The organism is Veillonella sp. VA139, assembly GCF_003992005.1.
GTDB lineage: Bacteria > Bacillota > Negativicutes > Veillonellales > Veillonellaceae > F0422.
In genome coordinates this window covers 1-56,260 of record NZ_RQVL01000014.1, presented here as the reverse complement: position 1 = coordinate 56,260, position 56,260 = coordinate 1, and the positions used below count along the sequence as shown (strand labels likewise).

Sequence of the window (56,260 nt, the reverse complement as noted above, 5' to 3'; positions counted from 1 at the left end):
CCTATCTATATAGATTGTACTATGCTTTGACAAATTCATTTATGTTTATACTATGACAATATCATATGTCGTTCATATTTTGTATTATAAAAGTGAAAAAAAGATTGAAAAGAAGTATAAGCTATGGTACTATAATAATAACAGTACCCATCACGCTTCAGAGTTTTATGACAACAGCGCACCAGGATGGGTCTTTTTATATTAATAAGAGGTGTTGCTATATGACTGTTAGTATTAGTATAAAACGTCCCACAACAATTGAAGAGCAGATAAAGCAATTAAAAGAACGGGGAATGTATATTTCTGATGAATATGATTTAAGACGTTGGTTAAATACTGTAGGATATTATAGATTAAGTGGATATTGGTGGATGTATGAAGAACACTATCCTAATTGTGCACCTAGAACTCATACATTTGTAGAAGGTACTACATGGACTCAGGTAAAGCAGACCTATATATTTGATCAAAAGTTTAGACGCTTGATATCGATTGGAATTGAAAAAATAGAGATAGCGGTAAAAGCATTGTGGGCACAGTATTTAGCTACTCATTATAATACATCACATCCTCATGAAGATACTAATATATTTAAATCTGAAATATGTAGTCCAAGTCAAGAGAGCTCTACAGAAACAGCTTTTGATAAGTTAGTTCGATCTTATCAAAAAAGTAATGAAACGTTTGCAAAGCATTATAGAGAAAAATATAAAGATTTTTCAACACCACCAATATGGGTTTCTGCATTATTTCTTACATTAGGTGAACTTTTGAATTGGATACATGGTATAAAATCCAAAAGTGATAAAAGAGCAATTTTTTCTATATTTTCTATTGATTATAGACCGATGTTATCTATACTTAATCATTTGAGATGGGTCAGAAATGTATGTGCACATAATGGGCGACTCTGGAATAAAAGAACACCATTGTTATTTATGCCAGTTCGAGGCTTACAAGATAGGCTTATTTTTTCTAGTTTAGATACATCAAAATTGGATAGTAAGATTTATAATACTATTATTGTTATGTCTGAAATTTTAAAATCAATAGATCCAGAATATCCATTTGTGTATTTTATAAAAGAATTAATTTTACATAGTAAGCATGTAAATCCTAAAATGATGGGGTTTCCGAATGATTGGCTAGAACGTAAGGAATGGATGGTACCTGTGCCTCTACCAAAGCAAGTTCAAAATAATAAGAGAAAGTTAGAAAAAGTATAAGATAACAATGAATCAAAAAAAGCACAGTACTAAAAATTTAATACATAACAAAAATCTCTAGTATAAGTGAGTGCGTAAGGCATAGCTTATACTAGAGATTTTTGCATATTTGTATATATGATGTAATGGATGTATCCCAAAAAAGTATATATAAGGGGATACATTGTGTCGTAATACTTCTAATGCATTAGGAGTGACGGTATAGATAGAGAAGTAATAGTTGCTTATATACAGTTTCGCATTCATTAGGTGTATTACCGAGGATAATACATAATAATCAAAACTCCGATGATAGACACAATGCCTCCGATGATATCGTACCGATCAGGAGTGATACCATCTACATAATAGCCCCATAAAATAGAAAGGGCGATAAAGATGCCACCATAGGCCGCATAAACTTTACCGAAAGGTGCTTCTTGTAAAGTAGGAATAATACCGTAAATGATGAGAGTAATAGCTCCAGCGAGCATATACCATGGGCTTTTGTCATCTTTCAGATAAAGCCATACTAAATAGCCACCGCCGATTTCGGCAATGCCAGCTAGAATGAAGTAAAATATTGATAAGAGAATTTGTGACATAGTGGTTACCTTTAAAATAACTGACCTTTAGAAGGTGGATTAAAATACATGTTGTAAGATTTGTAAAAACTATATAATGCTGACATGTACGAAGGTAAGAAGATATCATCGGCTTTTAAAGGGATGTACATTGAGTTAGATAAATTATATTGGTGATAAGTTTCTTGGATACTTCCATCATAATTGAAAACTGCAGCACCTTTAATTTGGGATTTTATACCTGTGTCTTTTTTTATACGAGCGGTTACTTCTTCAGGTGTAATAAATTTTTTTACTAAAGAATTTACAGATTGATTGTAATTATAAAAGAAAATGTTATCAAGTTGCATTATTACAGTTTTGTCATAAGCAACAATATAAGTGGTTGCGTTAATAGTATAGTAAGGCGGATTATATCTCATTACACTTATTGAATTAATATCGATATACTCTTCACCTAATGAATTAGCTTGGACTAGTTTATATCTTTCAGGTGAATTTCTCAACTCGTCTAATGAAACGGCAAATGCTGATGCTGTAACGAGCGAAAAAATCACTAGTAGAAGAAACAGTTTTTTCATAATCGCACCTCGCTTAACACATAATAAATGATAGATACTTTCATTATATAAACTACCTATAATAATTTCAACTATTTAGGCATAAAAAAAGCAACCAATCCGAAGATTGGTTGCTGTAGTATCCTATTATTTGGAGTACAATTCGACGATTAGTGTCTCGTTTACTTCGATAGGAAGTTCTTCACGTTCAGGAAGGCGAGTTAATGTGCCTTGGAAAGCGTCAAGATTTTTTTCGATGTAAGGAAGTTCGAAAGAACGAAGTTCTTGGAAGTTCACTTTGAACATTTCGTTGTCACGGCTAGCTTCACGAAGCTCGATTACATCGCCAACTTTACATTGGTAGGAAGGGATGTCAACGCGTTTGCCGTTAACAAGGATGTGGCCATGGTTTACCATTTGACGTGCTTGACGAATGGAGTTACCGAAGCCAATGCGATATACAAGGTTGTCCAAACGGCATTCCAACAATTTCAACATGTTTTGGCCTGTAACACCGTGCATTTTTTTCGCTTTATCGTAATAGCGTACGAACTGGCGTTCTAGCAAGTTGTAGTATGCTTTAACTTTTTGTTTTTCTAATAATTGAAGACCATACTCAGACATTTTCTTTTGACGTTGGTCTTTTTTTACACGTTTTAAAGCCTTCGCGTGACCGAAAACGTTCACACCGAAGCGACGGCATAACTTAAATCGTGCTTCTCTTCTCGTTGCCATGTGATTATCACCTCATAGATTAATAAAACTTTGCACAAATTGTGCTTAATTATTATACCCTATGAAAATGAAAAAGTCAAAGGTCGATAACCATTGTCAAGGACTGTGTATGTGCTATAATAAAAGATACAGTATTAGTATTTCCGTTAGGAAATGATGTAAGAGGAGATTCACCATGAATGTGTCCTATAATGTAAAAGAAGAATTATGTATTGAACATACACCGGGGGCAGGTGCCATTGTTATCTTTGGGGCCTCCGGAGACCTGACAAAACGTAAATTGTTGCCAGCTATTTATTCCTTGTTTCAACGCGGTTTACTTTCACCAAAGATAGCCGTAGTGGGCGTAGCGCGGACAGCGATGAGCCACGATGAATTTCGTGAACAAGTGAAAGCATCCATCTTAGGTGACCGTGAACCAAATGCAGAAGAACAAGCATTTATTGAACGCTTTTCTTATGTATCTGGTCAATATACAGAGCCGTCTACGTATGTAGCGTTGCGCGAAGAGTTAGAGCGTGTGGCAGATGCTCATTGTACAGGTGGTAATGCACTATTTTATCTAGCCATGCCACCAGAGTTATTTGAGCCAATCGTTCGAGAATTACATGGGGCAAAGCTACTAGAAGAAGTAGGTTCTTGGTCCCGTGTCATCATTGAAAAACCATTTGGACATGATTTAGAAAGTGCTATCGCATTAGATGAATCCTTGAAACAATATATTACGGAAGAGCAAACCTATCGTATCGATCATTATTTAGGGAAAGAAACGGTACAGAATATTTTAATGCTTCGTTTCGCCAATGCTATATTTGAACCGCTTTGGAATCGCAAATATATTGAGCGTGTAGAAATTACCGTAGCGGAAGAGCTAGGTGTAGAAAAACGTGCAGGCTATTATGATGGGGCAGGCGCCTTGCGTGATATGGTGCAAAACCATATGATTCAAGTATTATCTTTGATTGCCATGGAACCACCTGCTAGTTTTAATGCCGATGATTACCGTGATGAAATTGCTAAATTGATTTCCTCTATTCGCAGTTTACATCGTCAAAAATTAGGCCATATTGCAGTGCGTGGTCAATATGCAGATTCTGGTAATACAGAACGTCCAGCCCCAGAGTATCGGAAGGAAGAAAATGTGCCACCTACATCAACGACAGAAACCTATGTGGCATTAAAATTATTCATCGATAACTGGAGATGGCGTGATGTGCCGTTCTATCTTCGCACAGGAAAACGATTGCCGAAGAAATCTAGCGAAATTGCCATAACTTTCAAACCAATTCCGCACTCCATCTTTAAACCGTTCCATGCGAAAGACTTTAACCAAAACGTATTGGTTCTTCGTATGCAGCCGAATGAAGGCATGGGATTGTCTTTAGAGGTAAAATCTCCAGGATCTAAGCTGAGTGTCAACACCCTAGAAATGGATTTTTCCTATAGTAATTCTAAGGAATTAGCAGACATTCCAGATGCCTATGAAAGATTGATTTTAGATGGTTTATTAGGAGACCAAACACTATTCGTTCGCAACGATGCGGTAGAAAAATCTTGGCGCTTATTTAAGCCGTTGATTGAAGCATGGGAACGAAATGATGAAGAAACACCGTTATGTTTCTACCCAGCTTTTAGTGAGGGACCAAAAGAGGCAGAAGAGTTATTAGAAGGAGGATCTTGGTCGTGGCGAGAGATATAATTCATGCATTTCCTACAGGAGATGACGTGGCGAAAGCAGTGGCCGATCGATTTTTAAACTATACCAATGCATGTATTGCAGAAACAGGAGCTTGTGTGGTGGCTGTATCTGGAGGGACTACACCCAATGCATTGTTTTCTTTGCTTGATTCTGATGAGTATACAAATCGTATCGATTGGGAGCATATTTTCTTCCTTTGGGTAGATGAACGATTTGTACCACAGTCGAATCCAGATAATAATTTTGGCCGTGCAAAAGATCGCTTATTTGGAAATATTATGGGAGCTGCTCACTATTATCCAGTACCAACGAATAATGGTACTGTGGAGGAAGCAGCAGATAAATATGAACAAGAAGTAAAAATGGTCTTGAAGCGTACAGAAAAGGAATCCATAGATTTAGTCTTGCTAGGCTTAGGTGATGATGGACATACAGCGTCCCTATTCCCTAAATCTGAAGCTTTGTATGAACGTGATCGTATGGTAGTGGCAGTAAAAGACGGCAAAGTATGGGAACGTGTGACATTGACATTCCCAATGCTAGTGAATGCGAAATCTGTGTGGTTCACGGTAGTAGGTGCTTCTAAAGAGGCGGCCTTAGCTCGCGTGCTTCGCCAACGTAAGGAATATGAAGAATATTCTTGGGAAGATCGAGTGGACCATTGTTTACCAGGTGCCGTGCTTACCCACGATCCAGTGGAATGGTATGTAGATGAGGCAGCTTATAAGAACTAGTTGATGTGAAATGCGAGGTGATACGTATGTTTAATTTTGGCACACAAGAGTTATTTCTTATTTTAATTATTGCTCTTGTTATCTTTGGCCCTAAAAAATTACCTGAAATTGGTAAGGCCATCGGTAAAGGTATTAATGAATTTAAAGATGCTGTTAGTGGTGATAAAAAAGTAGCTAAAGAAGAGCCTGCTAAGGCAGAAACAATTGATGTAGAAGCTGGTGCTACTAATAGTCATAAGCAAAATAATTAGGAGGAACTATGTGTAAAGATTGCGGTTGTGGTAGCACAGGTAATGTGACTACAAAATTATTTCATGTGCCGAGTATGATGTGTGTGAATTGTGAAAATACGGTAAATGGTGCGGTTCGTGGTTTACCAGGTGTATTAGAATCCACTGTAGATTTGAAAACAAAAGAAGTGCGTATTCGTTTTGACCACACAAAAATTGAGGAACTGGCGATTCGTGCAGCTATTGACGAAACAGGTTTTGAAGTAGAATCTGTAAAAGACTATGTGCATGAACATGGCGGCATTTTGGGAGCTATTAAGAAAATATTCAAATAAGGCGTACTATCTGGTGATATGCCGGGTATATATTAGAATACAAGGAGGGGCTATCTGGATTGATTCCAAGATGGCCCTTTTATAGGAGTTAGTATGATACGCAAGTTTAATCAAAAAGAATATACTTGGGATGGTGTAGATACCTTGGTGTACAAGCAAGATAATAGCCCATTTAAAGATGTGACCCGTCAAGTTCTTTTCGATGGGGCTTGGGATATTCCATGTCAGTTCCGTTATTTTGAAGTGCAACCAGGTGGTTACAGTACTATGGAACGCCATGAGCATACGCATATGGTCATGATCTTCCGTGGAAAGGGCCAATGTTTGCTTGGCGACACCGTGGAAAACGTACAAGAAGGGGATATGATTGAAATTCCTAAATTGATGGCACACCAATTCCGTGCGAACCAAGGAGACTATTTAGGGTTTTTGTGCTTAGTCAATGTGGACCGAGATAAGGTGCAAGTCATTACGCCAGAAGAACAAGCTGAGATGATAAAAAATCCGGCGATTAGTGCATTTTTGAATAGCTAGTCAATCAGTTTAGATACAACTGTCTCACAAGTAAGAAACATAAGTGATGAGGAATCTAGGCATCTAATGTTGATGTTAGGAGTTTGCCCCACTTATGTTTCTTTTTTGTTTTGAAGTAAAATTTCGTTATATAATTAAGTAGCTAACATTTCTGGATATACAATAACGGAGTCTAGTTATGCTCGTGAGAGTGGGACGAAAACTATACGATGCACATCACAGCAAATAGTTGTAATACATAAAAGGACAAATATACTATAAATTTAAGATAAATCCCTTTCATTAGAGCAAAAGATTTGTTATAATTGAAAAGTTCTCATGTTTTATAGAAAGTAGGTTACATATGAATTTTATTCGTAGTATTAATCGCCTGTTCAATGATTACCTGGCATGGATTGTGTTGGCTGTAGCGGTCATCGCATTCTTAGTGCCAAAAGTATTCATGGGCGCAGCGAAACAAACAGTTCCTTTGTTACAATTAGTTATGTTCAGTATGGGCTTAACATTAACAGGGAAAGTATTCTTAGACGTATTTAAACAACCGTGGCAAGTGATCTTAGTGTCCTTGATTCAATTCTTGTGGATGCCACTAGCAGGTTGGTTAGTGGGTAACTTATTTGGATTCCCACCTGAAATTGCCCTAGGATTTATTTTATTAGGAGCTTCCCCAGGTGGCACCGCATCCAATGTAATGACATTCTTGGCAAATGGCAATGTGCCATTGTCCGTATCTGCGACGACAGTATCCACGTTATTGGCACCAGTGTTAACACCGCTCTTTATCGTGTTATATGCAGGACAAACCGTAGATATTGCATTCTGGCCGATGTTCATGTCCATCGTGAAAATCATTGCCGTGCCAATTGCATTGGGCATTATTGTGAACTATTTTATCGGCTCTCGCATTGAACCTGTGAAAGCAGTCTTGCCAACCGTGGGTGCCGTAGCTGTATTAATTATCCTAGCTGGGGTCACTGCTGTTAGCCGTGATAATATATTAGCGCATGGTGTGATGATTTTCTTAGCATGCTTAGTGCAAAACGTGAGCGGTTATGTAGTGACATATTTCATTTGTCGTCTATTTGGTTCCACCGTACCAGATCGTCGTGCTATGCAAATCGAAGTGGCGATGCAAAACTCTGCCTTAGCAGCTAGCTTGGCGTTGAAACACTTTACACCACAAGCAGCCGTAGCAGGCGCCGTGTTCTCCATTATCCATAACTTTACAGGATCCATCTTTGCAGGCATTTGCCGTCGCAATGATTCTAAAAGCACAGACTAATTTGAAAGTTAAGGTACTTTGGGTAGTAACGCATTAGATAATTAAATATTTAGTAGAAACGTCATATACTTTCATAGTTTGTTATAGGATGAAAGTATGTGACGTTTTTTTACTTTTCTAAGAAAGTGAATAAATAGATATGGCGGTACTGGGGGTCTTTTATATAACATACAAACTGTATGCTAAAATGTGTCGTAATATACGACACATTGATGTATACTATGTATAAAGGAAGGTGATGGATATGGCACTAGAAAATGACATTCCGTTCCTATTGGCAATACCTAAAGAGTTACCAATACATGAGAATATGGATGAAAGTACATTTAATGCTTTGATGGAAATAGGGTACTTACAGGCAGTACGAGGGGAAACGTATTCTGCTGCAGAAGTATTTGAAGAGCTAGAAAAAGCGACAGACTGATTTACATATTGTATTTCGGAGATCTGTCGCTTTTTATTGCAAATTATATAAATTTTAAAAGTTGATGTAGTGTATGGGGCTTGTTGTTATAGGAGTTTGTAACACGAGTATTAAATGGGTTGAAATGATTTTGTATATAGAAACCTAAAATAAACTTGTTGTCCTCATTTTCCCCTTTTTGACATTAAAGTTAAGATTTCTTTAGAATCAGTTAATTCTCGTCCGGGAAGTACTTGGTTTGGTATACGGTCCTGTTCAGCTTTATCTAACGCTGTAACAAAACGTTCAACACTATCTGGACTTGATATAACGAAGTTGTGAGTGATACTTGAAGTGGACATAGTAACACCTCCTAATATTTTTCTACGTATTGTATTTGAAATCAGTTGATAAGAAAAAAAATCTGAATTATTTATTGATATAATTATAATGATCGCTAGAAAGACTCGTCAATATATATAAACACAAATTATTATGGTGGTGAAAAATATGCGCTAAATCGTATCGCAATATACGACACATTGATGTATACTATGTATAAAGGAAGGTGATGGATATGGCACTAGCAAAGACAGGTAATGTAAATGTAAGAATCCAAGAGCATATCAAACAACAAGCGGAACAAATTTTAGAGACTATAGGCATTTCTCGAGCGGCAGCTATTGATATGTTTTATAGACAAATTATTTTAAATAATGGCATTCCGTTTCCATTAACAATACCTAAAGAGCTACCAATACACGAGAATATGGATGAAAGCACATTTAATACTTTGATGGAAACAGGGTACTCGCAGGCACTACGTGGGGAAACGTATTCTGTTGCAGAAGTATTTGAAGAGCTAGAACGAGGTCTATAATGGAAACGTATAAGGTAAGAATTACAAAACAAGCAAAAAAGCATCTTATACTTATACGAGATTATATAACCACAGGATTACAACAGCCTAGTATTGCAAAGGAATTAGTTGCACTAATTAGGTCAGAGATGTACGCATTAGAATATATGCCACATCGTATAAAGTGTATTGATGAACAACCATGGAGAGACTTAGGATTTAGAAAAATTAGAATAAAAAACTATTATGTTTATTTTTGGATTAATGAAAATGAAAAAGAAGTGGTTATTATCGCTGTAGTTTACGTAAAAATGGATCAGCTGAAACAGTTAGAAAAATTGTAGTTAAGTAGTTTGGAGTCATGAAATGAACGCTTAATTATATAATAAAATTGGAACCCAATACAATAAGATTCGACAAATAAAGTATAATAACTGTATATATTAGGGTGAAATTATGAGGAACAGTATGAAGTTTATACGCGATAGAAATAGCAACATTCTTTTCAATCTTCATGATAGTAGGGTGAAAGAAATCATATATTGCAACGAAACTTTGACGTTACAAGTTAATAAAATATATGAATTTGTGGAAGGTGAAGAAAGATCGTATCCAGGTGAAATATGTTTTGAAAAATGTGATATCGACCTATGCGATATATTGATATTTAACAAAACCTTAGGTGAAGGACGCTTCAATGGAAAGTCTATTGGTTTACAGCAATTTATAGATGAATATACAGACTCAGAATTTGAAATCATTATTGAAGGCTATTATGGCAACACAACCACATATACAGGATGGCTTCGGGAAGACGGAAAAAGACCAGTGTCGGCAATCATGTATGTTTGGAATAGCGGAGATATGGTGTATAACGTACAAAAATAAACGATTTAAAACAATAATTTTATAAAGGAGAAAAGCTCATGAACAAATTTGAGAAGAGAAAAATATTGCAAGAATATCAAGTCAAACAAATGGAAGAATTTGAAGAGAACTTACCGATGGAAAAGAAATTATTTTATGAATTATTTGATTATCTAAATGATAAATCAGAAACAGTAGATTGTAATCACGATTTTTCTTTAACAAATGAGTTTTTGAAAGATAAAAATGCAGATATTGAAAAGGTTATAGAATTTTTGCGAGAAAATGGTGCTGGTTGCGATTGTGAAGTGATTTTTAATGTTGAGGAAAAGTTTGAAGAATAAAATGTTTGTATTAGAAATAGACAGGTAAATTTAAAGTTGTAAGGAGAAATAGTGATAGATGCAATCAATACATAATATTTTATGTGAAAAACTAAATCCGAGAAGTGGAGTTATCAAAATAAGTAGTTCTAATGATGACGATAGAATTTATTTCGATATAAGTTGGGAGGGAGATTTCCATTTTATTGTTACTGGTTGGGTGCATTACGGGTGGTATTATGTACAAAGAGATAAACAATGTATATCGCCATCTTATGTTTATAAAAAACTAGATAATAGAGCGTTATCTGTTATGCAACACATTATAGACGAAATTGAAAATGGGAAATATAACAACAAAAAAACTGAAAAAGAAAAAATTAAGCAGGTTCTTGAAGAAAGAAATCTAACCTCTTTTATGAACAATACAAAATGGAAAGAACTGATAGATTCCATCATGGAGAACATGAGAGACATCCCGATACAATATAAGACGTTTTTTGATGAAGAAGAGCCTAGCATATATTGGACGATTGATGCTGATGAACATTTTTTTCATATGAATATGAGAATTGTTGAATGGTTTAAAATTAAAAGTAAATTTGAGAAAGTTATTGGTCAAGGGCGTTTAATTGAGCCAAAGACATGTGTTACTGATAAAAAATCAGAAATAGAGCGTATGCTTAATAAATTTAGTATTCCTTATGAATATGATGATATTGAAAAGTGTTTTATTATTTTTGGATATAGATAATTCATTGAGGAATACTAGAAGATTATAAAGAGTATACACATGATGAGAGGTATTGAATTTAAAGATGATGAAATATACAAGTATAAAAGATATCGTTGAATATGGATTAGATGCTATTTCTGATAAGGAAAAAATAACAATAAACCTGAAAGACTTTCTATACATTAGACGAGTTTTAGAGGAATATATGCGTTATCTACATAATCCTGATCATTATCCCGATATAGAATCAATTCAAAATTTTTTAGGTGATGCTTCTTCGGGAGGCGGATTTGAATGTTTAAGCACAGCTATTTATAACAAAGTATATAAAGTTGATTTGCCGGCGAAGATTGAAAAAATGATTGATGATGGTTTATTTGAACACCCTCTTTATCCCAGCTACTATAAGAAAGATGAATAAGTAATAATTGGATAGTATTGTAATAGTAGAAAATATAAATATATGTGGATACGTAAATTCGAAGCTGTAGGAAAGGATAAAAAGTGGAAATAGTGTTTGTTAAATTTTAACTAATGAGGAATACAGATTTTGATAAATGAAATAAAGGCATATTGGGACAAGCAGAAAAAAGAATATGAGGATAGATATAAAGTGACATTTTTAAAGGACTATGAAAGATCAACAGAATACCTTAAAAAAATGGAAAGCTACTTGTTATCCAAACAAAAAGAATATCCTTCAGATATTGATATAGTATGTACGCTTGCTTCTTTAAAGTTAGAGCTTAGACGCGGTGAGTATATAAGATATTTAAATTCTTTTCTTGATAAATTTGAAATTTATTTGGATAATGCTCAAAAAGCAAGAGTTTACACCAATATTGCATGTAACCATGATTATACTGAAGAAACATTAGAGTATTTACTAAAAGCAAAGGATTTAGATTCTCCTTTTATTGAAACATATACAGGGTTGGGGCTTTATTACTTTAGTATGTACCAATCTAATGAAGATAAAGAATGGCTTATATTGAGTCAAAAATATTTTGAAAAAGCTAAAAATATTGATGATAGTTACGAATATTCCTTCAATCATGCAGTCTCTTTATATGAACTCAAAGAATATGAGAAAGCTAAAGAAATATTTTTAGAACTATTGAAAAAATATCCTGATAGAATGAGTCTATTGCTTAGCATTGCATATTGCGAAGTATATCTTGGTAATAAAGATAAAGCAATATCTCGGCTAGAAAGAGTAAAGTCAGGAGAAGATGAAAATTACAATTTGAAAACAGATGATATTTCTGCGGAGCAAATTTTTGATGCCTATTATGTACTTGAAGAATTCGACAAATTCTTACATTACTATAGCGATGAAGTTATTTGTCAATACTATTTAGCTGACTGGGAACACTATTATTATGCTTTATGGCTAAAGGATGAAAAAGCAAAGTTTTTTGTCCTTGAAGAAAAAAATAGACTCTATTTAATGGATGCTATTAAAGAAGCTATAGTTGATGATGACTATGTGAGCGAGGAAGATAAGAAGAAATATATTGAGGAATTGGAAAAAGATAAAAGAGAATATGAAGAAATGATTTCTCGTGTAAAATCTCTAACTTTCAAACCAAAAGTGAGGCTTAAGTTGTATCCAGAGTTTTCTTGCTTCATGGTAGACTGTGTGAGACATAAATTTAAATGAAATGTTGTAAAAATTTGAAGTTGGTGCTGCAACAATTATGATAAATGAATAAGTTATAAAAAAGTTGCATATGTCTTGGGGAGCAATAGCAGTTTTGATTACCCTAGCAGGCGCTGTGTTTGAAGAAATAGAAAAAGCGACAGACTGATTTACATATTGTATATCAGGGCTCTGTCGCTTTTTATTGCAAATTATATAAATTTTAAAAGTTGATGTAGTGTATGGGGCTTGTTATTATAGGAGTTTGTAACACGAGTATTAAATGGTTTGAAATGATTTTGCATATAGAAGTTTAGAAGAAATTCATTGTCTTCACATTCAAGAAATTCCATAACACCGCCTACAGAATATTTTAGTTTTGATATACTTTCAAGGGCGAAACCTAAAAGAATATTTCCAGGGATTTGTTTTTCTTTAGGAAGAGCATAATTCTTCCCTAATTGTGCAATCAGATATGCTGCTGTTGTATAAGATTGTATAGATTTATCAAGAATGCTGACACGAGATAGTTTATGTGCTGTTCTTTTGCTAATGTTTTCAGCTTGAATGGAAAGTGGTTTAATAGCGATGGAATAATATCCAACTAATGAAGCATCTTCTGAATCAAATACAAGATAAGTGATGGATTGATCCTTTTTTGTAAACTCAATGGCATTATGTAATAAAAAGTGTTCTACATCGGGATTTTTAGGGCAAGAAAAATCGGAGAGTAAGTCATAAAGATTTTCCTCTCCGATATATGTCGGGGTTTTCTTATCTAAGTATACACGGATGTTGATACTAAAATATTTATCAGACATATTACTTTCTCCTCTTTGACATTAAAGCTAAGATTTCTTTAGAATCAGTTAATTGTCGTCCGGGAAGTATTTGGTTTGGTATACGATCCTGTTCAGCTTTATCTAATGCCGTAACAAAACGTTCTACACTATCTGGGGTAGATACAACGAAGTTGTGAGTGATACTTGAAGTGGCCATATTAACACCTCCTAATATTTTTTATACTTAATTGTATTTGAAATCAGTTGATAAGAATGGGAATCCGTACATTTGTTAATTTAATTATATGATTGACAGGATAAATCGTCAATATGTTAAAAATTTAAAATATTATAATCTTCAATGTATTGCAATAATGTATAATGAGTGAATTAACTGTTATGGGATAGTGGTTACATATGATATTTAAATACAGTTAAGAAAAAGCTAGTAGTAGCGTACTCATAATGGAGCAGAATAACCAAAAAGGTATGCCATAACTATAACGAATGTATCATTTATAATAAGGATACAGTAGCGAATATTGCTTGACAATTAGTTATGGTAGATATACGATTTAGTCATAAGGTTAGTTCGGGAAACATATGAGGCCCTGGACATTTAAAATATCCTGTAGAAATGATGACGTATTTAATAACGATATAATAATTAAGAGAGCAAACAAAGTGAGAGTACCAAGTTATATTAAAGAAGAAAATTACAATATAAAACATATAGATGATACATTTACAAGTATTAGTATTTGCAACAACTTAGAAAGTGGAGATACCAATGAACTGTATGAAATTCATTTTTTTGGTTCACTTTTTGAAGAACATATGATTTGTGGTATGTATGATGAAAAAAATGAGATTAGCAATCCTTGTATGATAGTAGCAAAATGTATACATACAGGAAAAGAAATTTTACTCTATGATGGAGCTAAATATGGATACAACCCTATGTTCTGTGATGAGATACATTTAGAAGATATCAAAAAACGTTCACTCTCTAAATTAGAAATTCCAAACTCTAACATTGAAATAGATTTTGCCTATAACATTGATTTTGATGAAGAGAAAGAAGATTTTGAATTTGATGAAGATGACTTCACAGAAACTATTAACGGAGAAAAAATTTCTTTTGAAGAAGTGAAGAACAATGGATTTGATTATATAAAAATTACTGCTATAGACGAACTAGATACCAAAAGAGTTATCTGTGAGTTAGAACTTGCATAAGTTTATCAATTACGAGACATAAAATATGAAGCCTCCTATTTTAACAGAAAAATATTTTGAATACATCAATTAAGAAAATGAAAATATAGAGGAGACAAATGAAATGGGTGAAACACAAACGAAATTAAAATACACAAAGATTGCCATAGAGGACATTCAAAATATTGAGGAGTCTTGGGATATCTGTGATCCCATGTTTAATATGATTAACGGTTATGAAGGATATGATAAATATTTAAAAACTTCAGAGAGATTTACTTTGGAACAAAGATATTTATGTGCTATTCATTGGTATTTTGGGGAAGTAATTAACGGGGGGCATCATCAATTTTTTAACAATTCTACAGGAATTGTTTGGGAAGATGTGTTAAATGGTTTTAAACATTTTGAAATGCCAGAGTTTGCAGCTAATTTCCAAAAAGTAATTGATTATTGTGGTGGAAGAATTTCCTTTGCTAGAGAAGAACGATGGGATATGCTAGAAATATTGGAAGAAAAATACGGAGAGGAATTTTTTAAGATTTTAGATGAAGCCGATGTTTTCATTTACGATTATGACGGTGAAGAAAACGAACTAAACTACATCAAATCTCACCCTGAAAAGTTTGTATTTGAAGGAGAATACGAGAGATTTCATTAGAGAAATGCCTGATAGAGGAAGTAGATAAACGATATGGATGGAGTATTTGAATGGTATTGAAATAGAAAAATAAGTTTTAATTTTTAACGAGTTAAAATATATTTTTGAAAACTGAGGAAATTGGTAAAAATAGGATAAATAAGGAGTAAATTATGAAATATCAAAAAGAAAACAGGAAAGAATTTTTGGCGTATATAGAAAAGCTTAGAGATGAAGATAAATATACAGAATGTATCACAGCGTTGGAAAGCATCCCTATGGAAGAACGGGATTATGAAGTATGGTATCAGCTTGCTCGTGCCTATCAAAACTTTGTGATTGTCGGCAATGATGATAAAGGAACACCTAGTTTTATTGGCGATAAATTTTTATTAAAATCTATAGATATTTTGAATTCGGTTAGAGAAGAGGGGAAAGATAAGGCTGAATGGAATATGCGTATGGCGTATGCCTATCAATATTTGACTCATGAGGAAGAAAAAGCGATTCCTTATGCCTTGCGTTGGGCGGAGTTAAATCCTGAGGATGAGAATGCATTGGAAGTAGTAAAAGAGTGTAAAGAAGAAATAGAAAAAAGAGAGTACAGAGCAAATGCGGCTACTGAAACAACAATCGATCAAGAAATGGCCCAAATTGACGAAGACTGGTGCATTTATCTATGCAATGCATTTGCTTACGACTTACCGGCTGTGATTAGAACCAATTTAGCTCTTAGGGATTTTGAATGTACTGTAAACTACCCAAAAAGATTACATTTACAAATATTATATAAGAATGCTGATGACAACGGTTTTCCTACAAGAGAAGAAGGAGAATATGTATATCCTGTAGAAGACGCTGTAGTAGAGATTATTGAACAACATGGAGACATGTTAGCAGGCATTGTGAAATGCGATGAACGGGCACATATTTTTGCGTATGTTAAGAATGAGTTGGGGTACTACGATGAAATTTCTGAGATGATGTCAGAAAACTTCCCTGATTATGCGTATACATTGGCAGTATTTGAAGATAAGGACTGGGTCATGTATTTTCATGCACTGTATCCTGACAGATATGAATATCAAAGTATTATGAATATGCGGCTCATTGAGAATATTGAAAGTCATGGTGATAGTATGGTGCCGAGAGTACTTGAACATTGCCTGTGCTTTACAACAGAAAAAAATGGGGAAGCCTTTTTAGCCAAAGTGATGGAAGACGGTTTTAACAAACTTTCATCAGAAAACATGAGCAACAATGAAGATATAGATGAAGAATATCCATATGAACTTGTCATAGGCAGAGAAGATGATTTTGAAAATATCGATGGAATTGTCTGGTATCTTATGGATCTAGCAGAAGAGTTTGACGGGGAATATGATGGTTGGGCATGCCATATTGTAAAGTAGCGTGAAATAGCCCAAGCTTGCTCAAGTGGATTTTAGTGATTTTGAGGAAATCCCGGTAAAAACAAAGGAGAAATATTCTACTTTAACAGAAAAATATTTTGAATATATCAATCTAGAAAATAAAAATATAGAGGAGACAACTGAAATGGGTGAAACAGAAAAGAAATTAACATACGCAAAGATTACCATAGAAAATATTAAAAGTTTAGATGAAAACTCTTATTATGATGTTGTTGATCCAATGTGGGAAACAATTAATATTTATGATGGATATGATGAGTATATTCAATCAGCGCAGACTTTCACTTTAGAGCAAAGATATTTATTAGCCATTACTTGGTATTTTGTAGAAGTAAATAATGGAGGTCATCATCAGTTTTTATATAATCCTACAGGGATAGTTTGGGAAGATGCAATAAAAGGTTTCAAACATTTTGGAATGAACGAATATGCAGGCAATTTTCAAAAAGTTGTAGACTATTGTGGTGGGACAATACCGTTTGGTAGAGAAGAAAGATACCATATGCTAGAAATATTGGAAGAAAAATACGGAGAGGAATTTTTTAATATTTTAGATGAAGCCGATGATTTCATTTACGATTATACAGGTGAAGAAAACGAACTAAACTACATCAAATCTCACCCAGAAAAGTTTGTATTTGAAGGAGAATACGAGAGCTTTTACAATCGGCGGTAAAAAAGAAAAAGTAATCTTCTAAAAAGTTGAGAGAATGGTGCTTGAGTGAAGAATCTTTAGCGTGTGAAAAAGAGAAATAATGAGAGAAATGCTTGATAGAGGAAGTGGATAAACGATATGGATGGAGTATTTGAATGGTTAAAGGCACATTACCAGTATGTCTTGATAGCAGGTGGACTACTATTTTTAATTGGTGCTATACGAGATTGGAAATGGGTGTATCAAGCTACAGTCGGAGATAAAGCAAGGCACGCATTTATTTTTGAAGTGTGGGGTGAGAAAGGATATAGAGTTTTTATAGGAATATGTGGACTGTTACTTGTCATTTGTGGTGTTGTGTTTTTAATGTTAGATAAACGATAAAAAGTGGAGGTAATGTAACATGAAATGGAATTCAAAAAATCGCGAAGAATTTTTTGCGTATATAGAAAAGCTTACAGATGAAGATACATATACGGAATGTATGACAGCATTGGAAAGCATCCCTATGGAAGAACGGGATTACCAAGTATGGTATCAGCTTGCTCGTGCGTATCAAAACTTTGCGATTGTCGGCAATGATGATCAAGGAACACCTAGTTTTATTGGCGATAAATTTTTATTAAAATCGATAGATATTTTAAATTCAGTTAGAGAAGAGGGGAAAGATAAAGCTGAATGGAATATGCGTATGGCATATGCCTATCAATATTTAACTCAAGAGGAAGAAAAAGCGATTCCTTATGCCTTGCGTTGGGCGGAGTTGGATCCTGAGGATAAGGATGCATTGGAAGTAGTAAAAGAGTGTCAAGAAGAAATAGAAAAAAGAGCAAATGTGGCTACGGAGAAAGTGATCGATCAAGAAACTGCTGAAATTGAGGAAGACTGGGGCGTTTATCTATGCGATTCATTTGCTTATGACTTGCCGGCTGTGATTCGAACCAATTTAGCTTTTAGGGATTTTGAATATACTGCAAACTACCCTAACAGATTACATTTACAAATATTATATAAGAATGCTAATGACAGCGGGTTTCCTACAAGAGAAGAAGGGGAATATGTATATTATATAGAAGACGCTGTAGAAGAGATTGTTAAACAACATGGAGATATGTTAGTAGGCGTTGTGAAATGCGATGAACGAGCACATATTTTTGCGTATGCTAAGAATGAGTTGGGGTACGGCGATGAAATTTCTGAGATGATGTCAGAAAACTTCCCTGACTATGCCTATACATTGGCAATAGTAGATGATCCTGACTGGGAACTGTATTTTCAGGGACTGTATCCTGACAGATATGAATACCAAAGTATTATGAATATGAGGCTCATTGAGGATATTAAAAGTGATGGTGATAGTATGGTGCCGAGAGTGCTTGAACATTGCTTACTCTTTAAAACAGAAGAAAATGGAGAAGCCTTTTTAGCGAAAGTGATGGAAGACGGTTTTATAAAACTTTCATCAGAAAATCAGACCGATAATGAGGATATAGATAAGGAATATCCATATGTACTTGTCATTGGTAGGGAAGATGCTTTTGAAAATATCGATGAAATTGTCTGGTATCTTATGGATCTAGCCGAAGAGTTTGACGGAGAATATAGTGGCTGGGGATGCCATATTGTGAAGTAATCTATTGTCACAAATGTTTGACTACTATAGAGATATTGCCATGAAAGTATAGCTATTTCCTTGTAAAATCCTAAAATAAAGTATATAATAGACTGTCGTAGTACGATTTGTACAAATATTAGGAATACCCTACTTAAGTAGATAAAGGAGTATAGAATGATTCGTGAAAATCTTCGCAATGTGGCGATTATCGCCCACGTTGACCATGGTAAAACAACGTTGGTAGATGCATTGCTTAAACAAAGTCATATTTTCCGTGATAATGAAAAAGTTGCTGAACGTGTAATGGACTCTAACGACCTAGAACGTGAAAGAGGGATTACAATCCTGTCCAAAAACACAGCAGTTATGCATAATGATGTAAAAATCAATATCGTGGACACACCGGGTCATGCTGACTTCGGCGGTGAAGTAGAACGTGTATTGAACATGGTTGACGGCGTATTGTTATTGGTGGATTCTTTCGAAGGTCCAATGCCACAAACAAAGTACGTATTGCGCAAAGCCTTGGAACAAGGTTTGAAACCAATCGTTGTTATCAATAAAATTGACCGTCCTGACCAACGTGTTCATGAAGTTGAAGACGAAGTATTAGAATTGTTCATGGAATTGGAAGCGGACGATGATCAATTGGACTTCCCAGTGGTATACGCATCTGCTCGTGATGGCATTGCGAAAGCATCGATGGAAGATGACTCCACAGATATGACGGCATTATTCGATGTATTGATCAAAGAAATTCCTGCTCCACAAGGCGACATCGATGGTCCATTGCAATTCATGGTAACGACCCTTGACTATGATGATTTCGTAGGTAAAATCGCAGTAGGTCGTATCGTTCGTGGCCGTATGAAACCAAATCAACAAGTGGTGTTGATGAATGGTGAAAGTACTCGTAAAGGTAAAATCGGTCGTGTGTACACATACAATGGTTTGAACCGTGTAGAAACTGATGAAGCGGGTATGGGCGACATCATCGCTTTCGTAGGTATTGATGACATCAATATCGGTGAAACAGTAGCGGATGCAGAAAATCCAGAAGCATTACCAACAATTTCTATCGACGAGCCAACATTGTCCATGATGTTCTCCGTTAATAACTCTCCATTCGCAGGTCGTGAAGGTGACTATGTAACAAGCCGTCATTTACGTGACCGTTTGTTCAAAGAGGTAGAAACTAATGTATCCATGCGTGTAGAAGAAACAGATTCTCCAGATTCTTTCAAAGTATCTGGCCGTGGCGAATTGCATTTGGCAGTATTGATTGAAACAATGCGCCGTGAAGGTTACGAATTACAAGTGGGTAAACCTCGTGTAATTTTCAAAGAGATCAATGGTCAAAAATGTGAACCATTAGAGCATTTAACAATCGACGTGCCTCAAGAATTTATGGGTGCTGTTATGGAAAACTTGGGCGTTCGTAAAGCGGAGTTAATTAACATGGTGGAATTAGCTGGTTACTTACGTATGGAATTCGTAGTCCCTGCTCGGGGCTTGATTGGTTTCCGTGCGCAGTTCTTAACAGCTACAAAAGGTAATGGTATCATGAACCATGTATTCCATGGCTATGCACCATACAAAGGGGATATCCCAGGCCGTACGCGCGGTGCCTTGGTAGCTTTCGAAGACGGTGAAACTACACCATATGGTTTGAACTCTGTACAAGACCGTGGTACCTTATTCTTGGGTGCTAATGTGCCAGTATACACAGGCCAAGTTATCGGAGAAAATGCTCGTGAAAACGACATGGACGTAAACCCTAACAAAAAGAAACATGTGACTAACATGCGTTCTAGCTCCTCTGATGAGGCAGTTCGTTTAACACCTCCACGTATCTTCAGCTTAGAACAAGCTCTAGAGTGGATCAACGATGACGAATTGGTAGAAGTAACACCAGAAAACATCCGTATGCGTAAAGCCATCTTGGATCGTTCCGCTCGTGCGAAAGCAGCAAAAGCAGGAAAATAATTACATATAGTAGGCTAGGAATAGTCTATGTACATAGAAATAGAGAAAGTAGTGGGATACCATGGCTTTCTCTATTTTGTTGTATTTTATAGGGCTGAAAGCCTATAATAGATATATAAGTAACATATTAGTCATGATATAGGAGATAGAGAAGACGGGATGAAAGAACTTCGTACACTGCCAGATGGGAGCATCACTTATGAACTGCATAGAAAACGAGTGAAGAATATGAATCTTCGTGTCACCACTAGTGGTGTGGTGCGAGTGTCTGCCTCTCCTCGTGTCCCCTTAGGAATGATTGAAGAATTTATCTGTCGTCATCGAGCTTTCATTGAAAAAGCACTGCAAAATCGAAAGGACAGAGGTGGACATCCGATGGTACCAGATTTAGATACAGAAATCATTGTGATGGGTAAGATGTATCGAGTAGTACTAGAAAAGCCTCACACAGTATCTGCCTACTTGGAAACATCTTCGCAGGATGGTCAATTAAGTGATACTCCGTCAGATTCTCCATTGAAAGGTAGTTCATCAAAAAGGAAGGGCGCACAAGGAAGCCTATCACAAAGAAAACTGTCGAGAGGGAACGCCTCTACCTATGCAGTAACGGTGGTAGACGACATATTGTTGGTACGCTACCCAAGTAATCACGAGACCTTGGATGCTAGCAAAGTAGAACGGATGTGGCTTAATTTTTGGAAATCTATAGGTCAGGACTTTATGGAGAAGTTATCGCAACAAGTACATGGTGAATTTCAACAAGCGGGCTATACCGTGCCGATACCGACCTTACGATTGCGGTACATGACAAGCCGCTGGGGCTCTTGTATGCCTGTAAAAGAAGTTATCACCATGAATACACGATTGCTCTTAGGCCCTACAGAGTTTGCTCACTATGTGATGGTCCATGAATTTGCGCACTTTATAGAGCCGAACCATTCGTCACGCTTTTATAAGGTTATGAGCGATGTGTTGCCAAATTGGGAGCAAGTGAAAGCGGAGATGAAGGCATATTATACATAAGCAAGGTTAGGTAATGTACAATTATAGAGATGAAGAGGTTCCTATGAAATATTTTAGATACGCTATTGATAGAGGGTTATTACAAGTTAAAAGTCATATATATCGTATTTCCACCTATCATTATAATTGGCATAATCATATTGAGTTATTATGGGTATTAAAGGGAGCTTTAGAAGTGTGTGTAGAGGGGCAGACCTATACATTACAACGAGATGACATGATTTTGTATTCATCACAATGTGGGCATGCTACATTGGCTTTAGAAGAAGATACGATTGCTCTCGTCTTTCATGTAGAACCACAATGGTTTTTGCAGTATGATCAGGATTTTATGAAGTATCGATTTGTGTCAGTCTCCACACAAGATATAAATATTGCTAAAAGGTATAAAGAGCTTCGCCAATCGCTAGCGTATATTATGAATCATCATACTGCAGAAATAAGCATTAGTGCGCTAGAAACCATGAAGGTAGATGGTGTTATATATACAGTGTTGTCAAATGTGTATGAGATTATATTAGCTAGTCGATACGAGAATCAATTATCCACTAAGATATTGCATCAAGAAGAAAATTTTGAACGGATGGTTCATTTTATCGATGAACATTTTCGCAACCGTCTTGAGTTAGCAACGATTGCTGATGTAGGCGGATATACTGAAAGCTACACCTCTCAACTATTTAAACGGCAGCTGGGGATTACTTTTTTAGAATATGTGTCACGTATGCGATTGCGTGAGGCAGCGATACGATTGGTAAATACGGATGATATGGTTATTCATATTGCAAGTTATTGTGGGTTCCCTGACGTAAAAGCTTTTAATAGTGCGTTTAAAAAGCATTTTAAACTAACTCCTTCTGCCTATCGTGAACGAGCAAAGAGAATTGAGCGTCATACAGTGTTAGAAGATTGGAAAGAATATATTAGCTCTGATGATACAGAAATTAAGGGGATATTAACAATGTATGGAAGTTACCTGACTAGAGAAAATGTGAAGTATGAGGAAAATGAATATACGAAACAAAGCCTTGTTAGTAAGGTTCAGCGGGTTAAAGAAGAATTACACCAGCTATTGCAGACACTAGAATAAGCTAGGTATACTTTACTTGCATATATATAATATTAAGTATATGGATATATTTTTATATAATAAAATAAGACTGAATTTAATTAATGCTGGTAAATGCTATGTTATTACATGTAATAACATAGCATTTTTTTATATATATTGGACTTAAAATTGCAAAAATATAGATAAATATGCCTATTTTATAGAAAAGTATCATGATGAATATTGGATAGAAGGGGGCTGTATAAATAGCTATAATGAGGGCATATATTAATACGGTACTAGAGATTCAGGAGGAATGGAATGGATGCAGTTAGTATTACGTTATGTTATTTAGTGTTTGCCATAGTCATGTTTGTATGGGAGAAGATACCTTTATCGATTACGGCGATGTTAGTATCAGTTGGTCTAGTGTTATCTGGAGTTTTATCTCCTAAAGAGGCCTTTGCAGGCTTTGTGGATGGTAATGTTCTTTTATTTATGGCTATGTTTATCGTGGGTGCAGCATTCTTTGAAACTGGTGTGGCACAAGTGGTAGGTAGTGTAGTTACAAAAATGGCTAGCACTGAAAAAATGCTCATTGTCGCAGTCATGCTAATTACAGGATTATTATCTGGCTTCTTGTCTAATACGGGAACGGCAGCGGTATTGATTCCTGTTGCAATTGGAATTGCACAAAAATCAGGATTTAACCAATCAAAATTTCTAATCCCCTTAGTATTGGCATCGGCTATGGGTGGTAATCTTAGTTTAATTGGGGCCCCAGGAAATATGATCGCACAAGCAGGATTAGAAAAAATTGGCTTATCCTTTGGATTTTTTGATTATGCTTTAATTGGTGGACCAATTTTGTTGGTAGGTATTATTTATTTCTTGTTATTGGGATATAAATTATTGCCAGACACACCAAGTCGTGCTGTAGACTCTACCTATGATACAGTGGAAGATTATAGCCATGTACCAAAATGGAAACAATGGATGGCGACATTGGTATTGGTAGGTACTATCTTAGCTATGATTTTTGAATCTCAAATTGGTGTTAAACTGTATGTATCTGCATGGATTGGGGCACTTATTTTAGTGGCTACGAATGTGGTGACTGAAACAGAGGCGGTAAAATCCATTGATATGAAAACAATATTTTTGTTCGTTGGTTCCTTATCTATTGCTACAGCTCTTGTGAAAACAGGTGCGGGTTCTGTAGTAGCAAATACGATTATGGGATTATTAGGTAGCAATCCAAGTCCATATATTGTGATGGCAGTGATTTTTATCTTATCCGCTGTGTTAACAAACTTTATGTCTAATACGGCAGCCACAGCACTGTTGGTGCCTATCGGTTTGCAATTAGCACAGTCTATGGGAGCAGATCCCAAAGCGGTGTTGATGGCTACTGTTATTGGGGCATCTTGTGCATATGCAACACCAATTGGTATGCCTGCCAATACCATGGTGTATAACATTGGAGGATATAGTTTTATGGACTACGTAAAAGTAGGGGTTCCTCTCATTGTGATAGTGACAATCGTGTCATTAATTATTTTGCCAATATTCTTTCCCTTTTACCCATAATTTAGGAGGTTTCTATGAATAAAGAAGAACAAGTGTTACGAATGACAAAAATCGTTAGTGATTTTGTAGGCCATGTTGCTAAAGTATTACCTGACGATGTACAAGAAAAAATTACAGAATTAGCGAATGATGAACGAAATCCGCTAGCGAAAACAATTTATGCAACTATGAAAGAAAACATGAAGTTAGCAAAAGAGTTAAGTCGCCCATCCTGCCAAGATACAGGAGTATTGCAATATTGGGTAAAAGTAGGTGCTAATTATCCATTGCTTGGTGAATTGGAAAGTATCTTGAGAAATGCAACGTATCAAGCAACACAGGAAACTCCGCTTCGACATAATTGTGTAGAAACGTTTGATGAATATAATACTGGAAAAAACATTGGTACTTTAGCACCTTATATTTTATGGGATATCGTGCCAGATCGAGATGATGTTGAAATTTTCCCTTATATGGCAGGTGGTGGTTGTTCCTTGCCAGGTAGCGGTAAGACATTGATGCCTGGAGAAGGCTATGAAGGAGTAGCAAAGTTTGTCTTAGATTTGATGACATCCTACGGATTAAATGCGTGCCCACCATTGTTAATTGGTGTCGGTGTGGCTACGTCTATTGATACAGCGGCGTTACTTTCAAAAAAAGCGTTAATGAGACCAGTAAGTTCCGTAGCACCTAATGAACGAGCAGCAAAAATGGAACAATTGCTAGAAGATGGGATTAATTCCTTGCATATTGGCCCACAAGGTATGGGTGGAGATAAGTGCTTGCTAGGTGTCAATATTGAGCATGGGGCTCGTCATCCATCGGTTATTTCTGTTGCAGTTAATGTGGGATGTTGGAATCACCGCAGAGGCCATATGGTATTTGATAAAGATGGACAATGTACAATTCTATCGCATAGTGGGGTGACATATTAATGGAAAAGAAAGTATTAACAACGCCGATTCAGCGGAAAGATTTAGAAGGTATTAAAGCAGGGGACATCATTTATTTAACGGGTCATATTACGACCTGTCGTGACGTGGCACATCGTCGGTTGATTGAATTAGGTCGTGAATTGCCTGTGGATGTACGGGATGGAGCCATTTTGCATGCGGGTCCTATCGTCCGAGATCTGGGAGATGACACATTTGAAATGGTCTCTGTAGGACCTACCACAAGTATGCGTATGGAAAAGTTTGAGTATGATTTTGTGAAAGAGACAGGTGTACGCCTTATTGTTGGTAAAGGTGGTATGGGACCGAATACAGAACGTGCTTGTAAAGAGTTTGGAGCCTTGCATCTAGTATTTCCTGCGGGCAATGCTGTACTAGCGGCTACAGAAGTGGAAGAAATTGAAAGTGCTAACTGGCGAGAGCTAGGTATGCCAGAAACGCTTTGGACATGTCGTGTGAAAGAGTTTGGTCCTTTAATTGTATCCATTGATACAGAAGGCAATAACTGGTTTGAACAGAAAAAAGTAGAGTATAATGCGAAAAAAGAAGAAGTATTAGAATCTATCTACCAAGAAGTAAAGTTTATTAAATAATGCAATGCCTATGTAGTTTGTTATACAGATTACATAGGCATTTTTATTTTGTAAGTATCCATAGATTGATAGGTGACAAATGCTTTCACGGTACACTGAAATATGCAAATTATGATATAATAGAAGGAATGAAAGCATATCGCGTTACGTTAGTAAGGAGGGCACATGAGACCATTTGTACATCTGCATAGTCATAGTGAATATAGCCTCATAGATGGCATTAGCCGATTGCCACAAATGGTGAGTCGTGCGAAAGAACTCAATATGCCTGCCCTAGCGTTAACGGACCATGGTAATATGTATGGAGCCATATATTTTTATAAAGAGGCCATGGCACAAGGTATCAAACCCATCTTAGGATGCGAAGTGTATGTGACCGAAGGCAGTCGTTTTGACCGCCCTGAAGGTAAGGCCTATGAACGATTAAAGCATTTAATTCTCTTAGCAGAAACCATGGAAGGATACGAAAATATTGTAAAAATTGTATCTAAATCCTCTACAGAAGGGTTCTACCGCAAGCCGCGTGCTGATCGAGATTTGCTATCTACCTACAACAAAGGAATCATCGCTTTGAGTGCTTGTATTGCAGGAGAAATTCCGCAACTGATTTTACAGGACAACATTGAGGGCGCTCATCGTGCTTTGGAATGGTATCTTAAGACCTATGGAAAAGAGAACTTTTTCTTAGAGATTCAGAACCATGGAGATCCTAAGGAATTACGTGTTCAAGATGTGTTGGTAGATATGGCGGAGCAATATGGTGTGGGACTTGTATGTTCTAATGACTTTCACTATGTTTATGCAGACGATGCGGAAGCTCATGATATTAAGGTATGTATTGCTACGGGTGCAAGGCGGAATGATGTAGATCGCATGAAGTTTTTCAGTAATGAGTTTTACATGAAAAGCGGCGATGAGATGGAAGAACTCTTTGGTCATATTCCAGAAGCTTTGGATAATACCTTGAAGATTGCGGAACGTTGCCATGTAGAGTTCAATTTTGATGCGCACCATTTGCCAAAATTTGATGTACCAGAAGGGGAAACAGCACATTCTTACTTGCGCAAAGTTTGTGAGTCCTATATTCCTCAATTCTACCCAGAGGTAACACCGGTATTACAAGAGCGGCTAGATTATGAGTTGGGTGTTATTAGTCGCATGGGCTTTGAAGATTACTTCCTCATCGTTTGGGACTATGTTAAATATGCTCGTGAACATGGGGTACTAGTAGGCCCAGGTCGTGGTAGTGCCGCAGGGTCAGTGGTAGCCTACTTATTGGGAATTACAGGTTTAGATCCTATTAAATACGATTTGCTCTTTGAACGGTTCTTGAATCCGGAGCGGGTAAGCATGCCCGATATCGATATCGACTTCTGCTATGAAACGCGCAATAAGGTCATCGACTATGTGACAGAAAAATATGGACAAGAGCGAGTGGCGCAAATTATTACCTTCGGTACCGAAGCGGCTCGTGCGGTTATTCGTGATGTAGGTCGCGTATTAGATATGCCTTTACCAGAGGTGAATCGATTAGCTAAGATGATTCCTAATGAATTGGGCATTACGTTAAAAAAAGCTTTAGAAGTAAAAGAACTCAAAGACTTGTATGATACAGATGAATCTGTAAAAGAATTATTTGATCTTTGCTTGCGTTTAGAAGGAATCGCGAGAAACTCTTCTACCCATGCAGCGGGGGTTGTAATTTCAGCAGCACCATTAGATGAGTATGTGCCGGTACAAAACTCCAATGAAGATGGTTTTGTCACGCAATATGATAAAGATAATATCGAAGAACTAGGCCTATTGAAGATGGACTTTTTGGGACTTCGCACGTTGACAGTGATGGGTGAGGCATTACGTCTCATTAAGGAAAACCACGGTATCGACTTAGACTTGGATGCCATCCCATTAGATGACAAGGCTTCCTGTGAAATCTTATGTAAAGGGGAAACCGCAGGGGTCTTCCAGTTAGAATCGGAAGGGATTACAAAATTAGTAATGGATTTGAAGCCAGAACATTTTGAAGATTTAATTCCTTTAGTGGCCCTCTATCGGCCGGGACCGTTGGGATCGGGCATGGTAGAAGATTTTATCAAGCGCCGTCATAAAGAAAAAGAAGTGACCTACTTGCATCCTATATTAGAGCCTATTTTAGAGGATACATTTGGGGTTATCCTATACCAAGAACAAGTTATGCAGATTGCCTCCGCCATGGGCGGATTCTCCTTGGGACAAGCGGATTTAATGCGCCGTGCCATGGGTAAGAAAAAGGAATCTGTACTAAAAGCACAACGAGACTCCTTTGTGACTGGTTCTGTGAATAATGGTATCGATGAGAAATTGGCTAACGAAGTATTTGATCTCTTGCTATATTTCGCAGGTTATGGATTTAATAAATCCCACTCTGCTGCTTATGCCTATATTGCGTATCAAACGGCGTATCTGAAAGCCCATTATTTCCCAGAGTTTATGGCAGCTACTATGACTAGCTTTATGGGTAATATGGATAAAATGACGAATTACATCAATGTGTGTAAAGCGAAACAAGTGGCTGTATTAGGACCAGATATTAACCATTCAGAGCGTATGTTTACCGTACAAAATGGACAAATTCGTTTTGGTTTAGGTGGTATCAAACATGTAGGTGATAATGCGATCGAAGAATTACTAGCAGAACGTAAGGCAAATGGGCAATTTACATCCATTGTTGATTTCTGCGAACGTATACCATACCGTGTGGTCAATAAGCGTTTGTTGGAAAGTTTAATTCGATGCGGGGCTATGGATTCTTTCAAAGAAAATCGAAATCAGCTGTTACAGATTTATGAACAAGCCCAAGGAATTGGTTCTAAAGGGCAAAAAAATAGTGCTTTAGGGGCGGTGAGTCTCTTTGCGGAGGTAGAGGAAATGGAGAGTATCCATGTTCCAGACTTGCCAGACTTGCCTAAAGAACTAAAGCTGAAAGATGAAAAGGAATATACAGGCTTTTATATTACGGGCCATCCGTTAGATGCCTATCGTGATGAATTGGAAGGACTATTTCAATTAGGACGATTAGCAGAAAATCCAGAGGATTTCGATGGCAAAACTGTTACGATTGGTGGATTGATTACGGATAAAGTAGATCGCTTAACAAAGGCTAAGCAGGAAAAAATGTGCACCTTAACCTTGGAAGATTTCACAGGCACCGTACAAGTAGTAGTATTCCCACAAGGGTATCAAAAAAGTCATATGCTATTGCAACGAGATGGTGTGGTAGCTATCGAGGGACGCATTGATGCGGATGAAAAAGGAGTGCAATGCATTGCTAGTTCCGTACAGTTATTGAAAGTAGAATATGATAAAGTACGACAGATTCGTATTCATATTGATACAGCCCATGATACACCGCAAGTGAGCCAACAATTACAAAAGCTGTTGCAAGAATTACAGGGAGATACACCAGTTACTCTATTCTTGCAACGTCAAAAGCGCAGCTTAGCAGTGAACCGTAGTTTTTATTTCACCCCATCGAAAGAGTCTATTGGGCGTGTGCAAGCCTTACTAGGGGCCAATGCAGTAGAGTTACTATAAGGAGATAGAAATGAATAAAAAGACAAAGATTGTTTGTACCATGGGACCCAGTACAGATAGTTTAGAAATGGTAGAATCCTTATTGCGAGCAGGTATGAACGTGGCACGTTTTAACTTCTCTCATGGTTCTCATGAAGAACAAGCAAAACGTATGGAGCTCGTTCGCTTAGCCTCTACTAGAACGGGGATTCCAGTGGCATTAATGCTAGACACAAAGGGCCCTGAAATTCGCCTTGGCTTATTCAAAGAAGGAAAGGTTTGTTTAGAAGAAGGACAATCTTTCACGTTGACGACAAGAGATGTGGAAGGCACGAAGGAGATTTGCTCCGTCAACCATATAGGCTTGCCAGAAGATGTAAAAGAGGCAAAGCAAATTCTCTTATCTGATGGATTAGTAACATTGCGTATTGACTCTATTGATGGCACTGAAATTCATACGACCGTTATGAATACGGGTATGATGAGCAACCGTAAACGCGTAGCTGTACCAGGGGTATCTCTATCTTTACCACCAGTGTCGGAACAAGATGAAAAAGACTTGGTATTTGGCTGTGAAATGGGTGTGGACTATGTGGCGGCTTCTTTCATGCAACGGGCCAGCGATGTAGTGGCAATTCGTCGTATTTTGGAATCTAAAGGAGCAGATATTCGCATCATTTCTAAAATTGAAAATGAAGAAGGCCTTAATAATTTAGATGAAATTTTAGAAGTATCTGATGGATTGATGGTGGCTCGTGGTGACCTAGGCGTGGAAATCCCAGCCGAAGAAGTACCAGTATTGCAAAAAATGATGATTCAAAAATGTAATGCCGCATCGAAACCAGTTATTACAGCCACACAAATGCTAGAGTCCATGGTATCTAACCCAAGACCAACGCGGGCGGAAGCTAGTGACGTAGCGAATGCCATTTTAGACGGCACCGATGCAGTTATGTTGTCTGGAGAAACAGCGGGCGGTGACTATCCACTAGAAGCGGTGACCACTATGGCTCGCATTGCAAAAGTGACAGAAACATCTGATTTATATGTGAATGCTAACCATACGGTGCAATTAGAAGAGGCAAAAACGACAGATGCTATTTGTTCTGCTACTGTTGAAGTAGGACGTTCTTTGGGAGCTGGGGCCATCATTACTTGCACTGAATCTGGTATTACAGCCATGAGCATTTCCCGTCATCGTCCAAATTGCCAAATCATTGCGGTAACACCACATGAGAGCGCCTTACGTCGTATGCAGTTATATTGGGGTGTAACAGCTATCCAAGGACCATCTCACTCCAATTCAGATGAAATGGTACACTGCGCTATGAGTGCCGCTTTAGGAGAGGGATTGATTCAATCTGGTGATTTAGTTGTTGTGACAGCTGGTGTGCCATCTGGCTTATCTGGCACAACGAATATGATTCGTGTTCATGTCACAGGTAATGTATTGATTAAAGGTCGCGGAGTTGGTAAACTATCTGTAACGGGACCAATCCATCACGCTGACTCTACAGAGCCTATGGCAGATGGAAGCATTCTAGTAGTTCGTGATTTAGAACCAGAATATATGGAACTAGCAAAACGAGCTGGCGCTATTATTACAGCAGAAGAAGGGTACACATCGACAGCAGCTATTGCAGGTATTCAGTTTGGTATTCCTGTCATTTTAGGTGCTCATGATCAATCTCAATTGACAAATGGTCAGGTGGTAACCGTGGATGGTATTCGAGGTAATGTTTATGAAGGTATTGCAAACGCAAGATAGGAGGTAATTATGGAGTATCGTATTCCTACACAAGCAGATACGGTGGTAGTAGAAGAAATTGTAAATCGTAAATTACGAAATTCTATGCTTTGGATGGTTTGGGGGTTATTAACAACAGCCATCATTGGATTTATAGCGTTGACCAACTCTAGTTGGTTGCGCTTTGCTCATTCCAACTTTAATATTATTTTATTAGCCGAAGTGGCGGTGGTGTTCTTATTTTCCTTCCGTCAATACACGGCGTCTAACACATTTTTGAAAGCTATGTTTTTCCTCTATTCCATCATGAATGGATTGACCTTAACCGCCATTGCCTTACACTATTCTTTTGAGGTGGTCGTGTATGCGTTAACAGGAGCTGTAGCGGTGTTTGGTAGTTTTGCCTTTTTAGGAGTAGTGGTAAAAAAAGATTTGTCTGGACTAGGCACATTTTTAATGGGTGCAGTGATTGCGCTACTCATTGCCAGTTTGATTATAATGTTCTTCGGTGCTAGCGACTTTGGATTATTAGTATACAGCTATATAGCCGTAGGGATTTTCTCCTTATTTACCATGTATGATGTATATCGCATTAAAAGGACTATCATGGAAGTGGCTTATGAAGATGAAAGTGTCCTAGAACGTGTTGAATTGATTGGTGCTTTAGGTTTATATCTAGATTTCATCAATATTTTCATCAACTTACTTCGCATTTTCAGTCGTCGGTAATTTGTTGTTAACTGGAAAAATCACATGTATAAAAGGGGCTGTAACAAAATGTATATTTTTATATTTTGCTACAGCTCCGCTTATTACAAGTATAAAAAGAGAGGAAAGTTGATATTTTTTTTGATCAACTTTCCTCTCTTTTATTTGTTATTGTTTTGTTACAGCCCCTTTTAGTATGCAAATCTTTCGATATATGAGATAATATATAGTAGAATAACACAAGTAAGGAGGTTGTATATGGAAGCAAAAGAATGGCAAACCTTCGTCACAGTGGTGGAAGAAGGCAATATTACGAAAGCAGCAGAAAAATTATTTCTTTCACAGCCTGCATTAAGCTATCGACTAAAACAAGTAGAAGATATCTTAGGGCGTCCCTTATTAATTCGTGCTAATGATGGCATTGCGTTAACTGCAGAAGGTGAGCTGTATTACGATTATTGCCAACGTATGATTCGGTCCCGGGAGGAATTACGCCAAAATATTGGAAAGGTGACAGGAAAAATACAAGGTACCTTAAAAATTGCTGCATCCATTAATTTTGCGGACTATGAGTTGCCTCATTTGCTCAATAATTTCACAAAACAATATCCTAAGATTCGTATTGAAGTAAAGACCGGGTATAGCTCCCATGTGAATAAAATGTTTAATTCTGGAGAGGTGATGATTGCCTTTGCCCGTGGTGAATATAATCATGTGCCGAATGGGGTGCGTCTTTTTGATGAGCCCTATTGTTTAGTCTATAAACATCCTGTGGATTACAAGGAATTACGGGATATTCCGATGATTAACTATCGCACGGATGGATCCATTGCGACAGTGGTAGAAAATTGGAAGAAAGAACATAGCGTAGGAGATGTGAGACCAGCCATGGAACTGGACTCTATGGTGACTTGCCGTCACTTTGTGCGAGAAGGATTAGGTTGGGCTATTTTACCATATTTAGGACTTGGTAGTTGCCGTGAACATGGTATTTATGTAGAGCCTTTGCGGATGAAAGATGATCGTCCATTGGTACGTTCTACCTATTTGTTCCATGATGAAGTAAGTACAAAGCTCATTGCAGTGAAAACTTTCATTGATTATGTAACAGAATATTACGAAAATCATCAAGTCGTTACATTACCAGGGTATACAAGCTAAAGGGGAGGATCAAAACCTCCCCTTTTAGTATGTCCTAATATTTTACAATGGAAAGATTGTTCTAACATCAAATTTGATTAGTCCGGAAAATTATTAATGGACTGTTAATGTATATGAAAGTAGCAATTATCACAGCTATATATCATAAAAATAGGAACAATTTAGTAGGAATAAGAGAGAAATGGCATAACAATGAGGTTTATCATGCATTACTGAAATGCATACTTTCACGGTTTTTCCAGAAAATAAAATTTTTATAAGCCTTATAAAGGATTTTTATTTTTCCCTTCTGAAACGATTGGATATAATGAGGGCATAGAAAGACCTAGACATTTGCACGTTCTAGTATTCTAGTAAGTGGTGAACCGCCCTTATATATTATTTGATTATATATTCAGTTTCACGTTTATAGAAAGTAAGAGTGCAATCGACGTAGGCAATGTTTTTTATATCTTATGTAGTAAGGAGACACAAGATGAACAAAAAAATCATTAATGCCTTGATTACATGGGCTATCCCATTAGTAATCTGGTTCACTCCAGCTCCAGAAGGTTTAGCTGACGGCGCTTGGAAATTATTTGGCTTTTATTTAGCCGCTATCGTAGGATTGGTATTAAAACCATTCCCAGCTCCAGTAGCAGTATTATCTGCCATTGGTGCCTCTGCATTATTCTTAAATAATCCAAAAGAAGTATTGTCCGGATATGCATCCACTACAACTTGGTTGATCTTTGCGGCATTCTCCATTTCTGTAGCCTTCGTAAAAACAGGCTTGGGTCGTCGTATCGCATACCATATGATTGATGCCTTCGGTCACACGACACTTCGTCTTGGTTATGTAACGGCTTTATTGGACGGAATTATTTCCCCAGCTACACCATCTAACACAGCTCGTTGTGGTGGTATCGTATTCCCAATCATGAACTCCGTAGCGAAATCCTTGGGTTCTGAACCTGGTGAAACAGCGAACAAAGTAGGTCGCTATTTAATGACTAATACATACATGGTAACAAAAGTAACATCCCTTTTATTCTTAACAGCGATGGCGCCAAATGCGTTAGCAGCGGATTACTTCAAGAAAATCCTCGGCATCTCCATTGACTGGGTAACATGGGCAGTCGCTTTATTCGTACCTGGATTGATTTTGTTATTAATCACTCCATTCGTATCCTATATGTTAAACAAACCTGAATTGAAAGAAATCGACAACAAGAAAATTGCTCGTGAAGGTTTGGAAGAATTAGGTCCTGTATCTACAGGTGAAAAAGTATTAATTGCTATCTTCTTCTTATCCTTGCTTGGTTGGGCATTGCCATCTATCCTAGCAATGGTAGGTATTAAATTCAAATTAGATGCGACAGCAGTAGCATTAGTAGCGATGGTATCTTGCTATATGTTCGGCGCTATCAAATGGGAAGATGCTCTTCAAAATAAAGGCGGCTGGAACACATTGATTTGGTTCGGTGGTATCCTTGGCTTATCCGGTGCGTTAACAAAAGCAGATTTCTTTATCTGGTTAGCAAAAGTACTAGAAGCACAAATGAACTTCGGACATCATGAAATGCTTGCTATTATCGTGATTGCTGTATTGTCCGTACTAGTTCGTTACTTGTTTGCATCTGGTAGTGCTTATATTGCAGCGATGGTACCAGTATTCTTTACAGTAGGCAAAGTAGCAGGTATCGACCCTTGGATGCTAGGTCTTGTGATCTTCATGACAAATGCTTTTGGTGGTGCAGTGACTCACTTCGGTGGTGGCCCTGGTCCAATCATCTTCGGTGAAGGTTACAACGAAGTTCGCCAATGGTGGGTAACAGGTGGTGTGATTGCAGTTATCGGTCTAGTGGTGACACTTGGCTTTGGTCCAATCTGGTGGTCCATCGTAGGCTTAATCTAATGAGCCTAACTCTATCAGGTAGATAGACAGTATCTTTGGTTATCTAAGTCAGAATCCAGTGATTCTTCATCACTGGTCTCTGACTTTTCATACATATTCCCTATGAGAGAAAGGATTGACTATGAAACATCTAGTGAAAGCAGCTATGGCTGGCTTTGATGAAAAAAATGATGTATTGGTAACAGTGGAACCAATTGCATCTGGTATCGAAGTAGAATTGAAATCAAAAGTTGAGCGTGCCTACGGTAAGCATATTCGTGCTTTCATCGAAACCACTGTAAAAGAAGCAGGGTTCGATGGCGTGAAAGTAACGGCTATCGACAAAGCAGCTTGGGATTATACGATTAAAGCCCGTGTATTGGGTGCATTAGAAAGAGGGAGCGAAGCATAATGAGCCAATTAACTGAATTAGCAAAAAAACGTTTATCTCGTTCCATGATGTTCGTACCTGGTAACACACCTAAAATGATTAACAGTGCTGATATCCACGGTGCCGACTCCATCATGTTTGATATTGAAGACTCCGTAGCTGTGACAGAAAAAGATACAGCTCGTTTACTAACAGCAGAAGCTTTGAAAACTTTGAAATTCAAAGGCGAAACAGTGGTTCGTATCAACCATCCAACACAAACTCCATATGGTTATGCTGACCTTGATGTGATCGTACCAGCAAAACCTGACTTGATCCGTCTTCCAAAAACTGAAGATGTATCTGAAGTAGAAATCGTTGCTAAAAAAATCGAAGAAGTAGAAAAAGCAAACGGTTGGGAAGAAGGTACTATCAACATTATCGTAGCTATCGAATCTGTAAAAGGTCTATATAATGTACGTGAAATCGCACAAGGTCCTCGTGTAGTAGCAATCGCATTAGGCGCAGAAGACTACCGTGCTGACCTTCGTACAGGCAAACATAAACCAGCTCATGAATTGTTATTTGCTCGTCAAACTATCCTTCATGCAGCACGTGAAGCAGGTATTCGTGTACTTGACACAGTATTCTCCGATGTGAAAGACCCACAAGGTTTCCGTGAAGAAGTGGAATTCATCAAAGCCCTTGGTTACGATGGAAAATCTTGCATTCACCCAAGCCAAATCAAAATTATCCATGAAGTGTTCACGCCAGATGAAAAAGAAATTGCTCATTCTGTAAAAGTGTTGAACTCCTATGCAGAAGCACTTCGGAACAATAAAGGCGTTATCGCTGTAGATGGTAAAATGATCGACGGTCCTATCGTAGTACGTGCACAACGCGTGGTAGATAAAGCCCGTGCAGCAGGTATCAAAGTAGAACTTGAGGAAGGAGCAGAAATCGATGTTAAATAAAATTGGTCGTGATATTCCTATGGAATTAGAATGCCTTCAAGGTCGTCGTCTCTATGAAGGACAATTTGCAATGACAGAAACTGCAGTTCGTGCAGGTAAACCAGTAAAACTTCACACGCCAAGGGAAGATAAATTAGTAGGATCCATCGATGAAGCTATTGAAAAAGTAGGTTTGAAAGATGGTATGTCTATTTCCTTCCACCATCATTTACGTAATGGTGACTATGTAATGAAACTTGTGATGGACCGTGTACAAGCCAAAGGAATCAAAGATATTACAATCCTTAACTCTTCCTTGGCTCCTTGTCATGAGTTCTTAATCGATATGATTAAAGATGGCACAGTAACAGCCATCGAAACATCTGGTCTTCGTGATGCATTGGGTAAATTCTTAAGCTTGAACCCAGGCGTATTAAAACGCCCAGTAGTGATTCGTTCCCATGGTGGACGTGCTCGTGCAGTTTGCACTGGAGAAGCTCACATTGATGTAGCTTTCATGGGCGTACCTGCTTGTGATCGTCGTGGTAATGCCACAGGTCGTAAAGGTAAATCCGCTTGCGGTGCCTTGGGCTATGCCATGGTTGACTCTCATTATGCAGACCAAACTGTATTGTTAACAGATAACCTAATCGACAATGTATACCCAATCTCCATCCCTCAAACAGATGTAGATTACATCGTAGAAGTAGAGGCTATCGGTGACCCAGAAGGTATCGCATCTGGTGCTGTGGGAATCACGAAGAACCCTGTACAAATCAAAATTGCTGAAATGGCAGCAGAATTCCTTGATGAAGCTGGTATTATCCAAGAAGGTTTCTCTTTCCAATTGGGTGCTGGTGGAGCTCCATTAGCAGTAGCTAAATTCATCGGCGAAAAATTAGAGAAAAAAGGCGTCGTTGGTGGATTCGGTGTTGGCGGTGCCACAGGCGTACTAGTAAGCATGCTTGAAAAAGGTCACATCAAAGCGATTTATGATACACAAACATTTGACATAACAGCAGCGGCATCTTTGGATACAAATCCAAATCATATTGAAATGAGCGCGTCCATGTACGCAGACCCTACAACAGACTGCATGACAAACTACTTAGATGTAGTATTCTTGGGCGCTACAGAAATCGATACAGATTTCAACGTAAACTGCATGACTGACTCCAATGGTATCTTGATGGGTGCATCCGGCGGTCACTCCGATACAGCAGCTGGAGCAAAAGTAACTGTTATTACTTGCCCATTGATTCGTGGTCGTTTGCCAATGATTCGTGAACGCGTGGAAACAGTTATCACTCCAGGTGAAAGTATTGACGTATTGGTAACAGAACGTGGTATCGCGATCAATCCAAATCGTCAAGATTTGATCGAACGTTTCAAAGATTCTAACTTGCCAATTTACACAATTGAAGAGTTACAACAAATGGCGTACGACATGGTTGGTAAACCAGAAGGTATTGAGGTATCCCAAGACCCTAAAGATGTAGTAGCTATCATCGAATATCGTGATGGATCTATCATCGATGTAGTACGTAAACCATTGCTATAAACTGCATAAACAAGTACATGAAAAAGACTAGGCTTTCGGGCTTAGTCTTTTTTTTTGTTGCCTATATATGATATAGTGAAAGTATAGAACATATCAGGTTTTGGGATATGGTCGTTATGTAATAGAGGTATTGCTATGAAAAAAGGAAAAAATTTTTGCCTATAAAATAACCTATGATGTGGCATATAAAATTGATGAACTTATGTTTAATGGGTGATGAAGAATGCGAAAAATATGTATATGGTTTTTAATAATTGTCGGAATAATAGGGCCACTCTATCTATATATCAATATTCATCGGTATATGACTACAAAAACTTTTTTTCGATATGAAATAAATTATTTTTTTGAATTTAGGGATTATTTTAATAATATTACTATAGAAAATGAAATGTATACGTATATTGTAAAGGGTGACTATATATATACTTATGGATTGTCGGGATATACAAAGACTAAATTGGGGTTAGGTATTCATATCATTAAAGTTTTAAATGTGGAATATGATAAAAACTATATTAATGAGATAGAAAGAAGAAAATCTTATTCTAGTTTGGAAGAAATAAAAAATAAGTATATGGATGAGGATGTTACTTTTATTACAAGTTTCGATTCAATGGATAATGAAGATATAAATACTTTTTATTCATTGTACAAGAGAAAAAAGGATCTTGAAGAAGATTTATCTTCTATAGAAAAATCTCGTTTTTCCTATAAAGATGGAAAAAAAGTAGCACAAGGTCTCCGGGAATTAAATGATTCCTTACTTAAAGAATATATGAAGAGGAATGGAGAAATAAACAATACTTCTAAATAATAGAAACATCTAGATATTATGTATAAATCTGTGAACATCTCCTAAACAATCTACTACTGAAACGGCAAGCTCTACTACAAACACCACAAGATTAGCTGATAGTCCAGATATGTATCGGAATGGTGAGCAATATAAACCAGGAGTGGGAACTAGACAATTAAAAGAAAACATTATATATGAGAGTAAAGGGTATTATTATCAAACCGATGAATTAGGACGTATAAAAGCTGCCCAAGGAGACTTACGCTTAGAAGCTGGTAAGAGAAATAACCGTGATCAATTAAAAGCAGGTGGTGATGACCGATTACCGGGCGATCATGGTGGACACCTGATAGCTAATAGGTATACTGGTTCTGGAGAGATAGATAATCTACTTGCTATGGCTGCAATTGTGAATAATAGTAAATACAAAAGAATAGAAAATCGATGGGGAAAAGCGTTACAAGCAGGTAAAGAAGTAGAGGTAACGATAAATGTAGTATATGATGGATCAAGTAAAAGACCAAAAGAATTTAATATACATTATTTAATTGATAAAATAGATGCGGAATTAACTATTTCGAATGGAGGTTAACTGTGTATATTGAGGAAAAGAAAAAAGAGATTGAGTTAAAGCTATCAGAATCAGTATACAATATGACTAAGAAGCTTTTTGATGATAATTGGATGCAAGTTTTATTATGTAATGAAAACTATAATAATAGTGTATGTGGGAATTTTGCTATTGTATATGATGATAATACTTTTGTACATCAATATGACTTGTTTATATTTTCCTATTATCCTAAAAAAACAATAGCTAAACTGTCACTTGAATATGCTAAAATCTCAAAAGAAGGATTTGATGATCGATGCGTGGATAAAATACATCCCACAAACTTAATGTTGTTAGATTTGAATAAAAATGGTGATTATAGCTCTACGTATTATGAAAATTTACCTGATTATGAATATCATGGAACACCATTTTCAGTTTGGTTATATAAGAAGGTTGGTGTAAATAATGAGCGTTTTGGGATTAAGGAGGCAGATAAATTTATACGAAAATACAATATTACTCCAGAAAGAATATTACAGAATAGAGTATCTGTAGTTAGCTTTAATACATTAATAGAGAATATATTGTTTAAAAATATATATTATATGGCTCCATTTTTAAAGAGTAATACTACTAAAGTTTATTTTCATCTGGATATTATTCAAAAAAAATATAATCTTAAGATGTATCTTCAAATGAATGATGATACATGGAAAGTGATAGATAATATACAAAGATTACAGGGAAATCTAGGGGAACAACAAATCAAGAATACTTGTTTGGAATGGGCAGATGAATTTTATCTTGTACATACAAGGTCTGGTAGAAACACTAGTTCCTATATAGACTACATCTACGATATCCCCACCGGTGAGCTCTCTTATGTATATGACAATATAACAGAAGATAATTTTACTGATGAATTAACTTTGGTAAATGCCTGGGAAGAGAGATATTTCTCCCCGGATGGGGAACCTCTGCATACGCATGCAGTAGCACCTCATGAAAGATGTATCACGGGAACTATGCACATAGATATGTTTCAGTTTATTCAAGAGGAGAAAGAAGAAATGGTTACTGTAGATCCAGCTATAGAATTTACAGGGGGAAGATATTCACGATTTGATTCCTCAATATCTTCAAAATAGTTACGATATTTTGTATTCTATCTTGCCAGATACATATCAACGGGTATACCTATATGTAGAAAATGATGGAACCGTATGTCGTCAACTAGGGTATATCATTGTCGATGGTGAATACCTCACTTTTGAGGAAATGATAGACCGTAACGTAGTTTCTAAGACTACTTATGATGCTACGATGGAACAAATGGCGTTGTGGTCGAATTATATGCGAAATGCATTTATTGCATGTCACCTTGAACCGTGGACGGTGTTCTCCTATATGATAGATGAAGAGCGGCATATTTCCACTAACTTTGGTTACGATGTATTAGCAGAGCAAGCGTATGAGAATGAACTCTTTGACCTATGGTCTTATGAAAAATTAGGAATTAAGAGTCCTAACTTATCTCAAGATAAGATAAAAGATATCGTTCCAGAAAATGAATATGTAAAATTTTAATGTGAAGGAAAATGGGATTGATAGTGATAAAGTAAGGCCGTCTTTTAAGTATAGTATACAGATTAATACAGTGGTGTATTGATAAAAAGGAAGGTATAGATATGATTGGATATATTAAGAAATATGGTGTAGAGATTATTTACTAGCGATGAGCTACGGTGGAAGCATGTATTACATAGGAATAGCCAACAGTTTACAGAATTAGTTCAAGGTCTTACACATAAGACAAGGCATTCTTTTATCAATGGTAGTGAAATTGATGTGCAACGGAGACAGTAGTAAGATATTTTATGAAATATTTATATTTGTCAGATGCTAGTGTTTCCTTTATGATAGTAGTGTATGTATACTTTATGTTAGTAAGGAGAGGTGTTACTTATGAAACAACCATTAATCGGTATTTCAGGTTCTCATATGATTGATCAAGGTGGTCCATTTCCGGGATATAAACGATCTTATGTAAATGATGATTATGTGCAATCTGTATTAGAAGCAGGTGGTATTCCTGTGATTATTCCATTCCAAGAAAATGAAGCTGTGTTGAAAGCTTTAGTGGAGCGCATTGATGGGTTACTTTTATCGGGTGGTCACGATATTGCCCCACAATTCTATGGCGAAGAACCAGAACGTGGATTAGGTGAAATTTGGCCAGAACGCGATATTTTTGATATGCGTTTATTAGCTTTCGCAAAAGAACGAAATATTCCTATCATGGGTATCTGTCGTGGACATCAAATTATCAATGTTGCTCATAAAGGATCCTTGTATCAAGATCTACCTGCCTTTGCGACGATTAAGCATGCCCAAAATCAAACAGCAGGATTACCAACTCATTCCATGGTGATTGAAAAGGGCTCTAAATTATTTGACATGGTTGGCGCAGAAGAAGTAATGGTTAACTCGCACCATCACCAAATTGTGAAAGAAGTAGGAGAAGGCTTGCGTGTGGTAGGACGAGCAAAAGATACTGTAGTAGAAGCTATGGAAGGCACAGACTACCCATACTTACGTACGTACCAATTCCATCCGGAAATGATGCGGCATACAGAGTTAAATAAAATAATTTTTGAAGACTTTGTAGCCGCGGCTAAATAGTAGATAGACAAACTATTGTAAAAGGGAGTTATGATGAAAGTACCGACAACGTGTGAAACAGATAGTCAAGAAGTGTTATCACAAGAGAATCAAAGGCGTACGAAAGAAAAGCATGAAGTACATGCCTCTCATAGTACTATGACAGTAGATGACCTAACCGATGTATCCTTACTAGGTGCATTGCATGATACGTTACAGGGATATAGGGGAGCCATTGGCGAATATGTTGTGGGGCTCAAAGGGGGTCTTCGCGATCAAAAATGGGTGTGCGGATTGGTAGATATTGCTAATTCTAAAGTGAATCCTAAGTTTAAATACCAGAATATACATCAACAGGCTGGGTTTTCATCAGAACTAAAAACAATGGTACGTCAAAATGCGGAGGCTCGCATTCAAGGAGAGGCAATTCGGACTATGCGGGCTGATGATTTAGACCGAGTGAATGATCAGCTGAACGACACAGTCAAGATTGATGAAAATGGCGGTAGTATCGAGGGGGCTGCTAAATTGTCTACCGCAAAGAATATGGACCATGTAGCCCATCGGGCGGGTATGGAAACTGCAGAATATGGTACCGTTATTGGTGACTCTATAACAGTAGATGGCCTAGCCGGTGCAGCCTCATTGGGGGCATTGCATGATACGGTACAGCGATATGGGGGAGCCATTGGTGAGTATATTGTGGGGCTCACTGGGATGGACAATCTTCGCAATCAAAAATGGGTGCGTGGATTAGTAGATAATGCTAAATCTAAAGTGAACCCTAAGTATAAATACCAGAATATACATCAACAGGCTGGATTTTCAGCAGAAATAAATACGGTAACTAATCAAAATGCAGAGGCTCGCATTCAAGGCGATACAACTCGGACTATGCGGACTGATGACATAGGCCGTAAGAATGATCAGCTGATTGATACGGTCAAGTTTGATGGAAATGGCGATATTATCGAGGGGTCTGGTACACAGGTAAAATTTATTGGATACTCTGAAAACGACCCGTCCAATGAAGGTAGTGCATCGAGGGCCTATAAGAAGTTGATGAGTGAAAAATTTGCTAAATATCATGAGAATGATGTGCTCATTGAAGTGCCAAAGGACCAATATGATAAGTTAATAGCAGAAGCAGATAAGAATATTGGCAAACTACAGAAGCAACTGGAGCGAGTAACAGATCAAGATGTACGAGCAAAATTAGAAGCTAAATTAGAGAGAGCTGAAACGTTGCGCAAAAATTTGCGGCAAAGTTCAGTGACATCTAAAGAAGCTGTCTTTGCACGGGAACATCCCTATTTATCTACTGCAAAGAATATGTGCCTTGTAGCACATCGAGCGGGTATAGAAGCTGCAAAATATGGCGCCGTTATAGGTGGATCTGTAGCGATAGTACAGCAAACGGTGGCTGTACTCCCAGGAAAAGTAGAGGCGAAGGAAGCAGCGGTGGAGGTTGCAAAATCAACGGTAAAACGAGCGGGCCAAAGCTATATAGTGGCGGCAGGTGGTTCTTTGGTAAAAGGTGCCATGGAACAAGCTGCGCATAAGAGTGTGCGAGCGGCCTCTATGACAGGCTTGCCACAAGTGATGGTGCAAGCAGCCATTAGTACTTCTCCGGTATTATATAAATACTTTACTGGCAAAATTGACGGCAAACAATGCGTACAAGAGCTGTCTCAACAAAGTGCTAATATGTTGGGTACTAGTATGTTTACCAAGATTGGACAGGCGATTATCCCCATTCCTATAGTAGGTGGACTTGTGGGCGGTATGGCAGGGTACGCTCTTTCATCAGCTACCTATGATATGCTAAAACAAAGGTTTGCAGATCAAGACCTAGCTAGAGAGCGGAGCCGTAAAAGTGAAACGACTTGCAAGATTCACATTCAACAGATGAATGCCCACCGCGCGCAGTTTGAAACACTGATGGCAACCTATTTAGCAGAGGAGAAGGAATTTTCTATCTAACTTTCACAGGCATGAAAGATGCCCTAGCCGTAAATGATACACAGTGGGGTATCGATAAGGGAAATGAGATAATTCGTTATTTGGGGGGCGAGATAACATTTGTTAATAGGTGATGGCAACATTGATATGAAATCTATAGAAACCAATCAAATGCTACAAGAAGGCAACATCTAACAACGAATACTTAATACAAATAAAGCTACTAGTTGATTTTATAATTTCAACTGGTAGCTTTTTGGTATTCCAATTTTTTATAAAGTTTTGGTGGACAGCAACAGCCATCCCCAAAGGCATTTGTTATCGGTATGTAATTACAGATGATGTTACTCCCCTGAATGTGCTTTGTAGAATTCTAAAAACTGTTGTGCTACCATGGACAAGGGTTGTCCTTTGATCGTGATAAACGCTTTATAGAATGTATTGGTCAATTCTGTTAGCTTGATGCGAGTCATATCTGGATGAGAGACGGTTTCCTGTCCGTCCATTGGGATAATCGCTATGGTACGTCCAGATTGAGCCCATTCAATAGCAGAGCTCTTCGTGGTAGTCACGGAAATGACATTGAGAGAAGAGAAGTCGTTGTGGTGAGCTTGCATGAGCATACGTACAGAACCACCAGATAAACTGAGTGGACATTTGGAAATATCTTTCCAAGAAATACTTTCCAAGTCACGGTCTGTCCAAAATAAATCTTTTCGGAACAGCGCATATAAGTCCTCTGTTTGCGTATAGAGAATATCAAATTTGTTGGAATCTACCATTTGCTCATTGCATAAACCAATTTCAGCGCTACCATTTAATAAGGATTCTGTAACATCTGTCATTAATCCTTCATAAATTTCATAGCGCACCACAGGGTATTGGCGGGAAAAGAAATGCAAATATTGCTGAATTAAGGAGGTAGACCTTGAGGCAGAAGAGGCAATGCGTAAGGTGCCTTCTACTTCAGAACTAAGCCGTTTTACATCAGCGTAGGTAGACTCTTCAATGGAACACAATTGCTGTGCTTTTTCATAGAAAATACGACCTGCTTCGGTCAGGTGAAAGCTAGCTCCACGCTGGCCACGCTTGATGACTAATAGGGGGGTACCAAATTCTGCTTCTAAGTACTTGAGTTGCTTACTTAAAGCTGGTTGTGTAATATGCAGTATCTCTGCTGCTTGTGTCATATTCCCCGTTTGTACTAAGATGATAAAATTATAATAGTAAGATGTATCCATGGTATCCTCCTAAACAAAAGTAGTCAGATGTCATGTTAGTTCGTTTCTATTCATGGGCGCACATCATCGTACAATAGATCTCTTATTGTTAACCTTTACTACTCTATTGTACTATAAATTTTATAATTCGTCTTCTATATTTATTGGTTAATGGTATTAAATTATAGTATTTTTCATGCTTATAACTCATGAATATAACCCTATATAACATGTAGGATATGGACAAAAGTATATTGAGAATGATATAATAAAGCGTATTGTTGCCTGTATAGTACAGGGACGTAAAAGTAAATTGGACTATAGTTTAGTCTGGAAAGGAAGGAGAATTTGTATGGATATGCCATTTTTTAAACAATTTCTCATGATTAGCGATCCTATGACGATAGGTATACTCGTGCTATTCGTTATCGCCTTAGGATATGTGTATTTTCTTCAAAAAAGAAATATTCACTTCGGTACATTAGTAATGGTTGCCACTGTAGTAGGTGCTGTACTAGGCGTTGCGGTGCAACTGATTGCAGGATTCCCTAACAACCCGATGGATGTGGTATTCATCAAGGAAAGCACGAAGTGGTTCTCTCTTATCGGGGGCGGATTCATTGATTTAATTCGTATGCTCGTTATTCCTGTGGTATTTATTTCCATTGTTCATGTTATCTTACATATGGATACGAATGCGAACTTAAAGCGTCTTGTATCCTCCACAGGCGTGGTAGCCTTAGTCATGGTTGGTATTGCTGCTATCGTAGGCTTAGTGCTAGGTACAGTAACTGGATTAGGGGAAGGTACTTTAGCGGTGGCTGGTGATTCCAAAATGCGTGAAGTAAAACCAGTAGTAGATACATTGCGTGCCTTGATTCCTTCCAATCCTGTGAATGCTATGGCACAGACGAATGTCATTGCTATCGTAGTATTCGGTGTTATCATCGGCGGTATTGCTAGACTGGTAAAACAACATGGTGCCAGTGATTTAGAAGTGATGACAAAACTATTTGATGAAGCCTATACGGTGATTTTCTGGGTAGCTGATTTCATCATCGGTTTGATGCCATATGGTGTCGTTGCATTGTTGGCTACTACATTAGCGCAAAAAGGCTTTGGTGCTATTGCTGATATGGCCTTGTTCATCATCTTGATCTATGTAGGCGTAGTGATTATGTTACTTGTACAAGCCGTATTATTAACCGTATTCGGTGTGAGCCCTATTATGTACTTCCGTAAAGCAAAAGAGGCATTAATCTTAGCTTTCACATCTCGTTCTAGTATGGGTGTGTTACCATTGACGGTAGAAACATTGACTAAAAAATTAGGTGTTAATCCTGCCACTGCGAATACAGTAGCAAGCTTTGGTACCACAGCAGGTATGCAAGGTTGTGCAGGTATCTTCCCAGCGTTATGTATCATCTATATTGCTCGAGTATCTGGTGTGCCATTAGACTTTACGATGTATGTAATGAGTGTGATCGTTATCGCTTTAGGCTCCTTGGGAATTGCTGGCGTACCTGGTACAGCGACGATGGCAGCCTCTGTTTCCTTATCTGGTACTGGTATGGGTGCATTCTTCGGATCCATTTCTCCAATCTTAGCAGTTGATCCTATTGTAGATATGGGACGTACGATGTTAAATGTAAGTGGTTCTATGACAAATGCTATCGTAGTAGATCGATTACAAGGTACTTTTGACCAAGAAGCATTTAACGACACAAAAACAATTCGATAAAGTATAAGTAATGCATTAGATGCATCATGTATCTATGATGAAAGTACTATGAAACAAATACAAGGCTGTAGCTCACTGATATACATGAGCTATAGCCTTTCTGTATATACTGTCAAGAAAAGATGGTGCTGTATGAGGACTCTATACTACTGTTGGCATTTTATAGGAGTGCCTATATATTTGACATAGATCTGCAAAATAAGGACCTGTATCAAGCGATGCAGGTCCTTATTGTTGTTGGGTATATATTTTTATAGGAAAGGGGATATAAAAGGGCAGTAGGCCTTTTGAGGGTATATATAAGAAGCCTTACCAGCGATCAACACCTAGGTGGCGTTCCATGCGACGCATCATGCGTGCGAAATCGTCATCTTCTTTCTTTTGTGAGTTCGTCTCTTCTGCTACAGGGATGATGTTATCAGATGTGATAATCACTGTATCACCAAAGGAATGGTACGTATGATTGCCTACACGTTTAGTTTGGGAGTAGCTTTCATCATAGGAGTAAGGCTCAACACGGTCTTTGTGGAAAAAATCATCCTTATTATATTCACGCACACCAGCGTTGTAAGCGTCGATAGCAGCACGTTTTTTTGTAATCAACATTTGGATTACCGCATCTGTATCAGCTAGGTAATTTTCTAAGTCTTTCGTATAGGCTTTCATATCCTCAGTGGACGCCATTTTGAAAGACATAGGTTTGTGTTCTCCTTGAAAGCTTGGGTAGTTAATAGATGAAGCAAAAGCGGAAGAACCGATGGTCATCGCTAGAGTTGTTAATAGTAATGCACGTTTCATGAGTGCCTCCTTCTTATAAGTTAGTTTTTTTCATATAGTTAGGTATATTGTAGTGTTTAATAACATCTAGATGGAGATGTTGGATAACTACGTATAAGGGTTTCTTACAAAGATGTATATGTAGTACATATCTAGGGAAGTGCCCCCTGTACTTATAGTATAGACTAAAAAGATGAAGAGAAGATGATACATAAAAAGATTCAAGTTTGGTATACGGTGTGAGTTTGTATATGCTTATTTTATTGGAAAAAAGTTGGAGACTACTCTTATATGAGTAGCCCCAACATTTATTATAGAGCCACTATTAAAGGAGTTTATACCAATTGGTTAGGGGATGGGTATGGTCATATAGGGAATAAATATAGAAAAAAAGCGACTGTTTTCACAGTCGCTTTAGTATACCTATACTAGATCTAACCCACTTGGGATAATGTATATGTAATTTGACCCACTTGGGTAGACATCATTACTACTTAGTATATTGTGTATATCAGGCACTTGCCTTTAGAACTACTTAGTTCTTATATAGATTGGTTTGTATCACTTGATACAATGTTATAGTACTTATCTAAGAAACCACTCGGTTTACTAATTAGATAAGAGTTTCTCCGTGTTGAGAGAAGAATGCTTGTGGATGAGCACATACTGGGCAAAGTTTTGGAGCTTCTTCGCCGATGTGGATGTAACCACAGTTAGCACAGATCCAAGCAACTGGTTGTTCACGTTTGAACACTTTACCGCCTTCAACAGCAGTTACAAGGTCAAGGTAACGTTCTTCGTGACGAGCTTCGATAACACCAACTTGTTCGAATAAGTAAGCGATTTTAGCGAAACCTTCTTCTTTTGCAACTTTAGCAAATTCTGGGTACATTACAGTGTGTTCGTAGTGTTCGCCAGCAGCAGCGTCTTTTAAGTTGATTGCTACGTCAGCGTTTACATCGCCACCGTGTAACAATTTGAACCATACTTTAGCATGAGCGGATTCGTTGATTGCTGTTTCTTCGAAGTAATCAGCGATTTTGTTCATACCAGCTTTACGAGCTGCACTTGCATAGTATGTATATTTACGGTTAGCTTGAGATTCACCAGCGAAAGCTGCTTGAAGATTTTTTTCTGTTTGAGTACCTTTTAATTCTGGCATTTTCTTTCCTCCATGTACTTTACATAGTTGTAATAAAATAAATACTTATTTGTATAATGGGATCACTCACTTGAGTGATTCCCTATTGATTTCGTTACTTAACGAATAATCATTGTTGATTACATTATAGACTATGAAAATGAGAAATGCAAGTCTTTTTTTAGAAAATTTAAAAAAATTTTATAAATGATAAACTCTCTCAATCGGCTTTATTATCACATTTGTAGCGTGTTAATTCCCTTGTCAAACAGGGGAATTACATAAATTAGAAATTGAGAATCGAACTCAAAAGGTAAAAGTGTAATGATAATACATAGAAATCCCTCTATTTATAGGATTTGGGTGATATAGTGATATGGTAGGTATTTTTGAGGTCTTATCAAATGATACTCGTCATTGATGTTCATAGTTTGTTAGAATTGCATAGGGGGAAACTTTCAGCAATACCCATAAGGGCCTATAGAGAAATATAAAGTTAGATGATATACTATAGACATAATCATGGAAATAGGAGGTGCCTATGGGATTTGTAAAATACCAAGTAGGTGATGTGGTACAAATGAAGAAGCCCCATCCTTGTGGTAGTCAGAATTGGGAGATTAAACGAACTGGCGTTGATTTCGTAACAGTCTGTGAAGGCTGTGGGCATCAAGTGATGATACCACGACCTAAGTTTGAAAAGAATGTAAAAAAGATAGTATCCAGAAAAGAAGCAACAGAAGAATAAGAAGTGATTCGTACATCATGATAGTTTTCTAGGAGAGGGATACCTATGGTTGATTTAACGAAATATGCAGCCAAGGGCGGTTGCGCCTGTAAGATTGGGCCGCACATCTTAGAGGATGTGTTACAACATATGAAGATGCCCACACATCCAGCGGTATTGACCGATGCATCTGGTATGGAAGATGCAGGGGTGTATCAAATTAATGAAAGTCAAGCCATTGTACAGACGGTGGATTTTTTTACCCCTCCAGTGGCAGATCCGAGACTCTTTGGTCGGGTGGCAGCTTGTAATAGTTTAAGTGATATATACGCCATGGGGGGCACACCTATATCAGCATTGAATATTGTAGGATTTCCTGTGCCTTTAGTGAAAGAATGTGTCCTTCGTGATGTCTTAGAGGGTGCCAATGAGGTCTTACTGGAGACGGGAGTAGCTCTTCTTGGTGGTCACAGTATCGAAAATGAAGTGCCCATTTTTGGAATGGCTGTGACAGGTCTCATTGATCCACGTCATATTTGGACCAATGGAGATGCTCAAGTGGGTGATGTGTTAATTCTATCCAAACCGATTGGGACGGGCATTATGAATACGGCTGCAAAAGGTGGCGTATTCCCTGAAGGTGTGCAGGAAGCTGTGCAAAGCATGGGAACGATTAATAAAGGGGCTCGTGATGTGGCGGTGCAGTTTACCATTCATGGTTGTACAGATATTACGGGATTCAGTCTGATTGGTCATGTATCTGAAATGGCAAAAGCTAGTGGAACATCTGTGGAGCTCTATGTGGAGAAAATTCCTCTCTTTACCGATGTAGTAGAGGCTGCTCGTATGGGCTTAGTCCCAGCATCTACCTATGGAAATCGTAAAGCATTAGGTGATCAAGCTGAGTTTGCTGACCATTTAGATCCAGTATGGAGTGATATTTGTTTTGATCCGCAAACATCGGGTGGTTTATTATTTGCTTGTTCTGAAAGTGAAGGGGAGCAGTTGCTTTCACAGTTACAAGCAAAAGGTTTACAGGCCGCACAGATTGGCCGTGTTATTCAGGAAGGAAGGAAACAAGTCTATGTCAAATAAAGAAATAACGATAGATATGCGAGGCCAAGTATGCCCAGCACCGGTGATTGAAGCAAAAAAGGCTATGGATGCCGATGCAAATACGTATGTAAAAGTCATTGTCGATAATGATGTGAGCCGTGACAATGTGGTGAAATTAGGGGAATACCGAGGCTATGAAAATCATGTATTAGAACAAGAGGGAAATTACATCGTTGTATTGATTCCTCCTACAGCGGTGAAAGAGGAAGTGGCTACAGTTAGTGCTGCCAACATTCAAACGTCGAATGATTTAGAGGACCTAGATTTGGAAGATATTTTTGAAAATGAATTTGCTGCACCCCTAGGAAAGGTTGTGACGAATACAACAATTGCCGGTGGAGAGGCTCCATTTTATATGACAAATGGTACAGGTAGTTTGGAGCGTAGCATTGCGGCTTATGAAAAAACAAAAGCAGAAAAAGCAGCTATGGGTGCACCAATTAGTCAAGATACAGTGCCACCTGAATTGATGGGAACCGCTGCACCGTCTGTGCCAACCTCTTCTATGGGTGGCAAAGTGCTATTGTTGACAAAAGATTATTTAGGGGAAGGCAGTGAAGAGTTAGGTCGTAATTTGATGAAAACATTCATCTATGTATTGACAGAAACGGATGTGAAACCGAAAGCCATTTATTGCATTAATAGCGCTGTAAAAATGATCGTAGAAGGGTCAGAACATATTGAAAACTTCAAAGCCTTAGAAGCAGCAGGGGTAACTGTGAGTGGTTGTGGCATTTGCTTAGACTTTTACGAGGTGAAAGACAAAGTGCAAGTAGGCACTATTACGAATATGTATGCCATTACAGAAAGTATGATGCAAGAGCCATTTGTTACCTTGTAATTAGATGCGTGGTAACATTGGCAGATAGAACTGGAAAGATTGAATGAGGTAGACGCACATGAACGTTTTTGCAGTAGATAGTAAGAAACCTGATACAGCTACAGATAAGGTACCACAAAAAGTACTCGTTCTATTTAGTTCTTACTATTTCGCAGATAAAGCAGATAAAATGTTAGGGCAATATAAAGTACCTCATCAGTTAATGCCAGTTCCACCAGAGCTATCTAGCGCTTGTGGGCTCTCTATTGGTGTGCTAGAAGAATACATAGAAGAAGTGTTGCGTATCTTTGAAGTAGAAAAAATAACCCCTTCTCATATGTATTATTATGAAAAGGGGAAAAAACCGATAGAATATAAACGTTGATGTTGTCCACATAGGTACATATAGAAAAGCTAGGCGCACTCAAAGGAGTGTGCCTAGCTTTTTTACTATGGATAGTATTATACGTTGAAGCGGAAATGTGTTACATCGCCGTCTTTCATGATATAGTCTTTGCCTTCTAGGCGAACAAGACCTTTTTCTTTGGCCGCATTTTGGCTACCACAAGCTTCTAAATCGTCAAAGGATACGATCTCTGCACGAATGAAACCTTTCTCGATGTCAGAATGGATTTTACCAGCTGCTTGAGGTGCTTTCGTGCCTTCCACGATAGTCCACGCTCGAGCTTCCATTTCGCCAGCTGTGAAGTAATTAATTAAGCCCAATAAGGAGTAACTAGCTTTGATTAATTTTGTTAAACCACTTTCTTCTAAACCGAGGTCAGCTAGGAAAGCAGTTGCTTCTTCGTCGGATAATTCAGCAATTTCAGATTCAATGCGAGCAGATACGACAACTACACCAGAACCTTCTTTAGCAGCATAGTCTTCTACTTGTTTGACAAATTCGTTGCCAGAGTAGTCGGATACTTCATCTTCCCCCACATTGGCTACGTATAAAGATTTTTTAGCTGTTAATAGTGTTAGGTCTTTTAAGATGTCTAGCTCATCGTCTGTTAAGCCTTGGGCACGAACAGGGATAGCGTCACCTAAAGCAGCAGATACTTTTTCTAAAATAGGTGCTTCCACACGAGCATCTTTGTCACCAGATTTTGCTAACTTAGCAATACGTTGTAAGCGTTTATCTACGCTTTCAAGGTCAGCTAAGCAAAGTTCGGTGTTGATGATTTCAATATCGCGAACAGGATCTACGGAACCAGCCACATGTGTGATGTTAGGGTCATCAAAACAACGGATGACTTGTGCGATAGCATCGACTTGGCGAATGTGGCTTAAGAATTTGTTACCTAAACCTTCCCCTTTGGATGCACCAGCCACTAAGCCTGCGATGTCTACGAAACGCATAGCAGCAGGTAAGATGCGTTTAGAACCGAACATCTCAGCCAATACAGCTAAACGAGCGTCTGGTACGTCTACTACGCCTACATTTGGTTCGATGGTACAGAAAGGATAGTTTGCCGCTTCTGCGCCAGCCTTTGTAATAGCATTAAACAATGTACTTTTTCCGACATTTGGAAGGCCTACAATACCTACTTCTAAATTTGTGCTCATTGGTAACTCCTTTAGTGCTTGCGATACATTATTAAAGTAATATAAATGCCTAACGATATAAGGTTTAGTGGACCTTAACACGTTAGGCATTTCGTGTTCCATCATTCGAGATGAGCCTAACGCCTAGTACACGTTGTGGGCTCTCTTTTTTACAGTCATAGTATACCATAATTGCATACTAACTGCCAATAGATTTATACAAAAATAGAGGAACGTTGATAGTATTTGACCAACGTTCCTCTATTTTATTTGGTGCTATTTTGTTACAGCCTCGTGTATCTCATGAAAGAAGATACGGTTGTCAAACGGATACCTTATAGATAATGGGCACGTAATTCTTCAGCAGATTTTGGAGACAACCAAGCTGGTGCGATATCGAATACTGTGAAAGCACCACGGCCACCATGTGCTGCTAAGCGGTGTACGCCACGAGCGAAGGCTACCAATACAGCACCAGTAAATTCAGGGTTAGAATCTAATTGTAAACCGAATTCGTAGATGTGTTTTGTACCTGTTGTAGTTTCGCCGCTGCGAATCACAAGACCACCATGTGGGATGCCTTTGTGATTAGCATCTAATTCTTCTTGGGAGATGAATGTTACTGTTGTTTCATAGCCAACGAAGTAGTTAGGCATAGTTTTGATTTCGTTTTCAATGCGAGCTGCGTCAGCGCCTTCTTCCAATACTACATAGCATTCACGAAGGTGAGAAGAAGTAGCTGTCACCTCTGGTGTTTCACCATTGCGGATGCCGGAGATGATTTCTTGTTTAGGCACTGTGTATTGACGAGCATCTGCTACGCCTTCGATGCGACGGATCGCATCGGAATGACCTTGGGAGACACCACGGCCCCAGAAGGTGTAGGAATCGCCTTGTGGCAAGATACTTTCAGCGTACACACGTTGCAAAGAGAACATGCCTGGGTCCCATCCACAAGAGATAAGAGCCGCAGTACCAGCTTCTTGGGCTACTTTGCGCACGTTTTCGAAATGTTCAGGGATGCGAGCATGTGTGTCGAAGCTGTCGATCACATTGAAATGAGCTGCAATAGCTGGAGTTTGATCGATTAGGTCTGTCGCACTACCGCCACATAATACCATAACATCAATTTTGCCTTTGAAAGATTCTACTTCTTCCATTGTGTAGCTAGGCACGCCACTAACAGTTTGTAAACCAGAACGGCGAGAGAATACGCCTACCAATTCCATGTCTGGTTGCAATGCTACAGCCGCTTCTACACCGCGGCCAAGGTTACCGTATCCAACGATACCAATACGAATGTTGCTCATGTTACTTCCTTTCGTGAAAGTTAATACTTTCAATAATATTAATACTATACGAACTGTAACGGAAGATTACAGTATATGATGAAATAGGGGCTGTGCCCGTTGTTTTTCGCATGTATCATTATAGCGAAAAATTCCCATAGAGGAAAGAGGAATATTAAAATTGTAATGTTTTAATGCGTTCTACTGCGCGAATGGTGTTTTCTCGGCTGCCAAATGCAGTGAGACGTAGATAGCCTTCCCCTTCAGGACCAAAGCCAGATCCAGGAGTGCTGACGATGTGGACTTTTTCTAGTAATGTGTCGAATAAATCCCAGCTAGTCATACCTGTTGGCGCTTGTAGCCAAATGTACGGCGCATCAACACCACCGAAGACAGTTAAACCGATAGCTTCTAAGCCCTCTCGGATAATGCGGGCATTTTCCATGCAGTAAGCGATGTGTTCTTTAATTTGTGCACGACCTTCTGGTGTGTAAACAGCAGCAGCCCCACGTTGAATGATGTAAGGAACACCATTGAATTTTGTTGTTTGGCGACGATTCCACATTGGGTTTAGAGGAACACGCTTGCCTTCTGCGTTCTTGGCAGTTACTTCATGAGGAACTACAGTGTAGGCGCAACGAGTACCAGTGAAACCAGCTGTTTTAGAGAAGGAACGGAATTCGATGGCCACTTCACGAGCTCCTTCGATTTCATAAATAGAGCGAACTGTATCTGTAGAAGTGATGAAAGCTTCGTAAGCAGAGTCGAACATTAAGATTGCTTCGTTATCTTTGCACCACTGTACCCATTCTGCCAAACGAGCACGGCTCAATACGGTGCCAGTTGGGTTGTTAGGGCAGCAAAGGTAGACGATATCTACTCGCTCTTTTGGAAATGCAGGAGAGAAGTTGTTCTCTGCATTCGTTGGTAGGTATACTACTTTTTCATAAATACCGTCGATAGCTTTGCCAGTACGACCGCCCATAACATTAGAGTCAAGGTATACAGGATATACAGGGTCAGTAATAGCAATGATGTTATCTTCAGAGAAAATTTCTTGGATGTTACCCACATCAGATTTAGCACCGTCGGACACGAAAATTTCATCCGCTTGAATGGTAATACCTAGGGGAGCGTAATCTCCTTCAGCAATAGCATTACGCAAAAAATCATAGCCTTGCTCAGGACCGTAACCACGGAATGTGTCAGCAGAACCCATTTCATCCACCGCTGCGTGCATAGCTTCAATTACAGCTGGCACAAGAGGACGTGTCACATCACCAATACCAAGGCGAATGATGTCTGCCTCAGGATGGCTTTCTTTGAAAGCTTCTACTTTACGAGCAATATTAGCGAATAAATAAGAACCTTGTAGGTTTTCATAATTTGGATTAATAGTAGCCATAAGAGCTCCTTCTTTTACAAAATAATAAAGATACATGTATATAAAGACATCGAAGCGGTATGTATATTTCAGTATAACAGATATGTGTATATGCTGTGAGTTGGTTATGCAGACACGCAAGACGAGGAACATGTATATATAGATGTAATAATTGATGAATATAAAAGGGGATTGAATAGGTCCCTCAAATTACATTTCTATATTCTATAGTATTTATAGAAATAAGTCAAAAGCAAAATGGAGGTATGACGGTGTCAAGTTTTTGTTGGAAAAATAATTACCTAGCTTTAAAAGAGGGTTCCTCGTCACTAAAGAATCCTGCGT

58 protein-coding genes and 1 pseudogene are annotated in these 56,260 nt (G+C 37.9%); 47 read left to right on the top strand and 12 right to left on the bottom strand.

Annotated elements, in window-relative coordinates:
• Positions 1-221: 221 nt before the first annotated feature.
• Positions 222-1,226: an Abi family protein gene (locus EO125_RS06300; RefSeq protein WP_164726460.1), complete on the top strand. Its 1,005-nt coding sequence runs from the start codon at positions 222-224 to the stop codon at positions 1,224-1,226.
• A gap of 254 nt (positions 1,227-1,480) precedes the next feature.
• On the opposite strand, the gene EO125_RS06295 is transcribed toward EO125_RS06300, so the two are convergent.
• From EO125_RS06295 to rpsD, 3 genes are all read right to left on the bottom strand, one after another.
• The gene (locus EO125_RS06295) at positions 1,481-1,801 is read right to left on the bottom strand and encodes a YnfA family protein (protein WP_197413469.1); all 321 of its coding nucleotides are present in this window, start codon (positions 1,799-1,801) and stop codon (positions 1,481-1,483) included.
• 20 nt (positions 1,802-1,821) lie between these two features.
• Positions 1,822-2,370 (bottom strand): hypothetical protein, encoded by a 549-nt coding sequence (locus tag EO125_RS06290; RefSeq protein ID WP_127148147.1) that lies wholly within the window; start codon positions 2,368-2,370, stop codon positions 1,822-1,824.
• 126 nt (positions 2,371-2,496) lie between these two features.
• On the bottom strand, positions 2,497-3,084 hold the full coding sequence (rpsD, locus tag EO125_RS06285; protein WP_009353000.1) for a 30S ribosomal protein S4: 588 nt from the start codon (positions 3,082-3,084) through the stop codon (positions 2,497-2,499).
• 175 nt (positions 3,085-3,259) lie between these two features.
• Between rpsD and zwf the strand changes: the two genes are divergently transcribed.
• The 7 genes from zwf (at position 3,260) to EO125_RS06250 (ending at position 8,322) form a co-directional block, all read left to right on the top strand.
• Positions 3,260-4,783, top strand: coding sequence for a glucose-6-phosphate dehydrogenase (gene zwf, locus EO125_RS06280; RefSeq protein WP_127148146.1), 1,524 nt, complete (start codon positions 3,260-3,262; stop codon positions 4,781-4,783).
• Positions 4,768-5,517 carry a 6-phosphogluconolactonase gene (pgl, locus tag EO125_RS06275; protein WP_127148145.1) on the top strand — a complete coding sequence of 250 codons (750 nt, stop codon included), beginning with the start codon at positions 4,768-4,770 and terminating at the stop codon, positions 5,515-5,517. Before zwf ends, pgl begins: the two co-directional genes overlap by 16 nt.
• 26 nt (positions 5,518-5,543) lie before the next feature.
• Positions 5,544-5,768 (top strand): twin-arginine translocase TatA/TatE family subunit, encoded by a 225-nt coding sequence (locus EO125_RS06270; RefSeq protein WP_127068892.1) that lies wholly within the window; start codon positions 5,544-5,546, stop codon positions 5,766-5,768.
• Between the two features lie 8 nt (positions 5,769-5,776).
• Positions 5,777-6,082 (top strand): heavy-metal-associated domain-containing protein, encoded by a 306-nt coding sequence (locus tag EO125_RS06265; protein ID WP_127148144.1) that lies wholly within the window; start codon positions 5,777-5,779, stop codon positions 6,080-6,082.
• A gap of 93 nt (positions 6,083-6,175) precedes the next feature.
• Positions 6,176-6,616 (top strand): cupin domain-containing protein, encoded by a 441-nt coding sequence (locus EO125_RS06260; protein WP_127148143.1) that lies wholly within the window; start codon positions 6,176-6,178, stop codon positions 6,614-6,616.
• A 343-nt stretch (positions 6,617-6,959) separates the two neighbouring features.
• Complete coding sequence (locus EO125_RS06255) at positions 6,960-7,898, top strand: bile acid:sodium symporter family protein (protein ID WP_127148142.1); 939 nt, start codon at positions 6,960-6,962, stop codon at positions 7,896-7,898.
• A gap of 244 nt (positions 7,899-8,142) precedes the next feature.
• Complete coding sequence (locus EO125_RS06250) at positions 8,143-8,322, top strand: toxin-antitoxin system protein (protein ID WP_127148141.1); 180 nt, start codon at positions 8,143-8,145, stop codon at positions 8,320-8,322.
• Positions 8,323-8,486: 164 nt separating this feature from the next.
• On the opposite strand, the gene EO125_RS09860 is transcribed toward EO125_RS06250, so the two are convergent.
• Positions 8,487-8,663: a hypothetical protein gene (locus tag EO125_RS09860; RefSeq protein WP_164726459.1), complete on the bottom strand. Its 177-nt coding sequence runs from the start codon at positions 8,661-8,663 to the stop codon at positions 8,487-8,489.
• A gap of 215 nt (positions 8,664-8,878) precedes the next feature.
• Here EO125_RS09860 and EO125_RS06245 point away from each other — a divergent pair, with 215 nt between their 5' ends.
• The 7 genes from EO125_RS06245 to EO125_RS06215 all read left to right on the top strand — a co-directional run bounded on the left by EO125_RS06245 (position 8,879) and on the right by EO125_RS06215 (position 12,749).
• Positions 8,879-9,181 (top strand): type II toxin-antitoxin system RelB/DinJ family antitoxin, encoded by a 303-nt coding sequence (locus EO125_RS06245; RefSeq protein ID WP_127148140.1) that lies wholly within the window; start codon positions 8,879-8,881, stop codon positions 9,179-9,181.
• Positions 9,181-9,504: a type II toxin-antitoxin system RelE/ParE family toxin gene (locus EO125_RS06240; protein ID WP_127148139.1), complete on the top strand. Its 324-nt coding sequence runs from the start codon at positions 9,181-9,183 to the stop codon at positions 9,502-9,504. Before EO125_RS06245 ends, EO125_RS06240 begins: the two co-directional genes overlap by 1 nt.
• 124 nt (positions 9,505-9,628) lie before the next feature.
• Positions 9,629-10,048, top strand: a complete 420-nt coding sequence (locus tag EO125_RS06235; protein WP_127148138.1) for a hypothetical protein — start codon at positions 9,629-9,631, stop codon at positions 10,046-10,048.
• Between the two features lie 38 nt (positions 10,049-10,086).
• Positions 10,087-10,371: a DUF2695 domain-containing protein gene (locus tag EO125_RS06230; RefSeq protein WP_127148137.1), complete on the top strand. Its 285-nt coding sequence runs from the start codon at positions 10,087-10,089 to the stop codon at positions 10,369-10,371.
• Between the two features lie 58 nt (positions 10,372-10,429).
• Positions 10,430-11,104: a DUF6678 family protein gene (locus EO125_RS06225; protein ID WP_127148136.1), complete on the top strand. Its 675-nt coding sequence runs from the start codon at positions 10,430-10,432 to the stop codon at positions 11,102-11,104.
• A 52-nt stretch (positions 11,105-11,156) separates the two neighbouring features.
• Entirely contained in the window at positions 11,157-11,507 is a 351-nt protein-coding gene (locus EO125_RS06220) for a hypothetical protein (RefSeq protein ID WP_240630447.1), read from the top strand.
• Positions 11,508-11,636: 129 nt separating this feature from the next.
• Positions 11,637-12,749, top strand: coding sequence for a tetratricopeptide repeat protein (locus EO125_RS06215; protein WP_127148134.1), 1,113 nt, complete (start codon positions 11,637-11,639; stop codon positions 12,747-12,749).
• Positions 12,750-12,940: 191 nt separating this feature from the next.
• On the opposite strand, the gene EO125_RS06210 is transcribed toward EO125_RS06215, so the two are convergent.
• On the bottom strand, positions 12,941-13,549 hold the full coding sequence (locus EO125_RS06210) for a GNAT family acetyltransferase (protein WP_127148133.1): 609 nt from the start codon (positions 13,547-13,549) through the stop codon (positions 12,941-12,943).
• A 1-nt stretch (position 13,550) separates the two neighbouring features.
• Complete coding sequence (locus EO125_RS09855; protein WP_164726458.1) at positions 13,551-13,727, bottom strand: hypothetical protein; 177 nt, start codon at positions 13,725-13,727, stop codon at positions 13,551-13,553.
• Positions 13,728-14,194: 467 nt separating this feature from the next.
• Here EO125_RS09855 and EO125_RS06205 point away from each other — a divergent pair, with 467 nt between their 5' ends.
• The 27 genes and pseudogenes from EO125_RS06205 to EO125_RS06080 all read left to right on the top strand — a co-directional run bounded on the left by EO125_RS06205 (position 14,195) and on the right by EO125_RS06080 (position 44,173).
• Complete coding sequence (locus EO125_RS06205; RefSeq protein WP_127148132.1) at positions 14,195-14,749, top strand: hypothetical protein; 555 nt, start codon at positions 14,195-14,197, stop codon at positions 14,747-14,749.
• Between the two features lie 103 nt (positions 14,750-14,852).
• Positions 14,853-15,389 (top strand): DMP19 family protein, encoded by a 537-nt coding sequence (locus EO125_RS06200; RefSeq protein WP_127148131.1) that lies wholly within the window; start codon positions 14,853-14,855, stop codon positions 15,387-15,389.
• Positions 15,390-15,541: 152 nt separating this feature from the next.
• Complete coding sequence (locus tag EO125_RS06195) at positions 15,542-16,780, top strand: DUF695 domain-containing protein (RefSeq protein ID WP_127148130.1); 1,239 nt, start codon at positions 15,542-15,544, stop codon at positions 16,778-16,780.
• A 25-nt stretch (positions 16,781-16,805) separates the two neighbouring features.
• Positions 16,806-17,477: a DMP19 family protein gene (locus EO125_RS06190; protein WP_206168371.1), complete on the top strand. Its 672-nt coding sequence runs from the start codon at positions 16,806-16,808 to the stop codon at positions 17,475-17,477.
• A 117-nt stretch (positions 17,478-17,594) separates the two neighbouring features.
• Positions 17,595-17,840, top strand: a complete 246-nt coding sequence (locus tag EO125_RS06185) for an immunity 17 family protein (RefSeq protein WP_126938279.1) — start codon at positions 17,595-17,597, stop codon at positions 17,838-17,840.
• Between the two features lie 19 nt (positions 17,841-17,859).
• Positions 17,860-19,089, top strand: a complete 1,230-nt coding sequence (locus EO125_RS06180; protein ID WP_127148129.1) for a DUF695 domain-containing protein — start codon at positions 17,860-17,862, stop codon at positions 19,087-19,089.
• Positions 19,090-19,245: 156 nt separating this feature from the next.
• Positions 19,246-21,057: a translational GTPase TypA gene (gene typA / locus EO125_RS06175; protein WP_127148128.1), complete on the top strand. Its 1,812-nt coding sequence runs from the start codon at positions 19,246-19,248 to the stop codon at positions 21,055-21,057.
• A 159-nt stretch (positions 21,058-21,216) separates the two neighbouring features.
• Positions 21,217-22,080 (top strand): M48 family metallopeptidase, encoded by an 864-nt coding sequence (locus EO125_RS06170; RefSeq protein ID WP_127148127.1) that lies wholly within the window; start codon positions 21,217-21,219, stop codon positions 22,078-22,080.
• 43 nt (positions 22,081-22,123) lie between these two features.
• Positions 22,124-23,170 carry an AraC family transcriptional regulator gene (locus EO125_RS06165; RefSeq protein WP_164726457.1) on the top strand — a complete coding sequence of 349 codons (1,047 nt, stop codon included), beginning with the start codon at positions 22,124-22,126 and terminating at the stop codon, positions 23,168-23,170.
• 282 nt (positions 23,171-23,452) lie between these two features.
• Complete coding sequence (locus EO125_RS06160; protein ID WP_126940585.1) at positions 23,453-24,721, top strand: SLC13 family permease; 1,269 nt, start codon at positions 23,453-23,455, stop codon at positions 24,719-24,721.
• Between the two features lie 14 nt (positions 24,722-24,735).
• Entirely contained in the window at positions 24,736-25,635 is a 900-nt protein-coding gene (gene ttdA / locus EO125_RS06155; protein ID WP_009352839.1) for a L(+)-tartrate dehydratase subunit alpha, read from the top strand.
• Positions 25,635-26,246 carry a L(+)-tartrate dehydratase subunit beta gene (gene ttdB / locus EO125_RS06150; protein WP_009352944.1) on the top strand — a complete coding sequence of 204 codons (612 nt, stop codon included), beginning with the start codon at positions 25,635-25,637 and terminating at the stop codon, positions 26,244-26,246. Before ttdA ends, ttdB begins: the two co-directional genes overlap by 1 nt.
• 165 nt (positions 26,247-26,411) lie before the next feature.
• On the top strand, positions 26,412-29,819 hold the full coding sequence (locus EO125_RS06145; RefSeq protein WP_127148125.1) for a DNA polymerase III subunit alpha: 3,408 nt from the start codon (positions 26,412-26,414) through the stop codon (positions 29,817-29,819).
• Between the two features lie 10 nt (positions 29,820-29,829).
• The gene (gene pyk / locus EO125_RS06140) at positions 29,830-31,566 is read left to right on the top strand and encodes a pyruvate kinase (protein WP_127148124.1); all 1,737 of its coding nucleotides are present in this window, start codon (positions 29,830-29,832) and stop codon (positions 31,564-31,566) included.
• A 9-nt stretch (positions 31,567-31,575) separates the two neighbouring features.
• Positions 31,576-32,274: a Bax inhibitor-1/YccA family protein gene (locus EO125_RS06135; protein ID WP_127148123.1), complete on the top strand. Its 699-nt coding sequence runs from the start codon at positions 31,576-31,578 to the stop codon at positions 32,272-32,274.
• A 237-nt stretch (positions 32,275-32,511) separates the two neighbouring features.
• Positions 32,512-33,414 (top strand): LysR family transcriptional regulator, encoded by a 903-nt coding sequence (locus EO125_RS06130; RefSeq protein WP_127148122.1) that lies wholly within the window; start codon positions 32,512-32,514, stop codon positions 33,412-33,414.
• Positions 33,415-33,889: 475 nt separating this feature from the next.
• Entirely contained in the window at positions 33,890-35,311 is a 1,422-nt protein-coding gene (locus tag EO125_RS06125; protein ID WP_127148121.1) for a DASS family sodium-coupled anion symporter, read from the top strand.
• A 121-nt stretch (positions 35,312-35,432) separates the two neighbouring features.
• On the top strand, positions 35,433-35,702 hold the full coding sequence (locus tag EO125_RS06120) for a citrate lyase ACP (protein WP_127009958.1): 270 nt from the start codon (positions 35,433-35,435) through the stop codon (positions 35,700-35,702).
• Entirely contained in the window at positions 35,702-36,634 is a 933-nt protein-coding gene (locus tag EO125_RS06115; protein ID WP_009352816.1) for a CoA ester lyase, read from the top strand. The genes EO125_RS06120 and EO125_RS06115 overlap by 1 nt, the downstream gene beginning before the upstream one ends.
• Positions 36,624-38,174 carry a citrate lyase subunit alpha gene (citF, locus tag EO125_RS06110; protein ID WP_127148120.1) on the top strand — a complete coding sequence of 517 codons (1,551 nt, stop codon included), beginning with the start codon at positions 36,624-36,626 and terminating at the stop codon, positions 38,172-38,174. Before EO125_RS06115 ends, citF begins: the two co-directional genes overlap by 11 nt.
• A 223-nt stretch (positions 38,175-38,397) precedes the next feature.
• On the top strand, positions 38,398-38,991 hold the full coding sequence (locus tag EO125_RS06105) for a hypothetical protein (RefSeq protein WP_127148119.1): 594 nt from the start codon (positions 38,398-38,400) through the stop codon (positions 38,989-38,991).
• A gap of 109 nt (positions 38,992-39,100) precedes the next feature.
• Complete coding sequence (locus tag EO125_RS06100) at positions 39,101-39,565, top strand: DNA/RNA non-specific endonuclease (protein WP_127148118.1); 465 nt, start codon at positions 39,101-39,103, stop codon at positions 39,563-39,565.
• 2 nt (positions 39,566-39,567) lie between these two features.
• Positions 39,568-40,677, top strand: a complete 1,110-nt coding sequence (locus tag EO125_RS06095; protein WP_127148117.1) for a hypothetical protein — start codon at positions 39,568-39,570, stop codon at positions 40,675-40,677.
• Positions 40,652-41,116, top strand: coding sequence for an immunity protein YezG family protein (locus EO125_RS06090; RefSeq protein ID WP_164726456.1), 465 nt, complete (start codon positions 40,652-40,654; stop codon positions 41,114-41,116). Before EO125_RS06095 ends, EO125_RS06090 begins: the two co-directional genes overlap by 26 nt.
• 162 nt (positions 41,117-41,278) lie before the next feature.
• A pseudogene (locus EO125_RS10185) lies at positions 41,279-41,395 on the top strand (ShlB/FhaC/HecB family hemolysin secretion/activation protein); the annotation flags it as partial.
• Positions 41,396-41,494: 99 nt separating this feature from the next.
• Positions 41,495-42,211 (top strand): gamma-glutamyl-gamma-aminobutyrate hydrolase family protein, encoded by a 717-nt coding sequence (locus EO125_RS06085; protein ID WP_127148115.1) that lies wholly within the window; start codon positions 41,495-41,497, stop codon positions 42,209-42,211.
• Positions 42,212-42,244: 33 nt separating this feature from the next.
• Positions 42,245-44,173 carry a hypothetical protein gene (locus EO125_RS06080; RefSeq protein ID WP_127148114.1) on the top strand — a complete coding sequence of 643 codons (1,929 nt, stop codon included), beginning with the start codon at positions 42,245-42,247 and terminating at the stop codon, positions 44,171-44,173.
• Positions 44,174-44,496: 323 nt separating this feature from the next.
• On the opposite strand, the gene EO125_RS06075 is transcribed toward EO125_RS06080, so the two are convergent.
• Positions 44,497-45,393, bottom strand: a complete 897-nt coding sequence (locus EO125_RS06075; RefSeq protein WP_127148113.1) for a LysR family transcriptional regulator — start codon at positions 45,391-45,393, stop codon at positions 44,497-44,499.
• Between the two features lie 331 nt (positions 45,394-45,724).
• Between EO125_RS06075 and EO125_RS06070 the strand changes: the two genes are divergently transcribed.
• Positions 45,725-47,113 carry a cation:dicarboxylate symporter family transporter gene (locus tag EO125_RS06070; RefSeq protein ID WP_127148112.1) on the top strand — a complete coding sequence of 463 codons (1,389 nt, stop codon included), beginning with the start codon at positions 45,725-45,727 and terminating at the stop codon, positions 47,111-47,113.
• 309 nt (positions 47,114-47,422) lie between these two features.
• Here EO125_RS06070 and EO125_RS06065 read toward each other — a convergent pair whose 3' ends face one another.
• Both EO125_RS06065 and rbr read right to left on the bottom strand, forming a co-directional pair.
• On the bottom strand, positions 47,423-47,911 hold the full coding sequence (locus EO125_RS06065) for a hypothetical protein (protein ID WP_127148111.1): 489 nt from the start codon (positions 47,909-47,911) through the stop codon (positions 47,423-47,425).
• Between the two features lie 592 nt (positions 47,912-48,503).
• Positions 48,504-49,052, bottom strand: coding sequence for a rubrerythrin (gene rbr / locus EO125_RS06060; protein ID WP_009352954.1), 549 nt, complete (start codon positions 49,050-49,052; stop codon positions 48,504-48,506).
• Between the two features lie 520 nt (positions 49,053-49,572).
• Here rbr and EO125_RS06055 point away from each other — a divergent pair.
• Genes EO125_RS06055 through EO125_RS06035 form a run of 4 tightly spaced genes read left to right on the top strand, consistent with a single transcriptional unit; the run spans position 49,573 to position 52,079 of the window.
• On the top strand, positions 49,573-49,779 hold the full coding sequence (locus EO125_RS06055; protein WP_127067949.1) for a DUF951 domain-containing protein: 207 nt from the start codon (positions 49,573-49,575) through the stop codon (positions 49,777-49,779).
• 45 nt (positions 49,780-49,824) lie between these two features.
• Positions 49,825-50,853, top strand: a complete 1,029-nt coding sequence (gene selD, locus EO125_RS06050) for a selenide, water dikinase SelD (protein WP_127148110.1) — start codon at positions 49,825-49,827, stop codon at positions 50,851-50,853.
• Positions 50,843-51,715 (top strand): sulfurtransferase-like selenium metabolism protein YedF, encoded by an 873-nt coding sequence (gene yedF, locus EO125_RS10070; protein WP_240630446.1) that lies wholly within the window; start codon positions 50,843-50,845, stop codon positions 51,713-51,715. The genes selD and yedF overlap by 11 nt, the downstream gene beginning before the upstream one ends.
• Positions 51,716-51,773: 58 nt before the next feature.
• Positions 51,774-52,079, top strand: a complete 306-nt coding sequence (locus EO125_RS06035; protein ID WP_127148109.1) for a DUF3343 domain-containing protein — start codon at positions 51,774-51,776, stop codon at positions 52,077-52,079.
• 77 nt (positions 52,080-52,156) lie between these two features.
• Here EO125_RS06035 and ychF read toward each other — a convergent pair whose 3' ends face one another.
• The 3 genes from ychF to EO125_RS06020 form a co-directional block, all read right to left on the bottom strand.
• Positions 52,157-53,263 carry a redox-regulated ATPase YchF gene (ychF, locus tag EO125_RS06030; RefSeq protein ID WP_127148108.1) on the bottom strand — a complete coding sequence of 369 codons (1,107 nt, stop codon included), beginning with the start codon at positions 53,261-53,263 and terminating at the stop codon, positions 52,157-52,159.
• A gap of 314 nt (positions 53,264-53,577) precedes the next feature.
• A complete protein-coding gene (locus EO125_RS06025; RefSeq protein ID WP_127148107.1) occupies positions 53,578-54,552 on the bottom strand; it encodes a diaminopimelate dehydrogenase in 975 nt (324 codons plus the stop codon).
• A gap of 154 nt (positions 54,553-54,706) precedes the next feature.
• Positions 54,707-55,936 carry an LL-diaminopimelate aminotransferase gene (locus EO125_RS06020; RefSeq protein ID WP_127148106.1) on the bottom strand — a complete coding sequence of 410 codons (1,230 nt, stop codon included), beginning with the start codon at positions 55,934-55,936 and terminating at the stop codon, positions 54,707-54,709.
• Positions 55,937-56,260 lie beyond the last annotated feature (324 nt).

What these genes read in the sequence shown, in the direction of transcription:
- EO125_RS06300 (WP_164726460.1), top strand. Translation starts at nt 222, where the DNA reads ATGACTGTTAGTATTAGTATAAAACGTCCCACAACAATTGAAGAGCAG.
- EO125_RS06290 (WP_127148147.1), bottom strand. Translation starts at nt 2,370, where the DNA reads ATGAAAAAACTGTTTCTTCTACTAGTGATTTTTTCGCTCGTTACAGCA.
- rpsD (WP_009353000.1), bottom strand. Translation starts at nt 3,084, where the DNA reads ATGGCAACGAGAAGAGAAGCACGATTTAAGTTATGCCGTCGCTTCGGT.
- zwf (WP_127148146.1), top strand. Translation starts at nt 3,260, where the DNA reads ATGAATGTGTCCTATAATGTAAAAGAAGAATTATGTATTGAACATACA.
- EO125_RS06270 (WP_127068892.1), top strand. Translation starts at nt 5,544, where the DNA reads ATGTTTAATTTTGGCACACAAGAGTTATTTCTTATTTTAATTATTGCT.
- EO125_RS06265 (WP_127148144.1), top strand. Translation starts at nt 5,777, where the DNA reads ATGTGTAAAGATTGCGGTTGTGGTAGCACAGGTAATGTGACTACAAAA.
- EO125_RS06260 (WP_127148143.1), top strand. Translation starts at nt 6,176, where the DNA reads ATGATACGCAAGTTTAATCAAAAAGAATATACTTGGGATGGTGTAGAT.
- EO125_RS06255 (WP_127148142.1), top strand. Translation starts at nt 6,960, where the DNA reads ATGAATTTTATTCGTAGTATTAATCGCCTGTTCAATGATTACCTGGCA.
- EO125_RS06250 (WP_127148141.1), top strand. Translation starts at nt 8,143, where the DNA reads ATGGCACTAGAAAATGACATTCCGTTCCTATTGGCAATACCTAAAGAG.
- EO125_RS09860 (WP_164726459.1), bottom strand. Translation starts at nt 8,663, where the DNA reads ATGTCCACTTCAAGTATCACTCACAACTTCGTTATATCAAGTCCAGAT.
- EO125_RS06245 (WP_127148140.1), top strand. Translation starts at nt 8,879, where the DNA reads ATGGCACTAGCAAAGACAGGTAATGTAAATGTAAGAATCCAAGAGCAT.
- EO125_RS06240 (WP_127148139.1), top strand. Translation starts at nt 9,181, where the DNA reads ATGGAAACGTATAAGGTAAGAATTACAAAACAAGCAAAAAAGCATCTT.
- EO125_RS06235 (WP_127148138.1), top strand. Translation starts at nt 9,629, where the DNA reads ATGAAGTTTATACGCGATAGAAATAGCAACATTCTTTTCAATCTTCAT.
- EO125_RS06230 (WP_127148137.1), top strand. Translation starts at nt 10,087, where the DNA reads ATGAACAAATTTGAGAAGAGAAAAATATTGCAAGAATATCAAGTCAAA.
- EO125_RS06225 (WP_127148136.1), top strand. Translation starts at nt 10,430, where the DNA reads ATGCAATCAATACATAATATTTTATGTGAAAAACTAAATCCGAGAAGT.
- EO125_RS06210 (WP_127148133.1), bottom strand. Translation starts at nt 13,549, where the DNA reads ATGTCTGATAAATATTTTAGTATCAACATCCGTGTATACTTAGATAAG.
- EO125_RS09855 (WP_164726458.1), bottom strand. Translation starts at nt 13,727, where the DNA reads ATGGCCACTTCAAGTATCACTCACAACTTCGTTGTATCTACCCCAGAT.
- EO125_RS06200 (WP_127148131.1), top strand. Translation starts at nt 14,853, where the DNA reads ATGGGTGAAACACAAACGAAATTAAAATACACAAAGATTGCCATAGAG.
- EO125_RS06195 (WP_127148130.1), top strand. Translation starts at nt 15,542, where the DNA reads ATGAAATATCAAAAAGAAAACAGGAAAGAATTTTTGGCGTATATAGAA.
- EO125_RS06185 (WP_126938279.1), top strand. Translation starts at nt 17,595, where the DNA reads ATGGATGGAGTATTTGAATGGTTAAAGGCACATTACCAGTATGTCTTG.
- EO125_RS06180 (WP_127148129.1), top strand. Translation starts at nt 17,860, where the DNA reads ATGAAATGGAATTCAAAAAATCGCGAAGAATTTTTTGCGTATATAGAA.
- typA (WP_127148128.1), top strand. Translation starts at nt 19,246, where the DNA reads ATGATTCGTGAAAATCTTCGCAATGTGGCGATTATCGCCCACGTTGAC.
- EO125_RS06170 (WP_127148127.1), top strand. Translation starts at nt 21,217, where the DNA reads ATGAAAGAACTTCGTACACTGCCAGATGGGAGCATCACTTATGAACTG.
- EO125_RS06165 (WP_164726457.1), top strand. Translation starts at nt 22,124, where the DNA reads ATGAAATATTTTAGATACGCTATTGATAGAGGGTTATTACAAGTTAAA.
- EO125_RS06160 (WP_126940585.1), top strand. Translation starts at nt 23,453, where the DNA reads ATGGATGCAGTTAGTATTACGTTATGTTATTTAGTGTTTGCCATAGTC.
- ttdA (WP_009352839.1), top strand. Translation starts at nt 24,736, where the DNA reads ATGAATAAAGAAGAACAAGTGTTACGAATGACAAAAATCGTTAGTGAT.
- ttdB (WP_009352944.1), top strand. Translation starts at nt 25,635, where the DNA reads ATGGAAAAGAAAGTATTAACAACGCCGATTCAGCGGAAAGATTTAGAA.
- EO125_RS06145 (WP_127148125.1), top strand. Translation starts at nt 26,412, where the DNA reads ATGAGACCATTTGTACATCTGCATAGTCATAGTGAATATAGCCTCATA.
- pyk (WP_127148124.1), top strand. Translation starts at nt 29,830, where the DNA reads ATGAATAAAAAGACAAAGATTGTTTGTACCATGGGACCCAGTACAGAT.
- EO125_RS06135 (WP_127148123.1), top strand. Translation starts at nt 31,576, where the DNA reads ATGGAGTATCGTATTCCTACACAAGCAGATACGGTGGTAGTAGAAGAA.
- EO125_RS06130 (WP_127148122.1), top strand. Translation starts at nt 32,512, where the DNA reads ATGGAAGCAAAAGAATGGCAAACCTTCGTCACAGTGGTGGAAGAAGGC.
- EO125_RS06125 (WP_127148121.1), top strand. Translation starts at nt 33,890, where the DNA reads ATGAACAAAAAAATCATTAATGCCTTGATTACATGGGCTATCCCATTA.
- EO125_RS06120 (WP_127009958.1), top strand. Translation starts at nt 35,433, where the DNA reads ATGAAACATCTAGTGAAAGCAGCTATGGCTGGCTTTGATGAAAAAAAT.
- EO125_RS06115 (WP_009352816.1), top strand. Translation starts at nt 35,702, where the DNA reads ATGAGCCAATTAACTGAATTAGCAAAAAAACGTTTATCTCGTTCCATG.
- citF (WP_127148120.1), top strand. Translation starts at nt 36,624, where the DNA reads ATGTTAAATAAAATTGGTCGTGATATTCCTATGGAATTAGAATGCCTT.
- EO125_RS06105 (WP_127148119.1), top strand. Translation starts at nt 38,398, where the DNA reads ATGCGAAAAATATGTATATGGTTTTTAATAATTGTCGGAATAATAGGG.
- EO125_RS06100 (WP_127148118.1), top strand. Translation starts at nt 39,101, where the DNA reads ATGTATCGGAATGGTGAGCAATATAAACCAGGAGTGGGAACTAGACAA.
- EO125_RS06085 (WP_127148115.1), top strand. Translation starts at nt 41,495, where the DNA reads ATGAAACAACCATTAATCGGTATTTCAGGTTCTCATATGATTGATCAA.
- EO125_RS06080 (WP_127148114.1), top strand. Translation starts at nt 42,245, where the DNA reads ATGAAAGTACCGACAACGTGTGAAACAGATAGTCAAGAAGTGTTATCA.
- EO125_RS06075 (WP_127148113.1), bottom strand. Translation starts at nt 45,393, where the DNA reads ATGGATACATCTTACTATTATAATTTTATCATCTTAGTACAAACGGGG.
- EO125_RS06070 (WP_127148112.1), top strand. Translation starts at nt 45,725, where the DNA reads ATGGATATGCCATTTTTTAAACAATTTCTCATGATTAGCGATCCTATG.
- EO125_RS06065 (WP_127148111.1), bottom strand. Translation starts at nt 47,911, where the DNA reads ATGAAACGTGCATTACTATTAACAACTCTAGCGATGACCATCGGTTCT.
- rbr (WP_009352954.1), bottom strand. Translation starts at nt 49,052, where the DNA reads ATGCCAGAATTAAAAGGTACTCAAACAGAAAAAAATCTTCAAGCAGCT.
- EO125_RS06055 (WP_127067949.1), top strand. Translation starts at nt 49,573, where the DNA reads ATGGGATTTGTAAAATACCAAGTAGGTGATGTGGTACAAATGAAGAAG.
- selD (WP_127148110.1), top strand. Translation starts at nt 49,825, where the DNA reads ATGGTTGATTTAACGAAATATGCAGCCAAGGGCGGTTGCGCCTGTAAG.
- yedF (WP_240630446.1), top strand. Translation starts at nt 50,843, where the DNA reads ATGTCAAATAAAGAAATAACGATAGATATGCGAGGCCAAGTATGCCCA.
- EO125_RS06035 (WP_127148109.1), top strand. Translation starts at nt 51,774, where the DNA reads ATGAACGTTTTTGCAGTAGATAGTAAGAAACCTGATACAGCTACAGAT.
- ychF (WP_127148108.1), bottom strand. Translation starts at nt 53,263, where the DNA reads ATGAGCACAAATTTAGAAGTAGGTATTGTAGGCCTTCCAAATGTCGGA.
- EO125_RS06025 (WP_127148107.1), bottom strand. Translation starts at nt 54,552, where the DNA reads ATGAGCAACATTCGTATTGGTATCGTTGGATACGGTAACCTTGGCCGC.
- EO125_RS06020 (WP_127148106.1), bottom strand. Translation starts at nt 55,936, where the DNA reads ATGGCTACTATTAATCCAAATTATGAAAACCTACAAGGTTCTTATTTA.